At 70.8% G+C, this 54,379-nt stretch carries 57 protein-coding genes (1 of these 57 running past the window's edge); 19 read left to right on the top strand and 38 right to left on the bottom strand.

From position 1 onward, the window contains the following. Together ACFUTX_RS13705 and ACFUTX_RS13700 are read left to right on the top strand one after the other, a co-directional pair. Positions 1-753, top strand: the 3' portion of a protein-coding gene (locus ACFUTX_RS13705) for a lipase maturation factor family protein (RefSeq protein ID WP_378865660.1). The gene continues 729 nt to the left of window position 1, outside the view; 753 of the gene's 1,482 nt are visible here — the last part of the coding sequence; its start codon lies beyond the left edge, outside the window; it ends in the stop codon at positions 751-753. Positions 754-887: 134 nt separating this feature from the next. Then, entirely contained in the window at positions 888-1,445 is a 558-nt protein-coding gene (locus ACFUTX_RS13700; protein WP_378865657.1) for a nucleoside phosphorylase, read from the top strand. 17 nt (positions 1,446-1,462) lie between these two features. Here the strand turns inward: ACFUTX_RS13700 and ACFUTX_RS13695 are convergent, their stop codons facing one another. Then, positions 1,463-1,639 carry a hypothetical protein gene (locus tag ACFUTX_RS13695; protein WP_378865654.1) on the bottom strand — a complete coding sequence of 59 codons (177 nt, stop codon included), beginning with the start codon at positions 1,637-1,639 and terminating at the stop codon, positions 1,463-1,465. Positions 1,640-1,723: 84 nt separating this feature from the next. On the opposite strand from ACFUTX_RS13695, the gene ACFUTX_RS13690 reads away from it, so the two are divergent. Beyond that, positions 1,724-2,653, top strand: coding sequence for a hypothetical protein (locus ACFUTX_RS13690; RefSeq protein WP_378865652.1), 930 nt, complete (start codon positions 1,724-1,726; stop codon positions 2,651-2,653). A gap of 63 nt (positions 2,654-2,716) precedes the next feature. On the opposite strand, the gene ACFUTX_RS13685 is transcribed toward ACFUTX_RS13690, so the two are convergent. From ACFUTX_RS13685 to ACFUTX_RS13675, 3 genes are all read right to left on the bottom strand, one after another. Then, positions 2,717-3,574: an SGNH/GDSL hydrolase family protein gene (locus ACFUTX_RS13685; RefSeq protein ID WP_378865649.1), complete on the bottom strand. Its 858-nt coding sequence runs from the start codon at positions 3,572-3,574 to the stop codon at positions 2,717-2,719. 137 nt (positions 3,575-3,711) lie between these two features. Beyond that, the gene (locus ACFUTX_RS13680) at positions 3,712-6,726 is read right to left on the bottom strand and encodes an AAA family ATPase (protein WP_378865646.1); all 3,015 of its coding nucleotides are present in this window, start codon (positions 6,724-6,726) and stop codon (positions 3,712-3,714) included. Further along, positions 6,723-7,877: an exonuclease SbcCD subunit D gene (locus ACFUTX_RS13675; protein WP_378865644.1), complete on the bottom strand. Its 1,155-nt coding sequence runs from the start codon at positions 7,875-7,877 to the stop codon at positions 6,723-6,725. Before ACFUTX_RS13675 ends, ACFUTX_RS13680 begins: the two co-directional genes overlap by 4 nt. 92 nt (positions 7,878-7,969) lie before the next feature. Between ACFUTX_RS13675 and ACFUTX_RS13670 the strand changes: the two genes are divergently transcribed. The 3 genes from ACFUTX_RS13670 (at position 7,970) to ACFUTX_RS13660 (ending at position 9,831) form a co-directional block, all read left to right on the top strand. Further along, on the top strand, positions 7,970-8,443 hold the full coding sequence (locus ACFUTX_RS13670) for an 8-oxo-dGTP diphosphatase (protein WP_378865641.1): 474 nt from the start codon (positions 7,970-7,972) through the stop codon (positions 8,441-8,443). 62 nt (positions 8,444-8,505) lie between these two features. After that, entirely contained in the window at positions 8,506-9,063 is a 558-nt protein-coding gene (locus ACFUTX_RS13665; RefSeq protein WP_378865638.1) for a hypothetical protein, read from the top strand. A 21-nt stretch (positions 9,064-9,084) separates the two neighbouring features. After that, positions 9,085-9,831, top strand: a complete 747-nt coding sequence (locus tag ACFUTX_RS13660; RefSeq protein WP_378865636.1) for an alpha/beta fold hydrolase — start codon at positions 9,085-9,087, stop codon at positions 9,829-9,831. 27 nt (positions 9,832-9,858) lie between these two features. Here ACFUTX_RS13660 and ACFUTX_RS13655 read toward each other — a convergent pair whose 3' ends face one another. From ACFUTX_RS13655 to ACFUTX_RS13645, 3 genes are all read right to left on the bottom strand, one after another. Beyond that, entirely contained in the window at positions 9,859-10,308 is a 450-nt protein-coding gene (locus tag ACFUTX_RS13655) for a hypothetical protein (protein ID WP_378865633.1), read from the bottom strand. Then, positions 10,305-10,532 carry a hypothetical protein gene (locus ACFUTX_RS13650; RefSeq protein ID WP_378865630.1) on the bottom strand — a complete coding sequence of 76 codons (228 nt, stop codon included), beginning with the start codon at positions 10,530-10,532 and terminating at the stop codon, positions 10,305-10,307. Before ACFUTX_RS13650 ends, ACFUTX_RS13655 begins: the two co-directional genes overlap by 4 nt. A gap of 71 nt (positions 10,533-10,603) precedes the next feature. Further along, positions 10,604-11,032 carry a DUF1622 domain-containing protein gene (locus ACFUTX_RS13645; RefSeq protein WP_378865985.1) on the bottom strand — a complete coding sequence of 143 codons (429 nt, stop codon included), beginning with the start codon at positions 11,030-11,032 and terminating at the stop codon, positions 10,604-10,606. A gap of 284 nt (positions 11,033-11,316) precedes the next feature. Between ACFUTX_RS13645 and ACFUTX_RS13640 the strand changes: the two genes are divergently transcribed. After that, complete coding sequence (locus ACFUTX_RS13640) at positions 11,317-11,559, top strand: hypothetical protein (protein ID WP_378865626.1); 243 nt, start codon at positions 11,317-11,319, stop codon at positions 11,557-11,559. 266 nt (positions 11,560-11,825) lie between these two features. Here the strand turns inward: ACFUTX_RS13640 and ACFUTX_RS13635 are convergent, their stop codons facing one another. The 7 genes from ACFUTX_RS13635 to ACFUTX_RS13605 all read right to left on the bottom strand — a co-directional run bounded on the left by ACFUTX_RS13635 (position 11,826) and on the right by ACFUTX_RS13605 (position 20,337). Beyond that, entirely contained in the window at positions 11,826-12,122 is a 297-nt protein-coding gene (locus ACFUTX_RS13635) for a GNAT family N-acetyltransferase (RefSeq protein WP_378865623.1), read from the bottom strand. Positions 12,123-12,222: 100 nt separating this feature from the next. After that, positions 12,223-13,677 carry a GH1 family beta-glucosidase gene (locus ACFUTX_RS13630; protein ID WP_378865620.1) on the bottom strand — a complete coding sequence of 485 codons (1,455 nt, stop codon included), beginning with the start codon at positions 13,675-13,677 and terminating at the stop codon, positions 12,223-12,225. Then, positions 13,674-15,911, bottom strand: coding sequence for an alpha-xylosidase (gene yicI, locus ACFUTX_RS13625; protein ID WP_378865617.1), 2,238 nt, complete (start codon positions 15,909-15,911; stop codon positions 13,674-13,676). Before yicI ends, ACFUTX_RS13630 begins: the two co-directional genes overlap by 4 nt. Next, positions 15,911-16,822 (bottom strand): carbohydrate ABC transporter permease, encoded by a 912-nt coding sequence (locus ACFUTX_RS13620; RefSeq protein ID WP_378865614.1) that lies wholly within the window; start codon positions 16,820-16,822, stop codon positions 15,911-15,913. The genes yicI and ACFUTX_RS13620 overlap by 1 nt, the downstream gene beginning before the upstream one ends. Continuing rightward, positions 16,822-17,793 (bottom strand): carbohydrate ABC transporter permease, encoded by a 972-nt coding sequence (locus ACFUTX_RS13615; protein WP_378865611.1) that lies wholly within the window; start codon positions 17,791-17,793, stop codon positions 16,822-16,824. The genes ACFUTX_RS13620 and ACFUTX_RS13615 overlap by 1 nt, the downstream gene beginning before the upstream one ends. A gap of 68 nt (positions 17,794-17,861) precedes the next feature. Further along, positions 17,862-19,175, bottom strand: coding sequence for an ABC transporter substrate-binding protein (locus ACFUTX_RS13610; protein WP_378865609.1), 1,314 nt, complete (start codon positions 19,173-19,175; stop codon positions 17,862-17,864). 127 nt (positions 19,176-19,302) lie between these two features. After that, entirely contained in the window at positions 19,303-20,337 is a 1,035-nt protein-coding gene (locus ACFUTX_RS13605; protein ID WP_378865606.1) for a LacI family DNA-binding transcriptional regulator, read from the bottom strand. Positions 20,338-20,885: 548 nt separating this feature from the next. Between ACFUTX_RS13605 and ACFUTX_RS13600 the strand changes: the two genes are divergently transcribed. Then, positions 20,886-21,683, top strand: coding sequence for a winged helix-turn-helix domain-containing protein (locus ACFUTX_RS13600; protein ID WP_378865603.1), 798 nt, complete (start codon positions 20,886-20,888; stop codon positions 21,681-21,683). Between the two features lie 71 nt (positions 21,684-21,754). Further along, positions 21,755-22,738: a DNA-3-methyladenine glycosylase family protein gene (locus ACFUTX_RS13595; protein ID WP_378865600.1), complete on the top strand. Its 984-nt coding sequence runs from the start codon at positions 21,755-21,757 to the stop codon at positions 22,736-22,738. 167 nt (positions 22,739-22,905) lie between these two features. Here the strand turns inward: ACFUTX_RS13595 and ACFUTX_RS13590 are convergent, their stop codons facing one another. Continuing rightward, positions 22,906-24,075, bottom strand: a complete 1,170-nt coding sequence (locus tag ACFUTX_RS13590; protein ID WP_378865597.1) for an RtcB family protein — start codon at positions 24,073-24,075, stop codon at positions 22,906-22,908. A gap of 333 nt (positions 24,076-24,408) precedes the next feature. Between ACFUTX_RS13590 and ACFUTX_RS13585 the strand changes: the two genes are divergently transcribed. Further along, entirely contained in the window at positions 24,409-24,633 is a 225-nt protein-coding gene (locus ACFUTX_RS13585) for a hypothetical protein (protein ID WP_378865595.1), read from the top strand. 58 nt (positions 24,634-24,691) lie between these two features. Further along, positions 24,692-24,877: a DUF1918 domain-containing protein gene (locus ACFUTX_RS13580; protein WP_378865592.1), complete on the top strand. Its 186-nt coding sequence runs from the start codon at positions 24,692-24,694 to the stop codon at positions 24,875-24,877. 22 nt (positions 24,878-24,899) lie between these two features. Here ACFUTX_RS13580 and ACFUTX_RS13575 read toward each other — a convergent pair whose 3' ends face one another. Then, positions 24,900-27,056: a S9 family peptidase gene (locus ACFUTX_RS13575; RefSeq protein ID WP_378865589.1), complete on the bottom strand. Its 2,157-nt coding sequence runs from the start codon at positions 27,054-27,056 to the stop codon at positions 24,900-24,902. Between the two features lie 107 nt (positions 27,057-27,163). On the opposite strand from ACFUTX_RS13575, the gene ACFUTX_RS13570 reads away from it, so the two are divergent. Further along, complete coding sequence (locus ACFUTX_RS13570) at positions 27,164-27,904, top strand: SDR family oxidoreductase (protein ID WP_378865586.1); 741 nt, start codon at positions 27,164-27,166, stop codon at positions 27,902-27,904. A 478-nt stretch (positions 27,905-28,382) separates the two neighbouring features. On the opposite strand, the gene ACFUTX_RS13565 is transcribed toward ACFUTX_RS13570, so the two are convergent. The 4 genes from ACFUTX_RS13565 to ACFUTX_RS13550 all read right to left on the bottom strand — a co-directional run bounded on the left by ACFUTX_RS13565 (position 28,383) and on the right by ACFUTX_RS13550 (position 31,760). Then, positions 28,383-29,216: an aldo/keto reductase gene (locus ACFUTX_RS13565; protein WP_378865583.1), complete on the bottom strand. Its 834-nt coding sequence runs from the start codon at positions 29,214-29,216 to the stop codon at positions 28,383-28,385. 43 nt (positions 29,217-29,259) lie between these two features. Next, positions 29,260-29,457 carry a hypothetical protein gene (locus ACFUTX_RS13560; RefSeq protein WP_378865580.1) on the bottom strand — a complete coding sequence of 66 codons (198 nt, stop codon included), beginning with the start codon at positions 29,455-29,457 and terminating at the stop codon, positions 29,260-29,262. Positions 29,458-29,563: 106 nt separating this feature from the next. After that, positions 29,564-30,250, bottom strand: a complete 687-nt coding sequence (locus ACFUTX_RS13555) for a M23 family metallopeptidase (protein ID WP_378865578.1) — start codon at positions 30,248-30,250, stop codon at positions 29,564-29,566. A 64-nt stretch (positions 30,251-30,314) separates the two neighbouring features. Beyond that, positions 30,315-31,760, bottom strand: coding sequence for an MFS transporter (locus ACFUTX_RS13550; protein ID WP_378865575.1), 1,446 nt, complete (start codon positions 31,758-31,760; stop codon positions 30,315-30,317). Between the two features lie 110 nt (positions 31,761-31,870). Here ACFUTX_RS13550 and ACFUTX_RS13545 point away from each other — a divergent pair, with 110 nt between their 5' ends. Further along, a complete protein-coding gene (locus tag ACFUTX_RS13545) occupies positions 31,871-32,527 on the top strand; it encodes a TetR/AcrR family transcriptional regulator (RefSeq protein ID WP_378865572.1) in 657 nt (218 codons plus the stop codon). 394 nt (positions 32,528-32,921) lie between these two features. Next, positions 32,922-33,767: an esterase/lipase family protein gene (locus ACFUTX_RS13540; protein WP_378865569.1), complete on the top strand. Its 846-nt coding sequence runs from the start codon at positions 32,922-32,924 to the stop codon at positions 33,765-33,767. A 212-nt stretch (positions 33,768-33,979) separates the two neighbouring features. Here ACFUTX_RS13540 and ACFUTX_RS13535 read toward each other — a convergent pair whose 3' ends face one another. The 6 genes from ACFUTX_RS13535 to ACFUTX_RS13510 all read right to left on the bottom strand — a co-directional run bounded on the left by ACFUTX_RS13535 (position 33,980) and on the right by ACFUTX_RS13510 (position 38,011). Further along, entirely contained in the window at positions 33,980-34,447 is a 468-nt protein-coding gene (locus tag ACFUTX_RS13535) for a GNAT family N-acetyltransferase (RefSeq protein WP_378865566.1), read from the bottom strand. Between the two features lie 13 nt (positions 34,448-34,460). Next, complete coding sequence (locus ACFUTX_RS13530; RefSeq protein WP_378865563.1) at positions 34,461-34,802, bottom strand: HNH endonuclease; 342 nt, start codon at positions 34,800-34,802, stop codon at positions 34,461-34,463. Positions 34,803-35,159: 357 nt separating this feature from the next. Then, positions 35,160-35,888: a signal peptidase I gene (locus ACFUTX_RS13525; RefSeq protein ID WP_378865560.1), complete on the bottom strand. Its 729-nt coding sequence runs from the start codon at positions 35,886-35,888 to the stop codon at positions 35,160-35,162. After that, entirely contained in the window at positions 35,885-36,760 is an 876-nt protein-coding gene (locus ACFUTX_RS13520) for a hypothetical protein (RefSeq protein ID WP_378865557.1), read from the bottom strand. The genes ACFUTX_RS13525 and ACFUTX_RS13520 overlap by 4 nt, the downstream gene beginning before the upstream one ends. Positions 36,761-36,804: 44 nt before the next feature. Then, positions 36,805-37,356 (bottom strand): hypothetical protein, encoded by a 552-nt coding sequence (locus ACFUTX_RS13515; protein WP_378865554.1) that lies wholly within the window; start codon positions 37,354-37,356, stop codon positions 36,805-36,807. A 103-nt stretch (positions 37,357-37,459) separates the two neighbouring features. After that, positions 37,460-38,011: an alternate-type signal peptide domain-containing protein gene (locus tag ACFUTX_RS13510; protein ID WP_378865551.1), complete on the bottom strand. Its 552-nt coding sequence runs from the start codon at positions 38,009-38,011 to the stop codon at positions 37,460-37,462. A gap of 479 nt (positions 38,012-38,490) precedes the next feature. On the opposite strand from ACFUTX_RS13510, the gene ACFUTX_RS13505 reads away from it, so the two are divergent. Further along, a complete protein-coding gene (locus ACFUTX_RS13505) occupies positions 38,491-38,931 on the top strand; it encodes a MarR family winged helix-turn-helix transcriptional regulator (RefSeq protein ID WP_378865548.1) in 441 nt (146 codons plus the stop codon). Positions 38,932-38,956: 25 nt separating this feature from the next. On the opposite strand, the gene ACFUTX_RS13500 is transcribed toward ACFUTX_RS13505, so the two are convergent. The 5 genes from ACFUTX_RS13500 to ACFUTX_RS13480 all read right to left on the bottom strand — a co-directional run bounded on the left by ACFUTX_RS13500 (position 38,957) and on the right by ACFUTX_RS13480 (position 43,473). Further along, complete coding sequence (locus ACFUTX_RS13500; RefSeq protein ID WP_378865546.1) at positions 38,957-39,691, bottom strand: ABC transporter permease; 735 nt, start codon at positions 39,689-39,691, stop codon at positions 38,957-38,959. After that, on the bottom strand, positions 39,688-40,515 hold the full coding sequence (locus ACFUTX_RS13495) for an ABC transporter ATP-binding protein (protein ID WP_378865543.1): 828 nt from the start codon (positions 40,513-40,515) through the stop codon (positions 39,688-39,690). The genes ACFUTX_RS13500 and ACFUTX_RS13495 overlap by 4 nt, the downstream gene beginning before the upstream one ends. Positions 40,516-40,519: 4 nt before the next feature. After that, positions 40,520-41,128 carry a TetR family transcriptional regulator gene (locus ACFUTX_RS13490; RefSeq protein WP_378865540.1) on the bottom strand — a complete coding sequence of 203 codons (609 nt, stop codon included), beginning with the start codon at positions 41,126-41,128 and terminating at the stop codon, positions 40,520-40,522. 123 nt (positions 41,129-41,251) lie between these two features. Further along, positions 41,252-41,707: an Hsp20/alpha crystallin family protein gene (locus ACFUTX_RS13485; protein ID WP_378865537.1), complete on the bottom strand. Its 456-nt coding sequence runs from the start codon at positions 41,705-41,707 to the stop codon at positions 41,252-41,254. Positions 41,708-41,796: 89 nt separating this feature from the next. Beyond that, positions 41,797-43,473 carry an L-serine ammonia-lyase, iron-sulfur-dependent, subunit alpha gene (locus ACFUTX_RS13480; protein ID WP_378865535.1) on the bottom strand — a complete coding sequence of 559 codons (1,677 nt, stop codon included), beginning with the start codon at positions 43,471-43,473 and terminating at the stop codon, positions 41,797-41,799. 131 nt (positions 43,474-43,604) lie between these two features. On the opposite strand from ACFUTX_RS13480, the gene merB reads away from it, so the two are divergent. Beyond that, positions 43,605-44,402, top strand: coding sequence for an organomercurial lyase (gene merB, locus ACFUTX_RS13475; RefSeq protein WP_378865533.1), 798 nt, complete (start codon positions 43,605-43,607; stop codon positions 44,400-44,402). A 10-nt stretch (positions 44,403-44,412) separates the two neighbouring features. On the opposite strand, the gene ACFUTX_RS13470 is transcribed toward merB, so the two are convergent. Further along, the gene (locus ACFUTX_RS13470) at positions 44,413-45,213 is read right to left on the bottom strand and encodes an alpha/beta fold hydrolase (protein WP_378865530.1); all 801 of its coding nucleotides are present in this window, start codon (positions 45,211-45,213) and stop codon (positions 44,413-44,415) included. 34 nt (positions 45,214-45,247) lie between these two features. Next, complete coding sequence (locus ACFUTX_RS13465; RefSeq protein ID WP_378865527.1) at positions 45,248-45,613, bottom strand: VOC family protein; 366 nt, start codon at positions 45,611-45,613, stop codon at positions 45,248-45,250. A 158-nt stretch (positions 45,614-45,771) separates the two neighbouring features. Here ACFUTX_RS13465 and ACFUTX_RS13460 point away from each other — a divergent pair, with 158 nt between their 5' ends. The 3 genes from ACFUTX_RS13460 (at position 45,772) to ACFUTX_RS13450 (ending at position 46,917) form a co-directional block, all read left to right on the top strand. Beyond that, on the top strand, positions 45,772-45,957 hold the full coding sequence (locus ACFUTX_RS13460; RefSeq protein WP_378865524.1) for a hypothetical protein: 186 nt from the start codon (positions 45,772-45,774) through the stop codon (positions 45,955-45,957). A 251-nt stretch (positions 45,958-46,208) separates the two neighbouring features. Beyond that, positions 46,209-46,625 (top strand): hypothetical protein, encoded by a 417-nt coding sequence (locus tag ACFUTX_RS13455; RefSeq protein WP_378865521.1) that lies wholly within the window; start codon positions 46,209-46,211, stop codon positions 46,623-46,625. A gap of 82 nt (positions 46,626-46,707) precedes the next feature. Beyond that, the gene (locus ACFUTX_RS13450) at positions 46,708-46,917 is read left to right on the top strand and encodes a hypothetical protein (RefSeq protein ID WP_378865518.1); all 210 of its coding nucleotides are present in this window, start codon (positions 46,708-46,710) and stop codon (positions 46,915-46,917) included. 1,122 nt (positions 46,918-48,039) lie between these two features. Here ACFUTX_RS13450 and ACFUTX_RS13445 read toward each other — a convergent pair. The 5 genes from ACFUTX_RS13445 to ACFUTX_RS13425 form a co-directional block, all read right to left on the bottom strand. Continuing rightward, on the bottom strand, positions 48,040-49,608 hold the full coding sequence (locus tag ACFUTX_RS13445; RefSeq protein WP_378865512.1) for a GMC oxidoreductase: 1,569 nt from the start codon (positions 49,606-49,608) through the stop codon (positions 48,040-48,042). Between the two features lie 20 nt (positions 49,609-49,628). Beyond that, positions 49,629-51,101 carry an MFS transporter gene (locus ACFUTX_RS13440; RefSeq protein WP_378865509.1) on the bottom strand — a complete coding sequence of 491 codons (1,473 nt, stop codon included), beginning with the start codon at positions 51,099-51,101 and terminating at the stop codon, positions 49,629-49,631. A gap of 140 nt (positions 51,102-51,241) precedes the next feature. Further along, complete coding sequence (locus ACFUTX_RS13435; RefSeq protein ID WP_378865506.1) at positions 51,242-52,222, bottom strand: fumarylacetoacetate hydrolase family protein; 981 nt, start codon at positions 52,220-52,222, stop codon at positions 51,242-51,244. Continuing rightward, a complete protein-coding gene (locus ACFUTX_RS13430) occupies positions 52,219-53,223 on the bottom strand; it encodes an amidohydrolase family protein (RefSeq protein ID WP_378865503.1) in 1,005 nt (334 codons plus the stop codon). The genes ACFUTX_RS13435 and ACFUTX_RS13430 overlap by 4 nt, the downstream gene beginning before the upstream one ends. Beyond that, on the bottom strand, positions 53,220-54,356 hold the full coding sequence (locus tag ACFUTX_RS13425; protein WP_378865500.1) for an FAD-dependent monooxygenase: 1,137 nt from the start codon (positions 54,354-54,356) through the stop codon (positions 53,220-53,222). Before ACFUTX_RS13425 ends, ACFUTX_RS13430 begins: the two co-directional genes overlap by 4 nt. Between the last annotated feature and the right edge of the window lie 23 nt (positions 54,357-54,379).

The raw sequence follows: 54,379 nt of genomic DNA, 5'->3' as shown, positions 1-54,379 counted from the left end.
GCGTGGCCCGAGATCGTCGGCACGGCGGCCGCGGCGATCATCATCGCGACCCAGCTGTGGCTGATCGTGACGGGCAACTTCGCGTGGCTCAACTGGGCGACCGTGGTGCTCGCCTTCTCGGCGGTCGCGCTGCCCGGGATCGGCGCGCCGCCGCGGGCAGCGGCCGGCGACCCGCCGTGGATCATCGACGGGATGCCGCTCCCCTGGCTCGTCGTCACGTGCCTGGTCGGCGCGCTGTACCTCGTGCTGAGCGTCCCCTCCGTGCGGAACCTGTTCGCCCGCCGCCAGTTGATGAACGCCAGCTTCAACCGGTGGCAGCTCGCCAACGCGTACGGCGCTTTCGGCACGGTCACGAAGCAGCGGATCGAGATCGTCATCGAGGGCACCGACGACGAGGACCCGGATGCCGCGACCTGGCGCGAGTACGACTTCAAAGGCAAGCCGGGCGACGTGCGGCGCATCCCCCGCCAGTTCGCGCCGTACCACCTGCGCCTGGACTGGCTGATGTGGTTCCTGCCCCTCGGCCGCTCGCTGGACGACTGGTTCACGGTGTTCCTGCTCAGGCTCCTGCAGGCGGATGCCCCGACCCTTCGGTTGCTGCGCCACGACCCGTTCGACGGCCGGCCGCCGCGGTGGGTGCGCGCGGTGGCCTACCGCTACCGGTTCACCACTCGGGAGGAGTTCCGCGAGACCCGGGCTCGGTGGCACCGCGTTCCGCGGGGCGTGGTGATCGGCCCGCTCTCGCTGCGGTGAGGAGCCGCGCGCCGTCGGGCTGGGGGCGGAGATGCTCCGAATTGCGGATGCCTCGGGGGCGAGGCATCCGTCGTTCCGCACTTCTCCGCACCGGCGCACACCGGGCACGACCGCGGGCAGGCGAGAATGGAGGGGTGAAGCTCCTCGTCGCGGCCCTCGAAGCCGAACTCGTCGCCTTTCCCGACGACCTGCCCGGTTTCGACCGGCTCGTCACCGGTCCGGGAAAGCTGCAGGCGACCTACGCGCTGACCCGCGCGCTCGACGCCCGCGAGTACGACGAGATCGTGGTCGTCGGCACGGCGGGCGCGATCGACGCGCGGCTCGACGCCGACGTGTACGAGATCGATGCGGCGATCCAGCACGACGTCACCGACATCGACGGCATCGTCGGGCAGCACGTCTCGCTGCCGGCGCGGGTGGAGCTCGGCCGGGAGGGCGTGACGATCGCGACCGGAGACCACTTCGTCGACGACGCCGAGGCGGTGCAGGTCATCCGTCCGCTCGGCGCGGGACTGGTCGACATGGAGACGTACGCGTACGTGTGGGTGGCGAACCGTTTCGGGGTGCCCATCCGGGTGCTCAAGGCCGTGTCGGATCGTGCGCAGGATGACGCGATCACCGACTGGCGCGCGGCCGTCACGGCCTGCAGCCACCAGTTGCGTGACCGGATCCGCGCGGACTACGGCGTCTAGCGGGCCGCGCCGGGCGGTCAGTCGCGGCGCGAGAAGATCCCGCGGAGGACGAAGAACACGATCGCCGCGACGATCAGCACGATGACGAGCTTGCCGATGAACCACAGCAGCGAGAAGAGCACGTCCACGAGGATCCACACGATGATGATCGCGACCACGACTCCGATGACGGTCCAGACGGTGCTCTTGTTCACGGAGCCAGCCTAGATAGTCTGAGGAGCCGCGGGGGTGCATCCTGTCTTCCGCGCGTCCATGCACACGCAGCAGCGAGGAACTCGATGAGCGACCCCAACGACACCACACCCCCGCCGTCCGACGGCGGCGCGCCCGCGACCGACACCGCCACTCCGGCTCCGACCTCTTCCCCCGACGCCCAGCCCACGGAGGCATATCCGCCGGCGCCGTCGGGGGACGCTCAGCCCACCGTCCCGTATCCGCCGGCATACGAGCAGCCCACGACCGCGTTCCCGGCCGCCGACGGGCAGCCGACCGCGGCATACCCGCCCTCCGACGCGCCCCCGGCGGCGCCGTACGGCCAGGCATACGGTCAGCCCGCCTACGACGCACCCGTGTCGACGGCGGACCGCCCGCGCACCCTGGGCTGGGCATCGCTCGGTCTCGCGATCGGCGGTCTCGTCCTGGTCGGCGCCGCGTTCATCCCGCTCGCGTGGGGATCGCTCGTCCTCGCCCTCGTCGGCGGCCTGCTGCTCCTGGTGGCCCTCGTGCTCGGCATCGTGACGCTCGTCAGCAAGAAGCAGGGCGGCAAGGGCCTCGGCATCGGCGCGATCGCGGTGTCGGTCTTCGGCGGGATCCTGTGGGTCGGCGCGCTGACAGCCGCATTCCTGTGGATCGGCCTGTCCATGGCGGGATCGGCGAGCGGCAGCGAGTCGGACTCCGACGTGACCGTGACCGAGGAGGCCCCCGCCGGCACGTATGACGAGGCGGCCTATCTCGACGCCGTACGCCCCGAGATCCTCGCGATCATGCAGGAGATCGAGCCGTCGGTGTCCGAGGAACTCGTGGCCGAGTTCTACACCGACGACATGCTGATCGCGACCGGCAAGGGTCTTGTGCTGGCCGGCGAAGCGGGGCGCGAGGCATTCATCTCGTCGACCGTCGAGTCGAGCCAGGGAACGTTCGACGAGAACCAGGCCACGCGGTTCTACGACGTCGTGCACGACGCTGCGGAGCAGTACCTGTCCGAGTGACGGTGCGTTGAGTGGTCGGGGCGGCGGTCTTCGGACCGCCGCCCTTCACCGTCTCCGGGGCGCTCAGGAGGCCCACTGGGTCTTCGCCCAGGTGATGCTCGCCAGCGTCGCCTGTCCCGAGACCGAGGGGTGGAAGTAGTCGCGGGTCGAGATGTCCGACCGGACGAACGCGTAGGTGGCAACGGCACCGCCGTCGTACCGGCAGGTGGCCGGGTAGGCGCCGCAGCTCTCCGCGAGCACCTGGTTGTACTCGTTCACGCGCTGCTGAACGGCGGCCCGGCGCTGCACGTCGACGGCGCTGGTACTGGTCGGGTTGGCGAGCATCGACTGGCAGATGCCGAGCACGCTCCAGGTGAAGCGGGCGCTGAAGCTGGACCTGTTGATGTCGTACAGGCGCTGGAGGCTCGGGATGCTGGCGACGAAGATCTGCGGCGCATCAGGGCTTGCGGCGAGTGTCGCCAGTGCCGCCTGCACGTTCGTCCGGAAGGTCGCGGTCGGCGTCATCGCCCCGACCGTGCGTGTGCAGGCGTCGTTCGCGCCGATCTCGATGGTCACGTACTGGGCGCGCTGCGTCACCGCCTTCTGGGCTTGGGCGTTGAGCGCCGACGAGAGCGAGCCGGCCACCGCGTCGTTGTAGCCGACGAGGTTGTCGGGTGCGGCCGTCGCCCTCAGTCGCAGCAGGTGCGAGTTGACGGTCGTGCTCGTGCCGGTCGCCCAGCTGTTCGCGGGGCAGTTCACGAGGCTGCCGCACGTCATCGACGCCTGCGTGATCGAGTCGCCGAGGGCGGCCATGACCCGCACGTTGTCGGGTGGCAGGGGTGCCGCATGGGCGGCGGATGTCGAGAACAGCGTTGCCGAGACGATGACGGCGCCGGCCGTCAGGGTGGCGAGGGCGCGGCGCGCCCGGACCGAGATGCGCATGAGTGACTCCGTACGACGTTGTGACAGGAGTGGGGGGCGGCGCGCTGCCGCGGCCGGATGAGCCGGCGGTGGACGGAATCAGTCGGGGGCCCGATCTGCGCGTGAACCTACACCCCTGGCCGCGGAGCGGCAATGGCTCAGGCGGCGGCGACGGGCGACCCGACGGCGGCCTGCCGGATCACGCTCGGGCCCTGCAACGAGGCCTCCACCGCCAGCTGGGCGGGGATCTGCTCTTTCATGGCGGCGACGTGGCTGATGAGGCCGACGGTGCGGCCGCCCTGGCGGAGCTCGTCGAGAGTGCGCATGGCGAGTTCGAGGGTGTCGTCGTCGAGCGACCCGAATCCTTCGTCGATGAACAGGGTGTCGAGCCGCACGCCTCCGGCGCGGGCGGTGACGACCTCGGCGAGTCCGAGCGCGAGCGCGAGGGAGGCGAGGAACGTCTCTCCGCCTGAGAGGGACTGCGCCGGCCGCGCCATTCCGGTGTGGGCGTCCATGATCTCGAGCCCGAGCCCCGACGCAGCGCCGCGGGCGGCGAGGGCGTCGCTGTGCTGCAGCCGGTACCGGCCCGTCGACATGTCGGAGAGGCGCAGGTTGGCCGCTTCGACGATCTCTTCCAGCTCGGCGGCCAGCACGAACGACTCGAGCGTCATGCGGTGGGTGTTGGGAGCTCGTCCGCTGACCGTGTTCGCCAGTCGGGCGACAACGCCATAGTCCTCGGCGAGCCCGGCGATCGCCGCATGCGCCGTCGAGGCGCGAGCCACGAGATCGGCCAGGCGCTCGGAGGTCTGGATCGCATGCGCCGCGCTGTCGACGGCCGAGCTCCAGCGCTCCCGCGCCGTGGCGAGGGCGCCGGCGGTGACCGTGACATCGACCGGCTCCTCCGGCTCTCCGGCGAGGTCGAGTTCGAGATCGCGCAGGCGGTCCCTCTCGGTTCGCAGTGCGACGTCGTGCTGCCGCACGCGCTCCTCGATCCGCGCGCGCTCGGAGTCGGCGCGCAGCGCCCCCCGGACCGACGCGACGTCGGCGAATCCGGACCCGGCGATTCGCGATTCGAGCTGCGCCCGGGCGGTCGTCGCCGTCGCCGTGGCTGACTCCGCACGGGAGAGTGCGTCCGCCAGCGCCGCCGCTCGCGAACGACGGCGCTTCGCGTCCGCGATGCGAGCGGCCACCGAGTCGAACTCGCCGCGGGCCTCATCGACGATGCGACGCGCGGCCTCCGCCTCTGCCGACAGCCCGGCGATTCGCTGGCGCAGATCGGACAGGTCGCTCGCGAGCTTCTCGCGCTCCGCTGCCGCGTCGCGCTCGGCTGCCGCGAGAGCCTCGCGTTCCTGCACGAGACGGTCGCGTCGGGAGGCGGCCTGCTCTGCCGCCCGCACGGCTTCCTGCGCCGTTCTGACGGCCAGGTCGAGAGTCTCGGCGTCGTCGCCGCCTGCCTGCGCCACCGCAGCGGCGAGCGCCTCGCGGGCCGAGCGCGCGGCATCCGCTGCGGTCTTCTCCCCCTCGCCAGCGGATTCGCGGGCGGTTTCGGCGGCCGTGATCTCGTCGTCGGTGACCGCGTCGTCGGAAGGTTCCGCGGGCGCAGGGTGGGTCGTCGAACCGCAGACGGAGCACGCCTCGCCGTCGACGAGTTCCGCCGCCAGCTCGGCGGCGCGCCCGGCGAGCCGGCGCCTCAGAAGGTCGGTGACGACGGCGCGGGCCCGGTCGAGCCGCGTGCCGGCCGCCAGATAGGCGGCCTCGGCATCGCGCGCCACCTCGGTCAGCCGCGCGGCCTCGCGCGCGGCGTCGAGGCGTCGCCGGAGCTCGTCACGTCGCGCGGTCAGCGATGCGAGCGCCCCCGCCTCGGCCTGGGCCGAGGTGAGCTGCAGATCGAGCGCCGCGAGCTGACCGGGGAAGGCCCCTCGTGCCGCGTCGAGCGCAGCGAGCAGCTGCTCGAACTCGCGTGCCGTCGCCTCGCCGTCGGTGAGCTCGGCGGCAGTACGGGCCAGCGTGCTCTCGGCCCCCTCGGCCGCCGCGTACACGGCGAGTTCGCCCGTGAGCCGGTCGGCGATCGCGGTGAGATCCGCGGCCGTGGCTGCCTGGGCGTCGTCATCGACCGCCAGGGCGTCCCACTCCTCCCGCCGCGTCTCGACTTCTGCGTCCGCGGCGAGGATCGCGGCGTCGGCCGTGGCGACCGCCTCGACGTACGCGCGCAGCCCCTCCGCTTCGACAGCGGCGGAGAGAACCGCCCGGTCGTGCGACACCTTCTCTTCGGCAGCCTCCAGTCCGGCGAGCGCCGCCCGCGAGCGGAGTCGCTGCTCCTGCTTGTCACGCAGCGCCTTGGCCGCCGCGTGGGCCTGCTCGGCGACGCGGTGCGCAGCATCCGCCTCATCGCGCTCGCGCACGAGCGTCTCGGCACGATACGCCGCCCGCTGCACCCCGGTGCCCGCGGCCTCGAGTCGCGCCACGACATCGGCCGGCGGCTCGCCCTCGCCCTGGAGCCCGTCCGCGACGAGGAGGCGCTCGGCCTCGCCCACGAGCATCGCAACCCCGTCGCCCGCCGCGGCGAGCTGGTGCTCGGCGTCGCGCCGCCGCTGCTCGAGGGCCGCCTGGTAGCCCTCGTAGGTGCGGGTGCCGAAGAGCCGGCGCAGCAGGCGCTGCCGCTCGTCGTTCTTCGCGAGGAGGAATTCGGCGAACCGGTTCTGCGCGAGCAGGATCACCTGCAGGAACTGCTGCTGGGTGAGGCCGAGGATCTCGTCGAGCTCGCGGGCCACGTCGACCGGACGCGCCGCCCTGCCCACCCACTCGCCCTCGACGAGCTCGTCGAGCTGGGCGCGATGCGGCTCGGTCGTCATCCCGGTGCCCCGCTGCTTGGGCCGCTCGTAATCGGGTGAGCGCGTGACCCGCCAACGGCGATCGCCGGCACTGAACTCCACGGACACCCTCGTGGGGTCTTCGGGCGCGCAGTGGTCGCTGCGCAGCCGGCGCTCGCTCCCCTCGTACCTCGGCACCCCGCCATAGAGCGCGAACGTCACGCCGTCGAGCACGCTCGACTTGCCGGCGCCGGTGCGCCCGGCGATGAGGAAGATGCCGTCGGCCGCGAACGCGTCGAAATCGACGACCTGCCGCTCACGGAACGGCCCGAACCCCGTCAGCTCGAGTCGGTGCAGTCTCACGCGGATGCCTCCGCCAGCGTGCGCTCGTCGATCACGTCGCGGATGACCTCGGTCTCGGCGGCCGAGGCGCCCTCGCCCTCGCGCACGTGGGTGAGGAAGGCGTCGACGAGCTCGACGTCGGACCGCGCCCGCCGCACCCGATGCGCGTACGTCAGTCCGTCGTCGGCCAGCGTGCCCTCGGGCGTGTGCATCACCGTGGCGCAGAACGGGAACCGCGCCTGAAGCCGCCGCATCGGGTCGGTCTGCGGTGTGGCGTCGGTGTACTGGGCGCACACCCACGCGTCGGCCGCGTCGGCGAAACGCTCGTCACCGAGCAGCTCGTCGAGCGATCCGCGCAGCGTCACGAGGCGTCGGGGCACCGGCAGATCGAGCCACTCGACGGTGGCCAGACCCGACGCGTCGAGGTCGACCAGCCACGAACCCCGCGGCTTGTCGGCCTCGCCGAAGCTGTAGTGCAGCGGCGCCCCGGCGTAGCGCACGCGCGGCGACAGCTGCTGCCGCCCGTGGATGTGCCCCAAAGCGACGTAGTCGGGCCCGTCGAACGCCGCGAGCGGGACGACGTCGAGGCTGCCCTGGCGGATCTCGCGCTCGACGCCGGGCGTGGCATCCACCCCCGCTGCGAAGCAGTGCGCGATCGCGATCGTGCGGCCCCCGCGCTCGGCCGCGTCGCTCCGGACAAGACCCATCGCGTGCTCGATCGTCTCCCGCTGCGACCGCAGCTCGGTGTCGGGCCACAGGTGCCGCACGAGCGCCGGCTCGAGGAACGGGATGCCGTAGAAGTGCACCGGTCCGTGCGCGTCGGCCACGGTGATCGGTGTGCCTACCGACCTCGGATCGGTCACGACGTGGATGCCGTCGCGCAGCAGCGCCGACTGGAATCCCAGCCGGGCGGCCGAGTCGTGGTTGCCGCTCGTCACGATCACCGCGGCCCCGGTGTCGGAGAGCGCGCGCAGGCTGTCGGAGAGCACGCCGTAGCACGCCGCCGCCGGCGCCGCGGAGTCGAACACGTCTCCCGCGACGATCACCACGTCGACCTCGCGCTCGCGCACCTGCTCGACGAGCGCGTCGAGCACCCCGCGCAGCGCATCGAGCGTGGCGTGGCCGTGGAACGACCGCCCGATGTGCCAGTCCGAGGTGTGCAGGATGCGCATGCACACACCGTACGTTCGCGCTCCGACATCGCGTCCGAGGCAGGCCGCGTTCCCGCGACGGGATGCCGAACCGCCGGGCGTATCCTGCGGGCATGGCCCTGCCCGAGGTGTGCGTCGTGTACCTGCTGCGCACCGGGCCGCACGGGCTCGAGGTGCTCCTCGGCGACAAGCGCACGGGACTCGGTCAGGGCAAGGTCGTCGGCATCGGGGGCAAGCTCGACCCCGGCGAGACGCCGACCGACGCGGCGGTGCGGGAAGTGCGCGAAGAGATCGGCGTCGAGGTCACGGCATCCGATCTCATCGAAGCCGGCGTGATCGACTATCACTTCCCCACCCGCCCGGAGTGGTCGCAGCGGTCCACCGTCTTCGTGACGCGGCGCTGGCACGGCGAGCCGGCGCCGTCCGACGAGATCGCGCCGCACTGGTACGCCGTCGCCGACGTGCCGTACGCGCGCATGTGGGACGACGCCGTGCGCTGGCTGCCGGGTGTGCTGCGCGGCGGAAGCGTCGACGCGCGCTACACCTTCGGGGCCGACCTGGCGACGGTGGTGCTCGAGACGAGTTGAGCGGATGCCGCGTCCCGGCCGTGTCCCGTGCGCCTTCACCCCCGCCCGACGTATCGTGGAATATGGCGCAGTCATCGGAATCCGCACCCCGATCCACCGTCGTGGCCCTCGTCGGGGCCGACCCCGGCGAGCTCCTCGACGGACTCGCCCGCTTCCCCGCGATCGCCGCCCTCACGCTGCGGGAGTCCGATCCCGCCGAGGCGACTCGTGCCGTGGCCGCCGCGTCGCGCCCGTACGTGGTGCACGACGCCGATCCGCTCGAGCACGTCGCCGCGGCGTGGGTCGAGCTCTTCGAGGAGCGGGCGACCCTCGGCACGCTCGAGGTCGAGGTCGATCTGCTGCTCGGACTGTTCCAGTCGGGTCAGGCCGTCATGCCCGACTACTACCTCGTCGCCGGCCCCGAGACGATCGAGGGCACGTGGCGGCACTGGTGGCTCGGAGCCCTCGCCCACCGGGCTCCCTCGCGGGTGCTGCCGGTCGAGGCATCCGATTCCGCCCTTCGCGCCCGCCTGCGGTCGCTGCCCGCGTCACGGCCGTGGCCCGAGCCGGAGTGGCTGCGTCAGGTGCACTTCGACATCCCCGACCGCGTCGGCCTGCGCGACCAGCCCGGCGCGGCGTGAATCACCGCCTACGCTTCTGGGGTGGCCCCCGCTCGACCGTTCGCCTTCGCCGGTGCGACGCTCGTCGCCGAGCGACGTGGATCCGGTGAGCCGCGCTACCTGCTCATCCACGGGATCGGCATGGGCCGCAGCGTCTTCGCCGATCTCGTCTCGCACCTCGACGACGGCGGCGAGGTCATCGCCGTCGACCTGCCCGGGTACGGCGAAGCACCGGAACCGGAGCGGGTGCTGACGATCGAGCGGACCGCCGACCTGCTCGGCGCCTTCCTCACGGCGCGCGTCGGCGAGCCCGTCGTCGCGATCGGACACTCCATGGGCGCCCAGATCGCGCTCGAGCTCGGGGCGCGGCACCCCGGAACGGTCGCGGGGCTGGTGCTCGTCGGACCCACGGTCGATCCGCGCGCCCGCACGGCGCCGCGGCAGCTCTGGCGCCTGCTGCGCGACATCGCGGTCGAGAGTCCGCGCGTCATCGCGCGCGGCGCCCGCGAGTACCTTCGGGCGGGACCGCGGATCGGCAGGAAGTTCCAGGCGATGCTCGCGCACCGGCCCGAAGACGTCCTCGCGCGCGTCGGGACTCCGACGCTGGTCCTGCGAGGCGAGCACGACCTGGTGTCGCCGCCGGAGTGGTGCCACCGCATTCTCGCGACCATGCCGGACGCCCGTTACGCCGAGGTCCCCGGTCACGGTCACGAGACGATGATCCGGGATGCCGCGCCCGCCGCCGACCTCATCGAAGCGTTCGCCGCGGGCCTGCGCCGGAACGCCTGACCCGTGGGTACGGCGGACCCGGCCAGATCAGGACTGGTCGGGCTGGGTCGTGTCGCCGGTCGCGATCTGCTGGGCGAGCTCGCGCACCTCGGACTCGGGCAGCGAGACGCCGGACTGGTCGAACCGCTGCGCCAGCACCTGTGCGACCCGGTCGACCGATTCGCTCCCGAGGTCCTGGCGGGTCTGCGCGACGATGCCCGCCACCTTGTCGACCGCCGACGCGTCGTTCTGGGCCATGGCCGGCAGCCGCTGCTCCTGCTCGGAGCCGAGGCCGTTCTTGGTGCGCTGCGCCTCGCTCACCGTGAGGGTGTCGCGGCCTTCGTCCTGACCGTGGTGGTCACGGCCGCCGGCGGAGTCCATCACGCCGATGCCCACCGCTTCGTGGCTGGTCTCGTCGGCCTGCGGCACGGCGGTCGCTTCACGGGCGTCTCCGGGCCGGTCGTCGTCGTGCTGTTCGAGTTCGTCGGGAGTGCTCATGACGGTTCCTCTCCGCTGTCGGCGTCGCTGGCAAGGTCGGGGTCGGCGGCCTGACGGGCCTCCTCTCCCTCGACGGGGTCGTCGGGCTGCAGCGGGGCGTCGCTCCTCAGCTGGCCGGAGTCGCGGGATTCGGCGTTGCGCGTCGCCGCTTCGTCGTCGCCGACTTCGTCCCATCCACCGGGCGGGTCGGCGTTGATGACGCCTTCAGGCAGGTCGCGGTCCATGGATCGCTCCTCTCGTCGGCCTCCAGAATGACCCGGGGGGCCGTTGCGCGAGAAGGGCTTGACAGGCGCCGTCAGCGGGTCTCGCCCCGAGTCGCGGCGGCGGCGCGGGTGGCGGTCCGATCGCGGGCGACCGCATCGCCCACCATCTGGCCTCCACTGCGCAGCAGCGCGCGGCGCCACGGAAGGGTCCCTTCGATCTCGATCTGGATCGACATCGACAGCAGCGTCCGTATGAGCACGATGAGGCCGAGGATCGCCGCGTCCTCGAGCGACGGCTTCGACGTGATGGTGCGGATGAGGTCCGCCGCCACGAGCACCTCGAGTCCCAGCAGAATGGCCGACCCGAGGGTGGTGCGAAGCACCGTGAACGCCGTGGCCCCGCCTTCGTGCCGAAGGAGGGAGCGGATGCCGAGCACGATCGCGATGACGAACCCGACGATCATCGCGGCGGCCCCGACCGCCTCGAACGACACCGCGACGAGGGTGAACACCTCTTCCATCTGCACGCGGCCAGCATAGGCCGCGTGCACAACGTCGGTCATGCGTCGGCCGGCGGCGCGCCCGGGTGGTTGGCAGGGATGTACGGCCGCGGATCGCCGACGTTGTGCACGCGCATCCCCCGACACGACCGGGCGTCCTGCGCAGCGTCAGGACCGAGCAGGATCGAAGAAAGAGTTTGCATCTTTGTGCGCTGGCCACAGATAGCAACGGAGGCGAGCACCGGCCGGTGAGCATGTGCGCCCTCGCTGGAAGCCCCGGTGCCGTCGACCGCTACGCTCGGTTCATGCAACACGAACAGCCGGCCGAACCGAAAAGCATTTCCTTCGCGATACTTCTCTTCGGTATCGCCATGGGCATCCGGGCCGCTTCCATCCTGTCCGCCGCGACCCAGTGGTGGGAGTTTTGCTCGGCGGGGATCGCCGCGGCATTCGCGGGCACCCTCATCGTCGTGGGGGGCCGCACCGTGCTGAAGCTTGGTTGCGCCGATGCCCCGCCGGCATCCCGCCCCGATCAGAACCTCGGCTGACCTACGGCGACATCCGCGCAGAGCCATTCGATGCGCACAACGTCGGTCACGCGTCGGCTGGCGGCAGGATCGGGGGCGGGCAGCGGGGTATCGGCGCGAATCGCCGACGCTGTGCACGCGCACCCCGGGAGACGGGCGGGCGGGCGAGCCCGTGGAGATGTGCACGATGACGGATGCCTCGGGCCCGACGCATCCGTGATCCTGCACATCTCCGCCGTCCTGCACACGGGGCGCAGGTCGAGGAGCGGGAGAACCCGCGCGGCGGGCTACGCGGAGCGGCGGGCGAGGATGTCGCCGCGGCCGGGGTTCGCGGCGAACCAGTCGGCGACGTACCAGCAGACGGGGATGACCTTGCGCCCGCCGTCGCGCTCGAGCGCGGTCACGGCCCGGTCGACCAGCTCTCCGGCGTAGCCGTGGCCGCGGAAAGTGGGCACCGTGTACGCGCGGGTGAGCGCCACCGTGCGGCCGTCGTCGCGATAGTCGAGCACGCTGACCAGGTCGTCGCCACGGTGCAGCGTGTAGCGCGAGGCATCCGGTTCGTGTGTGAAGCGCAGCTCAGTCACCCCGAAAGAGTAGCCCCGTGCGCGGACCCCCGGACGCGCGAGGCCGGGATGTCGCGGCATCCGCTCAGCGACATCCCGGCGCGCACCCAGCAAAGCCTGGTCAGGCCGGAAGAACACCGGTCTTGGCCAGCTGCGAGTACCACTTCCCGCTGTCCTTGACGGTGCGTTCGAGGGTGTCGAAGTCGACCCGCACGATCCCGAACCGCTTCGCGTACCCGTAGCCCCACTCGAAGTTGTCCATCAGCGACCAGACGAAGTATCCGCGCAGGTCGACGCCACGCTCGATCGCCCGGTGGGCGGCCGTGAAGTGGCGGCGCAGGTAGTCGAGCCGCTCCGGGTCGGGCACCGTGCCGTCGTCGGCGACGACGTCGGCGAAGGCCGCGCCGTTCTCGGTGACCATGAGCGGCTGGTCGGGGAACTGCTCCTTCAGCGACACGAGGAGCTCCTCGAGCCCCTCGGGTGCGATGTTCCACCCCATCTCGGTGTACGGGCCGGGCTGTTCGACGAACTCGACCACCTGGTCGCTTCCGGGCCACGCCGTGCCGCCCGCGGCGCCCTTGTGGCCGTCGTTCGTCTGCTTCGGCGAGACGCCGTCCCACAGCCGCACCGTCGCCGTCGAGTAGTAGTTGACGCCGAGCACGTCGATCGGCTGGTTGATCGCGGCGAGGTCGCCGTCGTGCACGAACGACCAGTCGGTGACGGATGCCGTGTCGTCGAGCACGTCCGCCGGGTATTCGCCATTCAGCAGCGGTCCGGTGAAGACCCGGTTCGCCAGCCCGTCGATGCGTCGCATGGCCTCGGCCGCACCGTCGCCGACCCCCCGCAGCACGTGGAAATTCAGCGTGATCGAGTAGTCCGGATCACCGGTCGAGGTCGCGCGCAGCGCCTGCACCGCCCGCCCGTGAGCGAGGTTCAGGTGGTGCACGGCGGCGAGCGCGGCGGCCGGCTCGTGGCGACCCGGCGCGTGCCCGCCCTGACCGTAGCCGAGGTAGGCCGAGCACCAGGGCTCGTTGAGGGTGGTCCAGGTGTGCACGCGATCGCCGAGCGCCGCCCCGACCACCTCGGCGTATCGCTCGAACGCGTCGGCGGTCGCGCGCACCGGCCAGCCGCCGGCGTCTTCGAGGGGCTGCGGCAGGTCCCAGTGGTACAGGGTCGCCACGGGACGGATGCCGCGCTCGAGGAGTCCGTCGACGAGACGCGAGTAGAAGTCGATCCCCGCCTGGTTCACCTCGCCGGTCCCGGTGGGGATGATCCGCGGCCATGCGATCGAGAAGCGGTACGCCCCCAGCCCGAGGTCCTTCATGAGGTCGAGGTCGGCGTCGACCCGGTGGTAGTGGTCGCACGCCACATCGCCGGTGTCGCCGTTCCAGACCTTCCCGGGGGTCTTGCTGAAGGTGTCCCAGATGGAGGGGCCGCGGCCGTCCTCGTCGAAGGCTCCCTCGACCTGGTAGCTGGCGGTGGCGGAGCCGAACGTGAATCCGGGCGGGAAGACCAGTCCGGAGTCGCGGTAGTCGGGGCTGCCCTGGACGATTGCAGAAGTACTCACAGAGGTCATCGTGTCACCGCCGACAGGTCCGCCGTCAACTGCTGCGTCCGCCCGTCGGGGGTCGTGACGGTCACCTCGCGCGTGCCCGAGCCGCCCGGGAACACCCGCAGCTCGAGTCCGTCGAGGTAGTCGTAGTCCGGGCGGTCCGACCGGGCACCCCACGGGATGACCGCGCCGGGCCGCACGTACAGGGGCAGGCTGTCGAACCCGTGCGTCTCGCGCCGCCACCGCCCGCCGGCGACCGTCTCGCCCGTGAGCAGACTCGTCCACTCGCCGTCCGGCAGGTAGAACTCCACCTCGCCGTCGGCGGAGAAGACGGGGGCGACCAGGATGTCGGCGCCCAGCATGTATTGCCGGTCGAGGTGCAGCACGGCCGGGTCGTCGGGGAATTCCAGCACCATCGGCCGGAGGATCGGCACCCCGGTGGCCGCGGCATCCACCCCCGCCTGGAACAGGTACGGCATGAGGTGCATCTTCAGATGCGTGAAGCGCCGGGTGACCTCCACCGCCTCTTCGTCGAACTCCCACGGCACCCGGTACGAGCCGGAGCCGTGGAAGCGCGAGTGCGAGCCGAGCAGACCGAAAGCGGTCCACCGCTTGAAGACCGCGGCATCCGGGGTGCCCTCGAAACCGCCGATGTCGTGACTCCAGTGCGCGAAGCCGCTGAGCGCCAGCGACAGGCCGCCCCGCAGGGTCTCGGCCATCGACGAGAACGTCGAGGTCGAGTCGCCGCCCCAGTGCACCGGCATCGTCTGGCCCCCGGCCGTCGCCGAGCGGGCGAAGAGCACCGCCTCGCCCTCCCCGCGCGCCTCGACCAGCACCTCGTGGACGGCCGTGTTGTACAGCTGCGTGTAGAGGTTGTGCATCCGCTGCGGGTCGGCGCCGTCGGCCCACACGACATCGACCGGGATGCGCTCGCCAAAGTCGGTCTTGAAGCAGTCGACGCCCTGGCCGATCAGGCGGCGCAGGTGACCCTGGTACCAGGCCGTGGCTTCGGGGTTCGTGAAGTCGACGAGGCCCATTCCTGCCTGCCACAGGTCCCACTGCCACACCGAGCCGTCGGCCCGTGTGACGAGGAAGCCCTGATCGGCGGCCTCGCGGAACAGCGGCGAGCGCTGCCCGATGTACGGGTTGATCCACACGCAGACCCGCAGGTCCTTCTCGTGGAGACGGGCGAGCATGCCCTCGGGGTCGGGGAAGGTGCGCGGATCCCATTCGAAGTCGCACCAGTTGAACTCGCGCATCCAGAAGCAGTCGAAGTGGAACACCGACACCGGCAGTTCGCGGGCGGCCATCTCGTCGATGAACGAGGTCACGGTCGCCTCGTCGTAGTCGGTGGTGAACGACGTCGAGAGCCACAGGCCGTACGACCAGGCGGGAACGACCGGCGGGCGGCCGGTGAGGGCGGTGTAGCGCGTGAGCACGTCCTTCGGGGTGGGTCCGTCGATGACGAAGTACTCGAGCACCTCGCCCGGCACCGAGAACTGCACGCGCTCGACCGCTTCCGACCCGATCTCGAACGAGACATGCCCGGGGTCGTTGACGAGCACGCCGTAGCCGCGGCTCGTCAGGTAGAACGGGACGTTCTTGTAGGCCTGCTCGCTCGACGTGCCGCCGTCGGCGTTCCAGATCTCGACGGTCTGGCCGTTCTTCGCGACCGGGCCGAAGCGCTCCCCCAGGCCGTAGACGACCTCGCCGACCCCGAGGTCGAGCTGCTCGTGCACGAACACACGCTCGCGCGGCGCGGGTTCCCCGGTCCGGGCGTTGTCGACGATGCCGGGATCGACCTGCGCGTCGGCGCCGAGGCGCACGTACCCCTGGGCCTTGTGCCCGCTGGTGGTGACGGTGCGTCCGTCGCGCTCGAACGACAGCGACCACGGCGCGCCGCGCGAGATGCGGGCTGTGAGGCCGCCGGTCGTGAGGGTGCCGCCGGTGTCGTCGACGGATGCCTCGCCCGCGCCGCCCGCGACGGCTCCGGGCAGTCCGAACCCGCCGTGCCACCCGCCGCCCTCGTGGTGGGCGATGCGCACGCGCACCACGCCCTCCAGCGGGGACGACACGGTCACGGTGAGGACCGGACGGTTCAGGGTGTCGCCGCGCTTGGCGATGACCGAGGTGGGGGCGGTCACGACCAGACCGGGGCCGTCGGCCGAGGCATCCGTCGGCCACACGTCGTACGCCTCCTGGGCGTAGAGGGCGGTGACTCCGGGACGCAGCTGCCAGAACCCGTCGGTGAACTTCATTACTTGACTGCTCCTGCCGTGATGCCCCGGGTGAGGGTGCGCTGGAAGATGAGGAAGAAGATGAGCGTGGGGATGATGCCGAGCAGCGCGGAGGCGCTGGTCGTCGTCACGTCCATCAGGCGGTCGCCCTGGAGGACGCTGATCGCGACGGGCACCGTCTGGTTGGCGTTGGAGGCCAGGAACGTGAGCGGGATGAGGAACTCGTTCCAGGTCCAGATGAAGAAGAAGATCAGCAGCACCGAGAGCGTGGGACGGCTGATCGGGAAGACCACCCGCCACAGGATCGTCCACCGCCCGGCACCGTCGATCGACGCCGCCTCGAGCACCTCCTTGGGGAACGTGCCGTAGACCGAGGCGAGCAGGTACGTGCCGAACGCGGCCTGGATCACCGTGAAGACGATGATGACCGACCAGACGCTGTCGTACAGTCCGATCTCTTTGAACATGTAGTACAGCGGGTAGAGGAGCGCCTCCTGCGGGAGCAGGTTCGCCAGCAGGAACAGCAGCACGATCCACGCGCGCCCCCGCACGCGCCCGATGCCGATGGCGAAGGCGTTGAGCATCGAGATCAGCACCGCGAGCACGGCGACGGCACCCGAGATGAAGATCGAGTTCCACACCTTCTCCGGGAAGTTCACCCGCTCCCAGAACTTCTGGATGCCCGTGAAGTCGAACGCCTCCGGGAACGCGAGCGGACCCGACGTCGCGTAGTCGACGGGCGACTTGAACGAGTTCACGAGGATCAGGTAGAAGGGCGCGATGATCAGCAGCGCCCCGACGACGACGAGCGCGAGCAGCAGCCAGTCGACCGCCCGCTTCTTGGTCATCCCGCCGCGCGGGCGCGGCGAGCGCCGTCCGGCTCTCTTCGTCGTCTCGGCGCCGGTGGTGGTCAGCGTCATGGTCGCGGCCATCAGAGCCCCAGCCTTTCCTTGCGCTCGAGCGAGTTCTGCACGCGGATGAAGATGACCGACACGATGACGACGAGGATCGTCAGCACGGTGGCGATCGTCGCGCCGTAGCCGACGTTCCGCTTGGTGAAGAACTCCTGGTACGCGTAGTACGCCGGCACGAGCGTCGCTCCCGCCGGGCCGCCCCGCGTGATCACGTAGACCGGTCCGAACACCTTCAGGGCGGCGATCGTGCACGTCAGGGTGACGACGAAGATCTCGGGGCGGATGATGCTCATCGTGATCGCGGTGAAGCGCTGCAGCCAGTTCGCCCCGTCGAGTTCCGCCGCCTCGTAGAGCTCGGGGTCTACCCGCTGCAGGGCGGCCATGAACACGACGACCGGGTAGCCGATCTGCACCCACACGAGCACGACCATCAGTACGATGAGCGCCGACGGCATCTGCCCGAGCCAGTCGACCGGCGGGATGCCGAACACCCCGAGGATCTGGTTGAGCGCGCCGTCGGCCCCGGGCCGCACGATCCACCCGATGACGATGCCCGCGACGACGACCGGGAGGATCTGCGGCAGGTAGTAGGTCGCGCGCAGGAAGCTCCCCACCTTGCCGCCGAACTTGCGCCCGACGACGTCGAACAGCAGGGCGGCGACGAGCAGGCCGACCGTGGTCGGCACGACCACCATGGCGAGGACCATCCACACCGAGTTGGCGAACGAGGTCCAGAAGTCGGAGTCCGAGAGCAGCTCGGTCCAGTTCTCGAGGCCGATGAACTCGGGGTCGCCGACGCCGCGCCAGCTCGTGAAGGTCAGGTAGACGTTCCACACCAGCGGGACGACGACGATGATCAGCAGCAGCACGAAGCCGGGCAGCAGGTACATCCAGTAGCCGGCGGTGCTGCCGCCGCGCTGCGGGATCGACGGCTCCTCGGGAGGGAGCTTTGCGCGACGGGCGCGCGTTTCAGGTGTCGTGATGGCCATGGGGGCTCTTCCTGTGGCGAGAGGGACGGATGCCGAGGCATCCGCCCCTCCCGTGGACCCACGTCGGGTCAGCGGTATTCCTCCGTGCCCTCTTCGTACTGGGCGCCGAGGTTCTCGTTGGTGGTCGCGGCGTCCTGGGTGCCGGTGACGAGGCCCTGCAGCTCCTGGACGATCACGTCGTAGAAGCCCGGTGCCGGCCAGTCGGGGTAGAACGAGAGACCGTCGGCCTCGAGGATGCCGTTGAAGGTGTCGATGAGCAGCTTGCTCTTCTCGTCGGTGATGTCGGCCGAGTCCGCGGCGACGGGGACGCCGCCGTTGTTGCCGATGATGGCCTGGATCTCGGGGCGCATCGTGATGTCGATGAACTCGTACGCCAGCTCCTTGTTGGCGGCGTTCTCGGGCACGACCCACAGGTTGCCCGACGAGCCGAGCGAGAGGTCCGTGCCCGGGAAGGCGGTCATCGTCCAGTCGAAGCCGGTGGCCTCGGCGACGAAGCGGCCGAACCACCACGAACCCGAGACGAAGATCGGCGCCGTGCCGTTGATGAACGACACTCCGGCGTCCTCGGCCTTCACCGACGACACGTCCGAGGCGATGTAGCCCTTGTCGACGTACTCCTGCAGGGTCTCCGTGGCGTAGGTGATCTCGTCGCCCTGCCAGTCGACCGGGTTCTCGTACAGCTGGTAGTCGTTGACGAACTGACGGTCGCCCTCGGTGAGCGCCAGCTGGTACCAGAGCTGCCCGAGCGGGTACTCGGCGCCCGCCTCGGCCAGCGGGGTGACCCCCTGCGCGACGAACGCGTCGAGCACGTCGACGAACTCGTCGTAGGTCGTCGGGATCTCCAGGTCGGCCTCCTCGAACGCGTCGAGGTTGTAGTAGACGCCGACGAACTCGCCGTAGTTCGGGATGCCGTACCAGGTGTCGCCGCCCATCACGCCGTCTTCGGAGTACTTCGCGGTGGTCTGCAGCGAGGGGGCCAGCTTGTCCTCCCAGCCGTACTCCTCGACCGCGTCGCCGAGGTCCGAGATCAGGCCGGTGGAGGCCAGGAAGCCGGCGGTGGCGTTGCCCTTGTTGAACTCCATGAGGTCGGGCGCGGCATCCGTGTCGAGCACCTGGCTGGCGGTCTTCTGGATCTGCTCGAACGACTTCTCCTCGAACTCGACCGTCGCGCCGGTCTCCTCCTCGAAGATCTCGATGGCCTCGGCCCAGGCCTTGCCCATCGCGCTGTCGGCTCCTTCGTAATGCCACAGCTTGAGGGTGTCGCCGTCGCCGCCGTCCGACGAGCCGCCGCCGGCGCAGCCGGCCAGCGCCACCGCGCCGACGGTGAGGGCGCCGATCGCGGCGAGCCCGCGACGGGCGTTCTTGCGTGTGATTCGTGCCATCGGTGGCACTCCTTTCTTGGTGACCAGCGTTGGTCGGGTGTGTCAGGTGGTGTGGAGTTGTGGAGTCGTGCGGGCTGTCGAAGCGCTTCGACTTCGGGCGCGACGCAGGGGATCGGATGCCGCGGCCTCAGCCGTCCGCGACCCCGGCGGTGTCCGCTGGCGCGGCGATCGAGCCGTATCGCGAGTAGGTGGGCGGAATCAGGCGCACGCCGGGCTCGGGGCGGTCCGGCCCGAGCGTCTGGAGTGCGAGCTCGACCGCGAGGTCGCACGAGGCCTCGGGCACGAGGGGGATCGTGTCGACCGGCACGGCGAGCGCGGCCGTGTCGAACGAGGCGCCGACCGAGATGACCGAGACGTCCTCGGGCACGCGCAGGCCTCGCGCGTCGATCTCGGCGAGCACCGCCGCGTGCGCCTCATCGGCACAGTGGAGGACGAGGGCCGTGGCGCCGCCGTCGAGCAGGTCGCCGGCGGTTCGGCGGGCAGCCCGCCGCTCGGCGTGCTTCGACCCCGTCGTCCCGTGAGCGGCCGTAACCCCCCGTTCCTCGCTGCGCTCCAGGACGGCGGAACGGACGCGGGGCGGGAAGTTCGACTTGATGTAGGCCGTTTCGGTCTGCCCGACGAGCCCGACGGAGCGGTGACCCGCGTCGGCGAGCAGATCGACGGCCCAGGCCGCCGCCCGCTCGAAGTCGAGGTCGACGCAGATCAGTCCGTCGTTGTCGTTCGGGATGCCGATGAAGACGGTGGGCGTCGGGATCTGGCGCGCCAGGGCGACCCGCGCATCGTCGGGGGCGACATCGAGGACGAGGATGGCGTCGACCAGGCCGTTCGCGGCCACTCGGCTCATCCCCGCCTGCGCCTGCTCGTCGGTCAGCAGCAGGATGTCGTAGTCGTGCCGCCGCGCCGCCACGGCGGTGGCCAGCACGAACGCCATGTGGGTGGGCGCGTGGGTGTCTTTGCGCAGCGGCTCGGTGAGGGCGAAGATCTGGGTCCTCGAGCCGGCGAGCATGCGCGCTCCGGCGTTCGGACTGTAGCCGAGCTCGCGAACGGCGTCTTCGATGCGGCGCCGGGTGTCGGGGGCGACGGGTCGCTTTCCGCTCAGCGCGTACGACACGGTGCTGATGGACACCCCGGCGACCTCTGCCACCTCGTTGATGTTCGCCACGTCGACCTCGTCGTCTGTCGGAAGTTGTGCATCGAAGCGCTTCGCGTAAACGCTTCGACAGGGATGGTAGGCACACTCCAGCGGCGAGCGCAAGCGATTTGTGGCAATACCCAACAAATTGGGCGGCCTGCGTCCCCCGCGCGGGGAGCCCGAGACTGAGCAGAACGACACACTTCGTCACGATCCGGATGCCTCAGCCGTGCGATTTGACGCATCGGGACGCATTCGGTCATAATCGGCCACATGACTGACAACGCACGCTACCTGTCCGCCTGGGAGGCGAACGGAGCTGCCGGCATGATGATGGCCGGCCGCGTTGCCATGTGTTGTCGAATGTGCCACTAGCACGGTGACCCCCGCCGGACTCTCGCGCCGCTTCTGAAAACGGCCCGACCAGTCCCCCGAAGCACCGGATCCGTGCGTCGATCACGCGCACCCGGATGCCTCGCGCACCGCCCGACATCGGGCACCGCCCCATCGGGCACCAGCACATCCGAGCCGATTCCGCCGAGATCCGGCGAGGGCTCCCTTCCGCAAGGACCATCATCATGTCGAACACCGCCCTCCTCGACCGTCCCACCACCACCACCTCCGATTCCGCCGCGCCGCGCATCTCCGGCGCACCGGCGTCCGCACCCGTCCGCCACCTGCGCGCCGTGACCCGCCCGGTCCCCACCGTCGACGCACCCGCGCCGGCGGCCGAGGCGCCCGCAGCGCCGGCCCAGCGCAACCTCCCGCCCGGCACGGCCCCTCGCGGGTTCGCGCTCTACGTCGGCATCGACGAGGCCAAGGCCGCGGCATCCGGTGTCAGCCTCGGCGTGCTGGTCGATGCTCTCCGCCGCACGCTCGCCGACCTCGCGCCCGAGGCGGAGACCTACGCGACGGTGGCGCTCGCCCCCGTCGGCTCGGGCGGACGCGACGTCGACGTCGTGCGCCTCGCGCTGCACGAGCCGTCCGCGATCGCCCGCACAAAGCAGGAGGAGCCCGAGGACGAGGACCGCGCCGCCGGCGGCGTCGTCGTCGACATCTCGCGCAAGCGCGTGCTGATCGACGGCGAGTCGGCGGCCTTCACTTTCAAGGAGTTCGAGCTGCTGCATTACCTCGTGCTGCGCGAGGGTCGCACGATCGAGCGCACCGAGCTGGTCACGTCGCTGTGGCAGGGTGCGTCCGAGGAAGAGGCTCCGGGCGAGCGCACGATCGACGTGCACGTCCGTCGGCTGCGCGCCAAGCTCGGTCGCTACGAAGACATCGTGCGCACGGTGCGCGGCGTCGGCTACCGCTTCGACCGCCACGCCGACGTCGTCATCCGCTACGGTCACGGCACGCCCTCGCCCGACCGCTTCTGATTCACGAAGGCGAAGCGAGCGAGAGGACACATGCCGGCCGGATGTCGGAGGCCGGGGCGTATGGTCGAAGCATGACCTTCGTCGCGCCGACCCGCCGCCCCGCCGCGGCGGCGGCGCGCGACCCGCGGCCCGAGCATGGCCGACCGCTCGAGACCGAGTACCGGCCGAGGCATCCGCTCGATCTCGCCCGCACGCTGCTGTTCCTGCGGCGCGGGGCGAACGACCCCACGATGACGGTCTCCGGCTCGGTGATCTGGCGGGTGAGCCGCACGCCCGAGGGCGTCGCAACCCTGGCCATCCGCGAGACGCATCCCGGTGTGGTGCGCGTGGCCGCGTGGGGCCCCGGCCGCGAGTGGGCGATCGCGCAGCTGCCCGCGCTGTGCGGCGCCGGCGACGACCCGAGCGAGTTCGACGGGTCGCCGCATCCGCTCATCGCCGAGGCGCACCGCCGCAACCCCGGCCTGCGGCTCGCCCGCACCGAGCTCGTGTTCGACGCCCTCGCGTGCGCGGTCTTCGAGCAGAAGATCACCGGCATGCAGGCCTTCGCGGCGTGGCGCCGCATCGTGACGTGGTGCGGCGAGCGGGCGCCCGGGCCGACTCCCCGGCCGATGTTCGCGCCGCCGTCCATCGACGGGTGGCAGCACGTGCCGTCGTGGGCGTGGCACCGCGCCGGGCTCGAGCCGCCGCAGTCGAAGACCGTGGTGCGCGCCGCGCGCAAGGGCGACTCGATCGTGCGGGCGGTGCTCGCCGCCGAGGACGGCGAGGCCGTCGACCGCGTGCTCGTCAGCCAGCCGGGCATCGGGGCGTGGACCTCGGCCGAGACGCGCATCCGCGCGCTCGGCGACCCCGACGCGGTGAGCGTCGGCGACTTCCACCTCGCGCACGAGGTCGGCTACGCCCTCACCGGCGAACGCGTCGACGACGACGGGATGCTGCGGCTCCTCGCGCCCTGGGCCGGCCAGCGTCAGCGGGTGATCCGGCTGCTCTACGCGAGCGGTGTGCACGAGCCCCGCCGCGGCGCGCGCATGCACCCCGAAGACCACCGCAACCGCTGAGTCCCCTCGGTCCCCGGTTCGCAGAATCGCCCGAACTTCGCATTCCAGGAGGCTGGAATCTCCGATTCGCGCGCGATTCTCTGCACGACGCACTATGCCGGTCCGCGCGGCGCGGGCATGGCGACGGATGCCGCGACCCGGGAGTGACCCCGGGCCGCGGCATCCGCTCAGGCCCCCTTCACGTTGACGAGCTGCCGCAGCGTGTGCCGCACCGACACGAGGTCGGACGCGTCGGCCATGACCTGGTCGATCGGCTTGTAGGCCTGCGGGATCTCGTCGATGAAGGCGTCGGTGTCACGGAACTCGATGCCCGCCATCGCCTCGCGCAGCTGCGCGTGGGTGAACGTGCGCCGCGCGGCCGACCGGGAGTACTCCCGTCCGGCGCCGTGCGGCGACGAGTTGAGCGACAGCGGATTGCCGAGTCCCTCGACGACGTACGACGCCGTGCCCATCGACCCCGGGATGAGGCCGGGGCGCCCGGCGTCCGCCTGGATCGCACCCTTCCGCGACACCCACACCTGCTTGCCGAAGTGCTTCTCGGACTCGGTGAAGTTGTGGTGGCAGTTGATGCGCTCGTGCTCGACGACCGCCTCTCCCATCACCTCGGACAGCTGCCGCGACACCCGGTCCATCATCTCCTCGCGGTTGAGGAGCGCGAAGTGCTGGGCCCACCGCAGCTCCCGGATGTACCGGGTGAACTCGGGCGTGCCCTCGACGAGGTAGGCCAGGTGGGGGTCCGGAAGCTCGATCCACCACCGCTTCGCCAGCCGCTGCGCGACCGCGATGTGGTGCGTGGCGATCTTGTTGCCCACGCCCCGCGACCCCGAGTGGAGGAACATCCAGACCCGGTCGAGCTCGTCGACCGAGACCTCGATGAAGTGGTTCCCCGATCCGAGCGACCCCAGCTGCAGCCGCCAGTTGCCCGCGTACGACTCGGGGTCGAACTCGGCCTTCTCGGCGAGCGCCTCGAGCTCGGCGATCCGCGGTTCGGCCGAGGCGACCACCTTGCGGTTCTGGTGTCCGGCCGACAGCGGCACGGCTCGCTCGATCTGCACCCGGAGCGTCGACAGATCGCGGGACTCCAGCTGGTCCCGGGTGAACTGCGTGCGAACGGCGATCATGCCGCAGCCGATGTCGACACCGACGGCGGCGGGCATGATCGCCCCGAGGGTCGGGATGACCGAGCCGACGGTGGCGCCCTTTCCGAGGTGCGCATCGGGCATGAGCGCCAGGTGCGGGTAGATGAACGGCATGCCGGACGAGGTGCGTGCCTGCTCGACGGTCTTCTCGTCGATCAGGCTCGCCCACGAGAGCAGCCGTGCGGAGAGCCTCTCCATGATTCCTTTCCTTCGATTCGGCGCGTCCGGACGGACGCGTCGCGAGACGGGCCACGGTCGCCGGGAGGCTTCGAAAAAGGAAACGCCCCGGACCTGTGCGGTGCGGGGCGTGAAGAGCGGATGCTGCTACACGGCCTGCGCCGGAGGGAACGACTCGTCGCGGTCGCCCAGCTTCGTGCTGGGAACCACTGCGACGCGGAGGTTGCGCTGGGCGCTCATCCGTCTCGTCCTCTCGGCTCGTCGTGATCCGTGCGATGGCACGGACTCGCCACCATAGCGGCCCGGCCGCAGGCCGGTCAAGAATCGGCGCAGACGAGACCCTAGGCTGTCGCCATGACCACACCTCGCAGACGCTGGACGCGCGGCCACTCCGGCTGGGCCCTCGGCACGGCGCTCATCTTCGCGGCCGGCATCGTCTTCGGCCTGATCTGGGGGCAGCCGCTCGTCGGCCTGTTCCTCGCCTTCGCCGTCTCCATCGGCTGGCTCATCGCCTACGAGTCGTGGCGCGGCCGCAACGTCGGCCTCGAGAACCGCGACGACGACGGAGCGCAGCTCTAGGCATCCGCTACCGTCGCGGGCGCCCGAGTCGTATCGTGTGCCGCAGGAGGTGGTGGGGATGCGAGCCAGTGTCGGCGACCGCGTGATCATCCACGGCCGCGTCGTCGGAGCCGCCGAGCGCGCCGGCGAGGTGATCGAGGTGCGCGGAGACGGAGACAGCCCGCTGCTCGTCGTGCGATACGACGACGGGCACGAGGCGATCCTGTCGCCGGGGAGCGACTGCGAGATCCGCCACGAGGGCTGACGCCCCCGCGGCGGTGAATACCTCAGCCGAGCAATTCCGGTCGTGACGGCGCCTCGCCGCGCACGTGCTCGGCGAGGAACGCGAACACGGTCTCGTACCAGAGCACCGCGTGCTGCGGCTTCAGGATCCAGTGATTCTCGTCGGGGAAGTACAGGAACCGGTGCGGCATGCGACCGTCGTCGTCGGCATGGTGCTCGGCGAGCTCCGACCACAGCCGCAGCCCTTCGCCGATCGGCACCCGATAGTCCTTGTCGCCGTGGATCACCAAGAGCGGGGTCCGGATGTCGCGGACGAAGCGGTGCGGCGAGTTCTCGGTCATCGCCTCGGGCGTGAAGATCTCCTGCCAGTACACCGAGAGGTCGGTGGTTCCGGCGAACTGGTCGAGGGCCCACAGGCTCGCGTGGGTCACGATCGCCCGGAACCGGTCGGTGTGACCGGCGACCCAGTTCGCCATGTACCCACCGAACGAGCCGCCCATCGCGGCCGTGCGGGCGTGGTCGATGTCGTCGCGCGCCAGGGCCGCATCGGTGATCGAGAGCAGGTCGGTGTACGGCTTGCCGCCCCACGAGTTCCAGCCTCGGGCGATGAAGTCCAGGCCGTATCCCGTCGACAGCGCAGGGTCGGGAAGCAGCACGGCGTAGCCGCGCGCGACCGCGAGCAGCGGCGCCCAGCGCCAGCTCCAGGCATTCCAGCTGTTGAGCGGCCCACCGTGGATCCACAGCAGGAGCGGGGCCGGGGCATCCGTCGACGCGCCCTCGGGCAGGAGCAGCCAGCCCCGCACCCGCGCGCCGTCGTCGGCAGTGGCGTCGACCTCGGTGATCGTGCCGGGTCGCGCGGGCGTCGCCGCCGGCGTGGCGATCGGCGAGACGATGCCGTCGCGACTGATCCGCACCGGGTGCGGGGGCTCGACCCACGACGAGCGCAGCGCGACGAGGTCGCCGCTGCCGCGATCCACGTTGACGTGCGTGTAGGCGTAGTCGTCGGCCGTCAGCTGCTCGGGAGCGCCGCCGTCGATGGGCACCCGGAAGACCGGCCCGCGCCCGTCGTCGTCGGCGGTCGCGATGAGCGCGGAGTCGCCGGCATCCCACGCGATGCTCGTCGCCCAGCGGTCCCAGGTCTCGGCGAGGCGACGCGGCGCGGACCCGTCGACACCCGCGATCCAGACCTCGATGTCGGTCGGGCCGGCCGGGGTCGCCTTGGCGGTGCGGAGATAGGCGATCGAGCCGCCGTCGTGGCTGACTGCGGGTGAGCCGACGTCGACCCCCGGCTCGTCGAACAGGACGGTGCGTTCACCGGTCTCCGTGTCGATCGACACGAGGATCTGCCGGCCGCCACGCTGCTCGTGCGTCTCGACGGCGACGATCAGCGTCGATCCGTCGGGCGTGAGCGACGCCTCGGCGTGGTCGAGCGACCGGCCCGGGCGCGGAGTGAGGTCGCGGGGGCGCGGGAGGGTCGCCGGGTACGGCTTCCCCGCGGCGGCGGACGCGCCGGAGCCGGGGGTGCCCGAGCCGGAGGCGCTCGACCCTGCCACGGAGTCGCCGGCCGCGGCATCCGTCTGCTGCTGTGCTTCCGCGTCGGCCACGGCGGCCGCGATCGTGTCGTCGAGCGCGTCGACGTCGATGGCGAGCAGGTGCGGCTCGGCCGGACCGAGGTCGTGGTCCCAGAACCGCACCGGGTAGGTCTCGTGCAGGATCGCCGACACCTTCTTCTCCTTGCGCCGAGCGCGCAGGCTCGCATCCGCCTCGATCGAGTCGGTGCCGGGAAGGAGGGATGCCGCGACCACGACCCGCTCGCTCCCCTCGGCGGTGGCCGCGATGGCGTCCACGCCGCCGGCGAGACGCGTGACCGGGCGGGCTTCCCCGCCCGCGGCGGGAAGGAGCCAGAGCTGGCCCGACTCGTCGTCGGCCTCGCCCTCGGTGTCGGGGCGCGCCGACACGAACAGGAGGTCACCGCTCGGGGTGAAAGCCGCCCCCGACTCGCCCTTTGCCGACCGCGTCAGCCGTCGGGGCGACCCGCCGCCGTCGGCCGCCACGCTCCAGAGTGAGCGTTCGTACCCGGTGCCGTCCTTCTTGAGCGCCGCGACCGTCAGCACGGCGGTACCGCCATCGGGTGAGAGCGCGAGCGCCTCTACGCGCGGCAGTGCGATGAAGTCGTCGAGGGAGTCGAAGGGAGTCGCCATCCCCCCACGCTAACAACCCGGGTTTCGTCGGCTTCAGGGGTTGCGTCGACGGCGCGGCTCCGGCGGGGGAACGGCGCGACAGCTCTGCGACGAGGGAGGATGCCGGTATGAAGATCGCCATCGCTGGAGGAACCGGCACGGTCGGCACGCACGCCGCCGACGCCGCGCGGGCTGCCGGGCACGAGACCGTCGTCCTCAGCCGCGGCCGCGGCGTCGACCTCGTGTCGGGTGCCGGACTCGACGCCGCCCTGGCGGGCGTGGACGCGGTGATCGACGTGGCGAACGTCAGCACGCTGTTGGCGAGCGCGGCGACGAGCTTCTTCACCACCGCCACCGGGAACCTCATCGCGTCCGCGGCCCGGGCGGGCGTGGGGCACGTCGTGCTGCTGTCGATCGTCGGCATCGACCGGATGCCGTTCGACTACTACGCCGGAAAGGTCGCGCAGGAGCGCGTGGTCGGGGCATCCGCTGTCCCCTGGACCATCGTGCGGGCGACGCAGTTCCACGAGTTCGCCGCGCAGCTGTACCGGCAGGCGAAGATCGGCCCCCTGCACCTGGCGCCGCGCGCGCGGGTGCAGCCGATCGCCGCACGCGAGGTGGGTGAGCACTTAGCTGCCGTGGCATCGGGTGCGGCACAGGGCAGGGCGGCCGACCTCGCCGGTCCGCGCGAGGAGCGGCTGGACGAAATGGTGCGCGCCTACGGCCGGCGCGAGGGCAACCGCGGCTGGATCCCGTCGGTGAGCCTGCCGGGCGCCCAGATGAAGGGGATGCGGGCCGGCCACGCGCTCCCCGGGCCCGGTGCCGTGACGGGGCGCGAGACCTTCGACGAGTGGCTCGCCCGGCGGTGACGTGCGGCTCGGGGCGTCGACGCTGCCCGACACACCGCGGGCCGGGGCGTGGCGGGCCGGATCGGCGCCCTGAACCCTAGGCCCGGGCGTCGGGTGACGGATGCCGCGGAATGCGAGCCTGGACGTGGGGTGGGGTTGGGCGTGGGGTGGCGTCGGGGCGTCGAAGCGCCCCGACGCACCGGAGCACGCGGCGCGGCGAGGGAGATCCGCGCCCCGAACCCGCGCTCTCGAGGGACGCGCCGCGGTGCGGGCGTCGGGTGACGGATGCCGCGGGCTCTGAGCCTGGGCGCCGGGTGGCGTCGGGGCGTCGAAGCGCCCCGACGCACCGGAGCACGCGGCGTGGCGGGGCAGATCCGCCCCGAGCCGGGGAGTCGGGTGGGGTTGGGGCGTCGAAGTGCCCCGACGCGCCGAGGCGCCCGGCGTGGCGAGGCAGATCCGCGGCCCGGACCCGAAGCTGCGCGCCGACCTCGGGGCTGACCTACATCTCCTCGTGCGTATTCGGGTCGCCATCCCACAGGCGGCCGCGCTCGAGGCCCGAGATCAGCTCGACCTGGTCATCGGTGAGCGCGAATCCGAACACGTTGGCGTTCTCCCGCTGGCGGTCGGAGTCGGCCGATTTCGGAATCGGGGTGCTGCCGAGCTGGACGTGCCACCGCAGCACCAGCTGGGTCGGCGTCACATCATGCACGACGGCGAGTTCTCGCAGCAACTGCTCGTTGAGAAGCTCACTCCGGCGCGCGAGCGGGCTCCAGCTCTCGGTGCGTATGCCGTGTTCGGCATGGAAGGCGCGCAGCGCCGCCTGGGGGAAGTACGGATGCAGCTCGACCTGGTTCACGGCGGGGACGACGCCCGTTTCATCGATCAGCTCGGTGAGCATCGCCTCAGTGAAGTTCGAGACGCCGATGGAACGCACGAGGCCCTGCTCACGCGCTTCGATCATGCCCAGCCACGTGTCGACGTACTTGCCGACGCTGGGGTTCGGCCAGTGGATCAGCTGCAGGTCGATGCGGTCGAGGCCGAGTAGCCCGAGTGAGCCGCGGATGCTGTCGATCGCCTGCTGGCGACCGTGGTGCCGACCGGGGATCTTGGACGTCACGATCAGCTCGTCGCGGTCGACGCCGCTGCGACGCACGGCTTCGCCCACCTCGTGCTCGTTCTCGTAGTTGACGGCCGTATCGAGCAGGCGGTAGCCGGTGTGGATCGCCGAGACGATCGACGAGACGCCCTCGTCGCCTCGCAGGTTGTAGGTGCCGAGGCCCAGCTCGGGGAACGGGGCACCGTCGTTCAGGGTCACGCTCGGGATCGAGATCATGGTTCCATCCTGGCCCGAACCCGGCACGAGCGGGCGGTCCGCGTCAGGGTCGGTCGTCCGCCTCACCGTCGAGTTCGCCCTCTCGCGCAGCGACTTCGTCGGCGTCGGCGCTCGTCATCGCCTCATCGGCGATGTCGGGGTCGAGCGGCCGGTCGTCGTCGGTGAGCGCGCCCGGCGCGTCGACGCCGTCGTCGTCGCCGTCGGCGGGCGGGACGATCGGAAGAATGGGGTTGTTCGTCATGGTGTTGCTCCTCTCCGGTGACGCCACGGTACGAAGACGGCGGCGCGCCCGGAATGGGCTTGCGGCGCGCGGGCGGTGGGGCTAGACCCTCAACCCTGCGACCGCCTCACTCCGCAGCCCGCAGGCGCTCCCGAGCACCCGGGCTGCCGGACTCCACCCGCTGCCACCCGTACGGCCCGCGGACCTCATAGGTGCGGAAGGCGCAGGGCAGCCCCTTCGCCCGCATGAGATCGGCGGAGTCCATCAGCTGGAAGTGCAGGTGGGGCGACGTGGAATTGCCCGTGTGCCCGACCCTCCCGATCAGATCCCCGGTGCGCACCCGCTCGCCCGGTGACACCCTCACACTGCCGGGAGTGAGGTGCGCGAAGCCCGCGAACACCGGACCCCTCCGAAGGATCACGTGATTGCCGGGGATGCTCGGCAGCCGTCCGGGCCGAAACGTCACGCCGTTCCACATGCCTCGCGCGGCTTCGCGGAACGGATTCACCCACGCCCGCTCCTCGATTCCGTCCACAGCGACGACCACCTCACCGTCGAAGGGGGCATGGATGCCGGCACCCCACGCATAGCATTCCCGGGTCCGCGCGCCGAGTGTGGACGTGCGGAGCGTCGATGCCGGGTGCACGTGAACCCCCGGGCGGTGGTCCACACGCACGAAGTCGAAGGCGTACCGCTGGCCGAGGATATCCACCCCATGGCTCGGCACCCGGGCGGCCGGCGTCGTCACCGCGATCCAGTTCTCCCCCCGCAGTGGGAAGTCGACAACGACCGGATTCTCGAGCTCGTGCCGCACGGTCCGACAGTACGCCTGCCGTGCGGAGATCAGTCGTCGGTCATCCGAGTGCGCGCCGGCACCGTCAGCTTGCGCCGAGGCGCCCGGGCGTTGCGGCGGCGGCGGCGGGCGCGGCATCCGTCTCCCCGCCCTCGGTGTGCAGTGAGGGCGGCGCGGCCGCATATGCCGCCGACAGCTGACGGTACGGCTTCGAGATGAAGGCGAGGAGGACGACGATGAGGAGCAGCGCACTCGCGGCGAGGAAGGCCAGCGCGATTCCCCGCGCCTCGCCCGGGCCGAGCAGCCAGCCCAGGGAATCCTGGCCCGCGGGCGAGTCCATGTAGGGGATGAGCCAGAACTGGGCGAGAGGACCGATCAGGAAAGCCGAGATCGGAGCGGCCGCCGATTCGACGCTGGCCGCGAAGCCGAACACGCGCCCCTGCTTCTCGAACGGCACAACCCGCTGCACGATCGTCTGCTCGGCCGCCTCGGCGATCGGCATGAGGCACATGAAGATGAGGATCCCGAGCGCGTACAGCCACCACCACTCGCGGATGGCGAAGGCCATGCCCAGGACGGCGATGCCGATGTTCACCAGCAGCATCGTGCGAACCGGGTTCTTTCCGAGACCGAACTTCGCCACCAGCCCACCGCCGATGATGAACCCGATGCTCGTGATGCCGAGGATCACGCCCCACACCTCGACCGAGAAGAGGGTGAGTCCGTACGGGTCCATGAGCGCCATGAACACGCCGCCGACGAGATTGTTGAAGGTCGTGAAGAGGATCAGCGCGAGCAGCCCGGGCACGGCGAGCACGGCGGGGATGACCTCGCGGAAGCCCAGGCCGCGGCGCTCCTCGCCCTCGGCGTGCACGATGCCGCGCTCGGGGATCGGGACGAACAGCAGGTGGGTGAGGGCGAGAGCCGTCGCGACGATCGCGATGACGACCGTCCACCCCATGCCGAGAAGCCCGATCGACAGACCGGAGAACACGCTCGTCACCATGAACGCGATGCCCTGGACGGCCCCCACGAGCCCGTTCGCCCGGTCGCGGCGATCAGACGGCACGAGGAGCGTCACCGTCGTCGAGAGCGCGATGTTGCGCAGGTTCTCGACCACTCCCCCGATGAGGATGACGCCGGCGAACACCCAGAACCAGGGCCCACCCCAGTTCACGAGCGTGGTCTCGGGGAAGGAGAGGTAGAGCGCGCCCGCGATGAGGTAGGTCGACAGGGTCACGACGCTCGAGAGCACCATGACCGCCTTCTTTTTCATGTGATCGACGATCGCGCCGAACACGACGCCGAAGACAGCGACGAGCAGCATGTACGACCCGCCGATGATCGCGGTGGCGAGTACCGACTCGGTCTCGAGGTACGCCCAGAACGTCAGGGCGAACCACAGGAAGCTCGACGTGACGTTGGCCAGGGCCGTGTTCGCGAGCACTTGGTAGAAGGCCCGCACGGTGCGCGGGCCGGGCTGCTCCTGGAGCGACTCGTCGTGCGACGCGGACGCTGTCGGCTGGGTCATGGTGGTCCTTCTGCGTGTGCGGTGACGTGCGGCGAAGGGCGAGGGTACTGTCGATGTGGACAGCGTGTACATTGATGTTCACACCGTACACATCGAGGGGGGAGGATGCAATGGGTCCGCAGCTGCGCACCTATCATCACGGCGACCTCCGACATGCGCTGATCGAGCAGGGGCTGATACTCGCCCGCACGGGCGGTCCCGCCGCGGTTTCGCTGCGCGAGGTCACGCGCGCTGTGGGCGTCTCACCGAACGCCGCCTACCGTCACTTCGCCGACCGGGAGCATCTCGTGCGCGCGGTCGCCGCAGAAGCACAGCTCGCCCTCGCCCGAGCCATCCGAACCCGCGTGGAGCAGGCGCCGCCCGACCTGTCCCCGGACGAGGCATCCATCGAGCGACTCCGTCGCGTCGGCCTCGCGTACATCGACTTCGCGCGCGCCGAACGCGGCTGGTTCGAACTCGCGTTCGCGACGCAGGACCCCGACGGCGGCGAAGGCATCGTCACCCTCGACGACGAGGTGGTCGCGCCGTTCCAGCTGCTGCTCGACACACTGGATGCGATGGTAGATGCCGGAGCCCTCGCTCCCGAGCGCAGGCCCTTCGCCGAGTGGGCGTGCTGGTCCGCCGTCCACGGGTTCGCCGACATCGCCGTGCACGGGCCCGTGCAGTGGCAGCCCGCAGAGGTGATCGACGCCCTCGCCGCCGCCGTCGTCGAAGCCGCCATCACCGGAGTCCGGGGCACCACGGCCGCGCCGGCTCCGTCGGCCTGAGCGCCGCCGGCTCCCCCTCCTTTTGCGTGTCCCACCTTTCGCGGTGCGTGTCCCACTGTTCGGCGGTCGACGGTCGGCCTCGCGCGCGAGTTCGGGACACCCTCCCCCTCTCGGTCGTGTCCCACCTTTCGCGGTGCGTGTCCCACTGTTCGGCGCTCGACGGTCGGCCTCGACCGCAAATTCGGGACATGCCTCGCCGTCTCGGTCGTGTCCCACCTTTCGCGATGCGTGTCCCACTGTTCGGCGGTCGAAGGTCGGCCTCGACCGCAAATTCGGGACATGCCTCGGGCGCGACCCGCGGACGGCCACCAGTGCGAGTTCGGGACATACCTCGCGGACCCGCACCGCGCCAGGGCGAGGCATCCGTTCCTCTCCGCCTCGTAGACTGCCGCCCATGACGCCCACGCCCGGAGAAGCAGTGCCCGGCGGGCAGGCCGGCCGTCCGTGGAGCCTGCAGCGCGCGCTGTGGTGGACCGCCGACTACGTCTACGCCGCCCGGCGGCAGCTCGCCGTGCTCAGCATGCCGTGGGCCCTCGGGCGCCACCGGCCGACACCCCCCACCTGGCATGCGGGGTCGGCGGACCTCCCGGAGGTCGTGCTGCTGCCCGGGGTGTACGAGCACTGGACCTTCCTGCGACCCCTCGGCGACACCCTCGCCGCGGCCGGGCACCGCGTCCGGGTGATCCACGGCCTCGGTGTGAATCGCCGGGGCATTGCCGAGACCGCCGACCTGCTCGCCCGGACGCTCGCCGACCTGCCGCTGCCGCCCGCGGGCCGCGTACTCGTCGCGCACAGCAAGGGCGGGCTCATCGGCAAGCACCTGCTCGTGAAGACCGGAGCCGCCTCCGCGGCGGCGGTTGAGGCATCCGTCGGCGGCGACCCGGCGGCCGCAGCCGCCGGCGCGCCGCACAGCCCGGGGGAGCCGTCGCTCGGTGTGCTCGGGTTGGTCGCGGTCGCCACGCCCTTCGGCGGTGCACGCCGCGCGCGACTGTTCATCGACCCCAGCATCCGTGCCTTCCTGCCCGGCAACGAGACGATCGTGACGCTCGGACGCGAGACTTCGGTGAACGGACGGATCGTGTCGGTGTACGGCCCGTACGACCCGCACATCCCCGAGGGGAGCGCGCTCGACGGCGCGACGAACGTCGTCGTGCCCGCCCAGGGGCACTTCCGCGTGCTCGCCTCACCGAAGACCCACGCCGCGGTGCTCGACGGCATCCGCCTGCTCGCCGCAGGCTGACGGGTCGCGCGCGCCGCCCCTCCGCATCCTGCGGGGCACGACATGGCGGGCGGGTCCGGCATCCGGTTACGACACGGCTCGCGCCGCAGATTCCGGCATCCGCTGCGTCGCGAGACACCCGCGAATGCCGGGAACTGCCGCGCGAACGGCACGTCGAACAAACTCAGAGCGGATGCCTCGACCCCCGGCGCGATATTGCGACAGACCCGGGCTCAGCCGGCGTCGGACGCCGGGCGCCAGACCAGCGTGTGACCGGTCGCCCGGAACGACTCGTTCCCGGCCAGCTTGCCGGTGGTCGTGGACTGCCAGACGAAGCCGACGGCCTCGTAGAACGCCCGCGCCGAATTGCCCTCGAGCACCTCGAGTTCGACCGGGCCCGTCGCCCGCGCCAGCACGTGCTCGACGAGCGCGCGGCCGACGCCCCGACGGTACAGCGCCGGGTCGACGTACGCCCACGTGATCTCGTCGGCCGACCCGGCCAAGAACCCCGCGACCCGGCGGTCGAGCTCGGCGACCCACACGTCGTCGTCGAACAGGCCCTCGTTCTCGTACGTCTCGGCGAGCGACAGGTAGGCGTCGACCAGCCCGGCCCCGCGCAGCTCGTCCCACCGCGCCGCGTCGTGGATACGGCTGATGTCGTCCCAGTCGCTCGCCTCATAGGGCCGCACGACGATCGTCATCGCGCTCGTCCTCTCACGATCGCCAGGCGCCGAGGATCTCGACGTGCCGCAGCAGGAACGCCCGTTCGTCGAGGCGCTTGCGGCGCAGCCAGCCGGTCACCTCGTCGTTGCTCTTGCTCGCGTTGCAGGACCGGCACGCCGGCACCACGTTCTCGAACGTGTACCGCCCGCCGCGCGAGATCGGAAGCACGCAGTCCCTCTGGAACGGCCCGTCGGCGGCGCCGCAGTACGCGCACGCTCCCCATGCCTCGACGAGCGACTCCCACTCGTCGACGGTGAGGTCGTTGTCGGCGGCAGCGACCCGTCTCGCACGACGGCGCGCGGCTCGCGCGCGGCGCGTGTTGCTGACGGGCATGGCACGAGGGTAGCGGCGGCACGGGCAAAGCCCGTCGAGCCGTCCCGTGCGACGCTCAGCTCGTGCGACGCTCAGCTCGTCGGGCGCAGGAGCGGCCGGCGCCGCAGATAGGCGAGTGACCCGCCGCCTCCCAGGACCAACCCGATCCAGGTGCCGATGGCGATTGCGCCCGTCAATGACTTCATGACTGTTCCCCCACGTATCGGGCGGGCTGGGACCCGCTCGGTGCTCTCTCGGCGGTGTGCCACCGCCTGATGAGATCAGCCTGGACGAGCGACCTCGCGATTCTCATCGGGAAGCCGCAAGGGTTCCGCAAGAGACCGCAAGGATTGGTCGGCGCCGCGGGCCGGCTCGCGGCTACTGCTCCGGCGAGGGGATCGCGTCGTCGCCACGCGCTTCAGCGGGCTCGGCGGGCGCGCCGGCGGCGTCCCGCGCGGTCGCCGCCTTGGCGCGGCGCCGGTCGCGGAAGCCCATCGCGAGCAGGACGATGCCGTAGATGAACAGTCCCGCCACGACGATCGGGATCGCCCACGCGCGAGCCTGACCGGTGACCACGTTGTTGATCCAGCCGACGTACGGCACCGAGTACCAGAGCTCGCCGACGATCTGCACCGGCTGCACGGGCTCCGGGTCGTCGGCATCGTTCGCGTCACCGCGGGTGATGAACAGCGGCGTCCCATCGGCAGCGGCACCGACGGCCACCACACGGTGCGTGACGACCTGCGGTTTGCCCGACTCCAGCTGATAGGTGATGACGTCGCCGAGGTTGATCTCCGAGACGTCGACCGGCTTGACCACGACGAGGGTCCCCGGCGGGTACTGCGGCTCCATCGAGCCGGTGAGGATCGTGTACGGCTTCGCGCCGGTAGCCAGCGGCACCACGATGACGACGATCGCCAGCAGCGACACGAGCAGCAGGAGCACCCACGAGATCGCCTGGAAGACCATGCGCGGGAACGAGACGCTGTCGTCGTCTGCGCCGCCGTCCGGGGCGGCAGGGGTTTCGGCATCCGTCATCACGACATTCCTCTCTCGGGGGGCGAGGTCCCGGTGCTCGAGGTCGTTCTGGACGATCGTCGCGCTCATGCGCACTCCACACTCTTGGTGCCGCCCGCGGGCGACAGGAACCGCACGCTCGCGACGGCGAAGGTGGTTCCCTGCGAATCCTTGACGGAGACGTACGTGGCTCCCTGCGACGGGGTCGCCGACGTGTTCGTGATGATCAGCGTCTTGCCGTTCGGGGCCGTGTTCGCGGCGAAGCTGGCGCCGGTGTCACTGCGCACGACGGTGTAGCTGCCCTTCGTCACCTGCCACGGCAGCGTCAGCACGGCGGTCGTGCCGTCGGTGGTGCACGCCGCCCACCCGGTGCTGGTAACCGTATAGGAGCCCTGCTCCTGGTCGGTCCAGTTGCCCTGGGCGACGGTGGCGGTCGTCGTGAGCGTGAGGCTCGGCGACGGGGCGGCCCGGCCCGACGGGGTGTGCGTGTCGGTGTCGGAGATCGCGAGCTTGCCGCACGCGTAGATCGTCGCGCCGGGAGCGATCGCGGTGTTCGAGATCCAGGTCGAGGCGGCGAGCGCGCTCTGCGCCACGATGCCGTTGTAGGTGGCGTCGGTCTGGCACGCGTTGCCGTTCGCGGTGAAGGCGACTTGCACCGACGCGACCGCTGCCGGTCCGAGACCGGATGCCGGAGCCACCGAGACGGTCTGCCGGCCCCACGGCGTCGAGCCCGTGTTGGTGAGCGGCACGGCCACGTACTCGGTGTCGGCCCAGCCGGAGAAGCTCGTCGACGTGCCCGCGGCGGGCGTGCCCGCCCACGGCGCCATCGACAGCGTGCTGGCCTGCGCGGTCACGGAGAGCTGCGCACTCACGACCCAGTAGGCCACGGCGGCCAGGGGCGACACGACCACGAGCCCGATCGCAGCGACCAGCGCTGTGATGAGCTTGGCTCGCTTCGTCATGGTCGGCTCTCGTTCGCTGGGGTCGGTTCGGAGGAGGTCGTACGTCAGGGGGCGGTCTGCGTGCCGGTGACGGTGATCGTCACCGCGGCGGTCTGACCCTGCGTGCCGTTGGGGGCGTTCGCATCCAGACTCTGCCACACGCACAGGTTGCGAGTGGCACCGGGCGTGATCGTCGTCGCGACGGCGGTCGTCAGGCCGTTGGTCTTGCCCTGCCAGCGGCCGCTGTCGCCGGGCCACGAGGCGGGCGGCGTGGCGGCGCAGGCGCCGGTCTGCACGCTGATGGTGAGGATGACGCTCGAGGCCAGGCCGCCGCTGGCGCCGAAGCCGGACGCGAGGCTCAGCGCGACGTCACCGGTGTTGGAGACCGTTCGCGTCGCGATGAGCTGGGCGGGGCCGCCCGGGTACACACCCGAGTTCGAGCCGCCGCTGCCGGCGATGACCAGTCCGGCATCCCCGGTGGAGACCGACACGGGCTGCGTCTGGGTGCTCGAGACGAAGTTGCTGAGGGTGCCCGGAGCCATCACGACCGCGATGGCGACGATGCCGGCGATGAGTCCGGCGGCCCCGAGGGGAGCCTTGGCCTTCTTGCGCGACATCCGTCTGCCTCTTCCGAGCGACACGAGGGTGGGTTTTGGTGAAGGAGCCGGGCGGATCGGGTGCGCGCCCGGCCCCTTCGGTCCGTGGGTCAGCGTCAGGCGGTCAGTTCGCGCCGTTGGCGGTCTGCGTGACGGTGACGGTGGTGGCGCCGAGGTTCCAGTTCTGGTTCATCGTCGCGGCCGTGTCGTTGGTGGCGTTGGAGCCGAAGGGCCAGGTCAGCGTGAAGACCAGCTGCCCGTTGGCGGTACCGCTGGCGACCGTGAACGACGTCCCGGCGATGGCGCCGGCGTTGTAGGTGCCCGCGACGCTCGAGGTCAGGTGCGCCGGAACGGCCGAGAAGCCGCCCCAGTTGATCGCGCCCGAGGCGGTCAGGTTGGTGCCGTTGGCCTTGGTCTGGAAGGGGACCGTGTAGATGATCTGGTCGCCCGGGACCATCTTGTACGACGAGAGGGTGCTGGTGATGTCGGTCGTCGTGCTGCCGCGCTTGACCTCCCACTTGGCACCCGAGGTCAGGGCGACGCTCAGCTCGCCGGTCTGGATGGTGGCCGACGTCGTCGACGCGCTGCCCTGCCAGTAGGCGAGCGATCCCCCGCCGCCCAGCAGCAGTGCGATTCCGGCGGCGATGGCGATCGTGCCCTTCATGGACTTCTTCATGGCTGTTCTCCCACGGTTGGGCGGGCTGGGACCCGCCTGCTCTTCCGGCGATGCGAGGTGCTTTCGCCGTTGACATCAGCCTGGAGAAGCGATCTCGGGGTTCTCATCGGGCAGCCGCAACGTTTCCGCAAGGGATGCGCGAGGGATGCCTGAAGCTCAAGGGCGCGTTCAGCGACCCTCAGGGGGCGATCAGGTCGGCGGTCGCGGGCGGCGGAGGCGGGCGGCGTGCACAACGTCGGCGGAGCGTCTATGCATGCGAAAAGAAATCACAGAAAGATAACGAGAGCCCTTGCCGTCGTTACCTGCCCGTTATAGAGTGCAAGCACGGTAGTTGTTTTGCTGTGGCAGCTGCCGGCATGTGATTGCAGGACACTCTTGGTGCAAGGGACAAGGGCCGGTCGGGAGCCTCTCCGACCGGCCCCGTTCTTTGCCCGGGCGCGCCGCACCGGGAGCCCCGCGCGGGACGTAATCTGGTGCCTATGACGGATCGCCGACTCGCCATCGATGCATGGGAGAGCCTGTTCCGCGCTCAGCACGAGGTCTTCGAAGACATCAATGACGATTTCCACGAAGGCGTCCTCAGCCAGGCGGAGTACGACGTGCTCCTGACCGTGACGCGCGGCGAGAACATGACCGCGCGGCTGCGCGATGTCACGGCCAACATGCTCATCAGCCAGCCCAGCGTGTCACGCCTCGTCGAGCGGATGTCGGCGCGCGGCCTCATCTCGAAGTGCGCCGATCCCGACGACGGGCGCGGCTCGCTGGTGCGGGCGACGGATGCCGGGGCGTCGCTGTTCCGCCGGCTGGCGAGCTCGCACGGGCGGGCGATCGCCGAGCGGATGTCGATCCTCAGCGACGAGGAACTCGCGCAACTGCGCGACCTGACCGCCAAGCTGCGCCGGAGCCGGCCCCACGACTGACCCCCGGCCCCGCCCGCAGCCGGTCCTACGGTGTGCGCCGGCGCAGGGTGAGCGAGGCGAGGATCAGCGACCCGATGAGGAACGCGAGCACCACGAGCAGCGGACCGTAGACATCCCACCCCTCGTCGCCCGCCGTCACCGCGTTGATCGCGTCGATCGCATAGCTGAGCGGCAGCACGTTGCTGATCGCGTACAGCGCCTCGGGCATCTCGTCGCGCGGCATGAACAGGCCGCCGAGCAGGATCTGCGGGAACACGATCAGCGGCATGAACTGCACCGCCTGGAACTCGGTGCGGGCGAACGCGCTCGCCAACAGGCCCAGCGCCATCCCGAGCACGGCGTCGGTGACGGCGACGAGACCCAGCTGCCACACGGGCCCCTCGGTCTCGAGGCCGCAGACCCACACCGCGAACGTGACCGTGACGACCGCCTGCAGCACCGCCATCAGGCCGAAGGCGAGCGCGTACCCGACGATGAAGTCCGCCTTTCCGAGCGGGGTCGTCATGAGGCGTTCGAGGGTGCCCGACCGCCGCTCGCGAAGAGTCGTGATCGACGTGATGAGGAACATGATGATGAACGGGAACAGCGCCAGGATGGGCGGGCCGTACACGTCGAACACGCCGTCCTGCTCGCTGAACAGCCACGCGAACAGCCCCACGAGCAGGCTCGGCGCGACCAGCAGGAGCGCGATCGACCGCGGGTCGTGGGTCAGCTGACGCAGGATCCGTCCCGCCGTCGCGAAGGTGCGGGTCGGGTTCATTCCGCCGCCTCCTCTCGCGCCTCGCGCCTGGATCGAGGGTGACCGTCGCCGGCCGCGGTCGCCGAGCGGTCGCGTTCGATGAGGGCCAGGAACGCGGCATCCGGATCCGACGCGCCCGTGTCGGAGAGCAGCCGCGACGGTGTGGTGTCGGCGATGATGCGGCCCGACCGCAGCAGCACGATGCGATCGCAGCGCAGCGCCTCGTCCATGACATGACTGCTGACGACGATGGTGGCGCCGCCCTCGGCGATGGTGCGGAAGGTCTGCCACAGCTCGGACCGCAGGAGCGGATCGAGCCCGACCGTGGGCTCGTCGAGCACGATCAGCTCGGGGTCGCCGAGCATCGCGACCGCGAGTGACACGCGCTTCTCCTGCCCGCCGCTGAGCGAGTCGACCGTCTGCCCGGCCTGGTCGGTGAGGTTGACCCGGGCGATCACCTCGTCGACCTGCCGGACGGGCGCCCCGAGGATGCGCGCGAAATAGCGCAGGTTCTGGCGGATCGTGAGGTCGCCGTACACCGAGGCCGCCTGGGTGTCGTACGCGACGCGTCGTCGTTGCACCCTGGTGCCCGCGGGGTCGTCGAGCACCGATACGGTTCCGCTCTGCACCTTCTGCACGCCGACGATGGAGCGCATCAGCGACGTCTTGCCGCACCCCGACGGCCCCATGAGGCCGGTGATCTGACCGCGGGGGATGTCGAGATCGAGACCGGAGAACACCTGGGTGCGGCCGCGCTTGACGTGAAGGCCGCGGACTTCGACGGCGTTCACCGACGATTTATTCATCACGCGATGAATTATTCGCTCGATCGGCGCGGCGGTCAAGACCTCACTCGAACAGGTATCGCTGCACGGTGGGGCCGACTCGCGCGACGAGGTCGTCGACGGATGCCTCGGCCAGCGCCGGCAGTCGCAGCACGTAGCGCGCGATCAGCAGCCCGGCGATCTGCGACGCCGCGAGCGAGGCCCGCAGGTCGGCGTCGTCGACTTCGAGCGCCCGCGCGATGCGGGAGAGCAGCTCGCGCGACAGGAACCCGGCCACGAGCGGTGTCGTGAGCTTGTTGCCGACGGCGGTGCGGAGCAGCACGACTCCGCGCCGCTGCACCTCGGGCTGCTCCCACGTCTCGAGGATGTAGCGGACGATGCGCTCACCCACCCGGTCGCGCGGCCCGGCGAGGATCTCGGGCAGCGCCAGGTCGGGACGCATGGGCGCCTCGACGGTCTCGCTGAACAGGTCGGCCTTGGTGCCGAAGTGATGGTGCACGAGAGCCGAGTCGACGCCGGCGCGGGCGGCGATCGCGCGGATCGTCGCTCCGTCGTAGCCGGCCTCGCCGAACTCCTCCACGGCCGCGGCCACGATCCGTTCCCGCGCGTCGGACTCGCCCGCGCGCGGGCGTCCGCGACGCCGCTTCGGCGCGGGGACCACGTACTCCGCCACGCGCACAGCCTACGGCCGGCGCCGGCCCGCGGCATCCGGGCCCGGCCCCGGCCCGGGCCGCACGAGAACGCCGCCCCGGTCGCGGACGACACGGGGCGGCGGGGTGAACACGCAGCGGCAGACCTACTGCTCGATCGAGTGAGCCTGCTCGCTGCTCTCGTGAGCCTGCACGACCGACGAGCGGCCCTCGGCCATCACTTCGATCTTGCGCGGCTTCGCCTTCTCGCTGACGGGGATGGTGACGCTCAGCACACCGTTGTCGTAGGTGGCCGAGATGCGCTCGGTGTCGACCCCCTGCCCCAGGCTGAGCTGGCGCAGGAAGCTCGCACCCTCGCGCTCGCGGGTGATCCACTTGACGCCCTCACCGGTCGGGACGGAGCGCTCTGCACGGATGGTGAGCAGCTGGCCGTCGACGTCGATGTCGACCGAGCCCGGGTCGATGCCCGGCAGGTCGGCGGTGAGGACGTAGTGGTCGCCGTCGCGATACAGGTCCATCGGCATCAGGCGAGGACCGCGGCGCGGGTCGAGAAGACTCGACGCAAGGCGGTCGAATTCGCGGAACGGGTCGTACGTGGCCATGGTGATCTCCTCTCAGTCGTGGGGTTGAGCCGACTCGGCTCAACTACGCCAAGATTAGCACTCTCGATAGGAGAGTGCCAGATCCGAGATCAGCATTCGATGACGTTCACCGCGAGACCGCCCTCGCTCGTCTCCTTGTACTTGTGCGACATGTCGATGCCCGTCTGGCGCATCGTCTCGACCACCGCGTCGAGGCTCACGTAGTGGCTGCCGTCGCCGCGCAGCGCGAGCCGCGCGGCCGTGACCGCGGTCGACGCGGCGATGGCGTTGCGCTCGATGCACGGGATCTGCACCAGCCCGCCGACCGGGTCGCACGTGAGCCCGAGGTGGTGCTCCATCGCGATCTCGGCCGCGTTCTCGATCTGCCGGTTCGTGCCGCCCATGACCGCGGTGAGTCCGCCGGCCGCCATCGCGCAGGCCGAGCCCACCTCGGCCTGGCACCCGCCCTCGGCGCCCGAGATGGAGGCGTTCGCCTTGAAGAGCGACCCCAGCGCGGTCGCCGTGAGCAGGAAGCGACGGATGCCTCGGCGCCGGTTCGCGTCGGCGACAGCGGCCTCGTCCCAGGCGGCCGCCTCCTCGGGGGCGGCGGCGTGCCCGTCGTAGCCGAGGAGCGCGCTGCCGACCAGCTCGCCGTAGGGCGTCACGGCGTTGCCCGCTCCGAGCCCCGAGTCGGCGAGGAAGCGCCACCAGTACATCGCGACGGCCGGAACGATGCCCGCGGCCCCGTTCGTCGGGGCGGTCACGACGCGCCCGCCCGATGCGTTCTCCTCGTTGACGGCGAGCGCGAACGCCCCGAGCCACTCTCCGGGCAGCTCGCGCCGTCCGTCGGCTTCGGCTTCGTCGAGCTGGGCGCGGATCGCCCCGGCACGGCGCTTGACCTCCAGCATCCCGGGCAGCACGCCCTCGGCGTGAAGGCCCGCGTCGACGCAGCCCGCCATCGCGTTCCAGATCGCGTCGAGCCCGGCCGCGATCTCCTCGTCGCTGCGCAGCGCCTCCTCGTTGATGCGGGCGAGCTCGGCGATCGTCAGCCCCCGTTCGTCGCAGAGCGCGAGAAGCTCTTCGGCACTGCCGTAGTCGAGGGGATAGCCACGGCTATGCACGCGAGGCGGCTCGCCCTCGCGCCGGATGAACCCGCCGCCCACCGAGTAGTACGTCTCGCTCAGCACGAGGTCGGGGTGAGGGTCGGCGCCGAGACCGCCGGCCCGGTCCGCAACCGCGCCGACGGTGCGGTCGGCGTCCACGCTCCGGCTGCGGTCGGCGTCCGGCGAACCCGCCGACGTCGGGGAGCCGGCGCCGGTGGCGCGGACGGCCGCGCTCGCGGCATCCGCTCCTGGACGGCGCACGGGACCGGCATCCGCCCGAGACCATGCCTCGAGCGTCATCGCGTTCGGGTGCCCGGGCAGCCGCGTGCGCGGGGCGAAGGCGATGTCGTCGCGCGCGAAGGCCACCTCTCGCTCGCCGGCGAGGGGCAGGAGCGCCCCGTCGGTCCAGGCGCTCCACGCCGACCGCACGACGGCGGGATCGACGGTCTCGGGCTGGAGGCCGCGAAGCCCCGCGACGACCGCGTCGGGCGTGCCGTGGCCGATGCCGGTCGCCCCGAGGGATCCGTAGAGGGTGCACGTCACCCGCTCGACGTGCGGCAGCAGTCCGGACTCGCGCAGACGCACGACGAAGTCGAGGGCGGCCCGCATGGGGCCGACCGTATGGGAGCTCGAGGGTCCTACACCGATGGAGAACAGCTCGAACGCCGAGACGTAGGCGCTCACTCCCCCAGGCTACGCCGTCGCCCGCGCAGGTTGCATGCCGTGCCCGCAGGGGAATGAGCAGGATGCCTCGATCCCGCGCCGGCGCGCACGCAGTGTGCCGCGCAGAATGCCGGAGAAGTTCGAGTTCACGGATGCCTGGGGCCCGAGGCATCCGTCATCGTGCACGCCTCCGCGATTCGCGCACACCGCCGGCCATGGTGCTGTGGATCACCGCCCGGGCGTACGCTTCGGTCATGGACGAGGTGCGACCGGCGGTCGCCGACGACGATGTCGAGCGCGTGCGGCGCGAGGTGTATCGCGGTTTCGTCACCGACGGACGGCCCCCGAGCCGCGCCGCCCTCGCCGTGACGACCGGGCTGGCGCTCGAGCAGGTCGACGAGGCGATGGCGGTGCTCGCCACGACCCGACACGTCGTGCTCGACGACGCGGGCCGGGTGGTGATGGCCCATCCCTTCGCGGCGATCGACCTGCACTTCTCCGTCAAGGGCCGTCGCACCCTGTGGTGGGGCGGGTGCGCGTGGGACTCGTTCGCGATCCCGAACCTCGTGCCCGAGGAACGCCAGGTGCTCGTCGCGACCACCTGCCCCGCGTGCGGCCGGGCGCACGCGTGGGTCGTCACATCGGAGGGTCCTCCCGAGGGGGACCAGGTCGCGCACTTCCTCGTGCCGGCCGCGCACGTGTGGGACGACGTCGTGCACACCTGCGGCCACCAGCGCATCTTCTGCGAGGAGGCCTGCGTCGAGGAGTGGCTGACGCGCACCGGGAACCAGCGCGGGTCGGTGTTCGACCTCGCGACGCTGTGGCGGCTGGCCGCGCACTGGTACGACGGACGCCTCGACTCGCCGTACGTGCGGCGCGAGCCTGCCCAGGCGAAGGCGTACTTCGCCGAGGTGGGACTGCGCGGGGCGTTCTGGGGCCTGCCGGACTGACCCCAGTTCGTCAGAGCGCGCGGGCGAAGAACTCGACAGCGGCCTGGCGGAAGACCCGCGACCCCGGCGCGTTGAAGTGGTGCCGGTCGGGAAGCTCCACGAACTCGCCGTTCGGCGTCGCCCCGGCCAGGGCGCGGGAGCGCTCGAGGATCGCGTCCTCGGACCCGGTGGCGAACAGCACGTGCTGCTGCGGCGGGTGCGCGGGATCGGGGTCGGCGTCGCCGTACCGCATGCCCTCGGCGAGCGCGACGAGGGCGCGGAGGTCGTTGCCCTGCACCCGCTCGGCGAGCGTGACGTAGTTGCGGGTCACCTGGTCGTCGACCGGAGCGCGGGTCTCGGCGTACGCGCGGGCCTGATCGATCTGCAGGCGGGCGAGCGGCCGGCCGTCGGGGATGCCGCCGAGCACCGCCCGCTCGACATGCTCCGGAGCGGTGACCGAGAGCTGCCAGCCGACGCGCGCCCCGAGCGAGTAGCCGGCGTAGCGCACCGAGTCGACCAGATACGTGTCGAGCACCGCGACGAGGTCGGCGGTCAGCGCCGCCATGCCGTACGCCTCCGGCTCGTGCGGCTTGTCGCTCGCGCCGTGCCCGCGCTGGTCCACCCCGAGCACTCGGTAGCCGGCGCGCGTGAGGTCGCGCACCCAGCCGGTGTTCACCCAGTTGTCGCGGCAGCTGGACGCGAACCCGTGGACGCACAGCACCGTCGGCGCGTCGTCCTCGCCCCACAGGTAGGTCGCGATGCGGTACCCCTCGGGTGACATCACGAACTGCGGGTCGGGCATCTCGGTCAGGGCTGGCAGCGCGGCATCCACTCGCCCATTCTCCTCGCCCACTCCGCCGGCCGCCTCAGCGCCGCTGAAAAGCGATGAGCCCGACCGTGTTGCCCTCGGAGTCACGGATGAACGCCTGCCACTCCTCGTGCCCGCTCGGACCGAGCCGGTCGTCCTCGTGGGTGAAGATGACGTGCGGAGGGCTGACCACCTCGACGTCGTCGGGCAGGCGCTCGATCGCTTCGTGGACGTTGTGCACGTGCAGGTAGAGCAGCGACGACGGCGCTCCGCGCTCGAGGAGCAGGCGTACCCCGTCAAGGTCGAAGAAGAGCAGTCCGGGCGGGTCGAACCGCGCGGTCGGCTCGGTCTCGAGCAGGGCCGTGTAGAAGGCCGCGGCCCGCTGAAGGTCTTCGGCGCGCTGGGCGACCTGCACGAGTCTCATGCCGCACATTCTCACGCCACGACGAGACGGGCGCCAGCGTGCGTGACGCGGGATGTCGGCGGCACGCACCATGCCGGACCGGTTCGCGTCAACCCCGGAGCGGGGTCGCGAAGCGGCGGGTACCAAAGAGATCATCGACGATCCCCGGAGGTGGAACCGTGCTCTTCGCTCTCTACGCCATCCTGCTGCTCGGCGGCATGTACCTCGTCGGCGCCTCGTTCGCGTCGCCCATGCTGCAAGGGCTCATCTTCATCGCCGGCGTGCTGTGCATCTCGGCCGCGGTCGCGGTGCCGGTGGTCACGCAGCACCGTGACGCGGGCTGGCAGCGCAGTCACCGCGACTGAGCGGGCGGCGTTCTCGCCGTCGCCGCGCTTTGCGGCCTGATCGAGGTCGGTTGTGGTGAGATGGCGGCGTCGCTGGGGAGTGCCAGCCGCCGAAAACTCATCAGTTGGGAAACAACACCTACTTGTACACGGCTCCCATCCAGCTGTGGAAGAACGGCAAACTGGTGACCACATACATGCCGAGGGTGAGCGTGTCCAAGAGCTCATGGCGCATCATCACCGCCCACCCCGCCCGAAAGTAGGAGTCGACCATGGCGTCTCCGCTCGATCAGGTTTTCGAGTTGCTCCCCGAAGTCGTTGAGGGATACCTCGATCAGGACCGCACGAAGAAGCGCATTCGAGTCCGCGCCGCAGATCGCCGGATCGTGACGGTCTACTTCAGCCCGGCAGTAGTTTCGGCCGGGCTCAAGAAAGCGGAGGATCTCGCCTGGTTCGGTGATCGAGGGTGGTCCCCCGCGCGCCGTTGGGTCGCCTTGACATCGATCCACATCGATGAATCGATAAACGGGCTCACGAAAGCAGACGCCTATCGTCAGCGCGCGGGGGGCTTTGATCCGGTGGACCCAACGACCACATTCGACGAATTCGACGCAACTGATTTTGACGGCCCTGGCTCGTACTTCCGTCAAGGCGACAACCGCTACTTCGATGCAACGGGAGCCACGTAAAGCGTCGAAGTCGGCCGCGACTGAGCGGGCCGCGCGTGTCAATCCCCGCGCGCGTCGTGACCGCGGGTCCTAGCGTCGAGCCATGACCGAAGCGCGCGCGAACAACGAACCCATCGAGGAGCCGCCGGCCGGCACCGATCAGCTGGCGGCCGATCTCCCCGGCGGCGAGCATCTCACCAACGATGACGCACCGACCGGCGGTGATGAGACGACCGAGTCGCAGCTCGAGGCCGACAACCCGGCCGAAGAGGAGACGCTGAAGGCGCTCGACCCCGAGGCTCCGTCCGCCTGACTGCAGCGCGGTGTTCGGCAGGCGCGGCCGGGCCGGGCCGGGTCCACCGGGTCACTCCGGCATGCCGCGCACAACGTCGGTGATCCGCTCCCGCCCGCCGAGCTGATGCACGTTATGGCGGCGGAAGGCCCGCCGTTGCCGACATTGTGCACGCGAGCGGGCGGGAAGGACGGCGCGTCGTTCGTCGCCGCGGTTGGGCCCGAGACCGCGACGTACTGAGTGAGAACACTTCCCCCACGTAGATGAACAGATCTTGCTACTGAGCGGGGCGTCGCGACTACGCAAATCCAGCCAGATCAGTACTGCATTTGCTGTTGCGTGTTGGCTACGCGAACCCGCGTAGGCATCGTCGGTTTGGACTTCCGGCAACGGAAGATTCGAACTCGACGAAGGAGACAGTATGCAACGAATTGCTGTCGCGGATTCCGCGAGACGCCCCTCTTTCCACTGGCGCAGCGCGCTGGCGAGGGCGTTGATCGTTCTGTTGGTCGCCCTCGTAGGGACGACCGCGTCACCAGCTGCGTCGGCCCAAGCCGCCACGACAGTGAAGGTGTGTGCCCCCAAGAAGTGTGTGAGCGTTTCACCGTCGAAGTATTGTCCGGTAAGCCGTGGTGGATGCGGGAGCTACCGCTTCAAGCCAGCCACTGGGTACTGCTCCGCCTCCGTGGGGTGTGTGACGATCGGCGGGCGGAACTACGTCGTGACCGGTGGGCCCATGCCCACCGCAGCTCAGCGGAACGCGATCAACCAGTGTGTGACAAACCTCGGACTCACCGTGGCCTCGGCTGCCTCTGGAGCCGGAATAGGGTGGACGGTGTTGGGAGTCGGGATGACGGTCTGGGGGTGCTCTTCGATATGAAGCCCCGGATGAGCCCTGGGACCGCGTTTGTCCTGGGAGCCGCTTGGATCGGCCTCGGGATCTGGGCCGCGGTGAGCAACACGACCCTCGTCTTCGCCGTAGGAGGCCTCATCCTGGGCGCGGCCTTCGTGATCCTCGGCTTGGTGGAGTCGAGGCGGCGCCGCAACCGGCCGCCGGAGAGTCGGTAGTCCTTCAGACGCGGGTGACCCGGCCCCGCGGCTGCATGCCGGCGGCCCATTCCCCACCCTGGGAAACCGGCGCCCTCAGCCGAGGGAGTCGGCGAGCCGGCGGGCTCCGCGCACCGCGATGGCGACGCTCGTCAGCGTCGGGTTCATCGTGTTCGCGGTCGGGATCAGGGCATTGCCGCCCACCACGAGGTTCTCGAAGCCCCACACGACCGAGTACGGGTCGGCGACCGAGGTGCCGTCGTCGGCCGGTCCCATCCGCATCGTTCCCATGTAGTGCAGGCTCGAGCCGTTCGGCAGCAGGCGGGGCTGGGCGACGAACTCGCCGAGCGCCTGCCCCGCACGCTGGAGGTGCTCCGTCGCGCGCGCGATCTCGGCGTTCTCGGCATCCGTCAGCTCGTACTCGATCGTCATGTTCGGCAGTCCGCGGTAGTCGAGCTCGTCGTCGCTGAACGTCACGCCGTCTTCGACGCGCGGGTGCTTGCGCACGCCGTAGCCCATGTTCACGTAGCCCCACCGGTTGCCCGCGTGCGGGTGCGACGGGTCGAGCTGGAACGGAGGATTCTCGGCGTACATGACCTGCGCCGAGAACGGGTGGTCGGGCTCGGAGAACGGGATGCGGTTGACCGCCGCGACCGGGTCGGCCGCGTGCTTCGCGCGGCGCGCCAGCTCCGCCGCGAGGGCGTCGTCGCTGACGAGCTCCGACATACGCTCGCCGTCCAGCGCCACGGTCGAGATCACGACGTGGTGCTCGGTGAGGTACCGCCCGAGGGCGGGGGGACGGATGCCGGAGGCCCACAGCAGCTGCGGTGACCGGAATGCGTCGGCGGCCACGACCACCGCGTCGGCCTCGACGGTCGAGGTGGTGCGGGTGCGCAGGTCTTCGACGACCACCCCGGTCACCCGTCCTCCGTCGTACTCGACGCGGCGGACGAGGCTGAGGTCGCGCAGGTGGAAGCGCTGCGACAGCGGGTCGTCGGGGTCGATGAGCGGTCCGAGCACGACGTCCGCCCCGGCCCAGCGCATCGATCCGTCCGGCTGGGGATCCCCGGCGACGGGGAGGGTGCCGACGCCGTAGCCCTCGGGCAGTTCGGCGGCGAACTCCCGCTCGAGCAGGGTGCGGATCGCGCCGCCGATGGCCGAGTCGGCGAAGGCGGCGCTCTGCGCGTGGAGGAGCGACTCTGCGCGGGCGATGAGCTCGTCCCACTCGTCGTCGGGGATGAACAGCACCTTCTCGCTGAAGGCGGGGCGAGGGATCGCGCATGTCCAGTGCGCACCCTGCCCGCCCACGTTGGTCGCGGCCGCCGCCGCGGGGAACGTCGGCGCGTGCGCCGATCCCTCGCCCCCGAAGTCGAGCAGGTGGGTGCCCTGGCGGGCGGTGAACATGCCCTCGACGACGACTCCGGCCGGAATCCCCAGAGACTCGCGCAGTGCCCCCGACTGGGGACCCTGCGACATCTCACGCGCCCGCTCCTTCGCGTCGGGGTCGGCGATGTTCCGCACGCTCTCGCCCGGGATGTCGGTGAGCTGAGGGCCTGCCTCGAACATCGTGACCGTCGCGGTCGGGTGCGTCTCGAGGATCACCCGCGCGTAGGCCGATCCGATCGGCCCGCTGCCGACGATGACGACGTGTGGAGAAGTGGACATGGTGGCTCCCATCGAGAGGGTCAGGCGGGCAGAGGCTCGGCGTCGACCGCCGCGGGCTGGTGCTCGGGCAGGCGGCCGGCCGGGAGGAGCACGGCGGCGGCGAGGCCGACGAGGTACGCGGCGGCGAGGCCGATGAAGATCGGCGCGAAGACGGACGTGTAGATCTCGGCGACGGCGAGCTGCGCGGCGGGCGGGGCCGCGTGCACGAGCTGCGGGGTGAGCGTAGCGATGTCGAACTCGTCGGGCAGCAGCGGTGCGACGCCGGCGGCGATCACTCCCCCGATGACGGCCGTGGTGACGGTCGCTCCGATCTGGCGCACGAGATTGACGGATGCCGTCGCCGTGCCCAGTTCGCGGCGCGAGACGCTGCTCTGCACCACCGCGATGATCAGGCTCATGAACGATCCGGTGCCGACTCCGACGACGAACATCACGATCATGGGCACCCAGAGCGGAAGGCCGACGGGGAGGAACGCCATGACCAGCAGCCCTGTCGCGGCGAGGCCCGTGCCCGTGATCGCGAACACCCGGTAGCGGCCCGAGCGGCTGGCGAGCGCGCCGGTGGCGAGGTTGCTCACCAGCATCCCGAACACCGTCGCGATCGGCACCAGCCCCGACACCGTGACGGACGTGCCGTACGCCATCTGGAAGTAGGTCGGCAGATAGGCGGTGACCGAGAACAGGCCGACGCCGATGATGGCCGACAGGGTCAGCCCCGCCGCGATCGTGCGGTTGCGGAGCATGCCGAGCGGCACGATGGGCTCCTCGGCCTTCAGCTCCGCGAGCAGGAAGGCGGCGAACGCGAGCGCGGCGACGAGGAACGCGATCAGCGCGGTGGTCGCGGTCGCGGGCTCGCCGATCCACGAGACGGCGACGACGAGCGCCACGAGCGAGATCGTGAACGCGACGGCGCCGGCGACGTCGAACCGCCGCCGGGGCGCGGCGTCGATGTGGGGGACGGCGGCGACGGCCAGGGCGAGGGCGGCGACGCCGACGGGCACGTTGATCCAGAAGACCCAGCGCCACCCCCAGTAGTCGGTGATGAGCCCGCCGAGCACGGGCCCGACGAGGATGGCGATGGGGAACGCGGCGCCGATGATCGCCATGTACCGTGGCCGCTCGCGGGGCGAGGTGACGTGGGCGAGGATCGTCTGCGACATGAGCTGCAGGCCTGCGGATGCCGCGCCCTGGACGATCCGCGCCACGACGAGCCACCCCATGTCGGGAGCGAAGCCGCACAGCGCCGACGCGGCGAGGAACGCGACAAGGGCCGTGAGGAACACCAGGCGAGGGCCGATCGCGTCGCCGAGCTTGCCGATCACGGGGAGCAGGACGGTGCTCGACAGGGTGTAGCCGACGACCACCCAGCTCATCTGCTCGAGGGCGCCGAGGTCGCCGGCGATCGTGGCGAGCGACGTCGACACGACCGTGTGGTCGAGCGCGCCCAGGAACGAGACGGACAGAAGGGAAACGACGAGGAGGCGGAGCCTCACCGGAGACAGCTGCATGCGCGGGTCACCCGAACGATCGGGCCATCGACGCGACGGTGTGTGCCCCGGCTGCGACCTCGCAACCGGGAACGGACCCGAAGGCCCCGACGTCATGACCATCGTAGCACGCTTTAGTCGAAAATCTACGGAAGTGGGCGGATTCGATGCCGAGGCCGCTTCCTCGCACGCGGCACGGGCGGGAGCTCCACCATGGGCGCGACCGCTCCGACGAGGTCGCCGATGCCCTCGATCGACATCCGCACGATGTCTCCGGGTTGAAGCGGCGGCGGAGTGAGCTCGCCGTTGCGACCCCACAGCTCGCCGAGGCATCCGCCGTTGCCGACCGTTCCCGAACCCAGCACGTCGCCCGGCACCACGCGCGAATTGCGCGAGGCGTAGGCCACGAACTCGGGGAACGGCCAGCCCGCGTTCGACACGAGGTCGGCGCCGATGAGCTCGTCGTTGACGTACACCTCCGCGCGGATCGCGAGGAAGCCCTCGTCGTCGACGAATCGCTCGAGCTCGTCCGCGGTGACGATCCACGGACCCAGCGACGTGCCGAAGTCCTTGCCCTTCGCCGGCCCGAGCCGGACCTTCATCTCGCGGGCCTGCAGATCGCGGGCCGACCAGTCGTTCATGATCGTGTACCCGAAGATGTGCTCGCGCGCGGCATCCGCATCGAGGTCGCGTCCGTCCGATCCGTCGACGCCGCCGACGACCACGGCCAGCTCGAGCTCGAAGTCGAGCCGCGACGTGACCGGCGGCGAGACGACGTCGCCCGGGCCCAGCACCGTGTGCGGGTTGGTGAAGTAGAACGTCGGCGCCTCGTACCACTCGGGCGCCACGTGGCTCTTGCCCTCGACCCCCGCGCTCACGCCCTCGACGTGCTCCTCGAAGGCGACGAAATCGCGGATCGACGCCGGTTCGAGCGGAGGGAGGAGGCGCACCGACTCCAGCGGCGTGCCGGAATCCCCGGCCGCGCGCTCGAAGAGGCGGTGAGCGGCGGGCAGCCCCTGCGCGAGCACCTGCGACACGCGCAGGCCGCTCGGGAACGGAACCACGCGGTCGTCGATGACGAACCCCTCGCCCAGATCGGCGCCGTCGACCCAGCGGGCGATCTTCATGCGCGCACCAGGTCGCCCAGCAGCGCCTCGGCGTTGCCGCCGAGGATGCGCGCCGCGAGGTCGGCGGGCAGTCCCGCGGACCGGATCGCGGTCACCGGGTCGTCCAGCCCCATGTCGAAGGGGAAGTCGCTGCCGAGCAGCACGCGGCTCCCGCCCGCCGCCTCGACGAGGTGCCGCAGTGCGACGGGATCGTGCACGACCGTGTCGAACCACAGGCGGCGCAGGTAGGTCGACGGCGCGTGCGCGCACCGCTGCGCCTCGGGTCGCACCCGCCAGGCGTGGTCGGACCGGCCGATCGCGAAGGGAAGGTACCCGCCGCCGTGCGCCGCCACGATCTTGAGGTCGGGATGCCGGTCGAGCACCCCCGAGAAGATCAGGTGCGACAGCGCGACGGCGTTCTCGGTCGGCTGGCCGACCGTGTTCGACAGGTAGAAGCGGTCCAGCCGCTCGTCGAGGCTGCAGCCGAACGGGTGCAGGAAGACGACGCAGCCGAGTTCGGCGGCGCGGGCCCAGAACGGCTCGAGGCGCGGATCCGAGAGCTCGACGTCTCCGGCGAAGGACGAGATCTCGACACCGGCGAGGCCGCGTCCGAGGATGGCGTCGTCGAGATACTCCACGACGCGCTCCGGATGCTGCAGCGGAACCACGCCGAGCCCGACGAGGCGATCGGGGGCCCCGGCCACGTGCTCGGCGATGAGCCGGTTCGTCTCCATGGCGACCCACACGGCGAGACCCTCGGGAGCCCACGGGTAGAAGTGGTTCGGCGAGACACTGACCCACTGCTTGTCGACCCCCTGCTCGTCCATCGCGGCCAGCCGGGCGCGCAGGTCGGTGAGCTTCGGGATGCGGGCGCCGACCATGGCCCCCGAGACCTTAAGGCTCTCGATGCCGTTGCGGCGGCGTTCGAGGTCGGCGGCCTCGGCGACCAGCTCGGGAGCGCGGCGCTCGACCTCGGCGTGCAGCTGAGGCAGCAGGAGGTGGGCGTGGACGTCGGTGATCATGCCGGCTTCGCCATCTGCTGGGCGATGCCGAAGATGAGGCCGCCGGCGTCCGCGTCGCGGTTGCCGTCGATCTGCCACTGGGCGAGCTGGGCGGATGCCTCGACCACGGCCTTCGCGCGGGGAAGGCGGCGCGCGTGGAACTCGTCCCACAGCGCCTCGTCGACGGCGTCGCGCTCGACCAGGAGCTCGGTGAGCACGACCGCGTCCTCGAGGCCCTGTGCCGCGCCCTGGGCGATCGTCGGCGGGCAGGAGTGCGCCGCGTCGCCGATGATGACGACACGGCCGCGGTTCCACCGGCCGTCCACGATGTGCTTCGTGAACCAGGTGTAGTTCGCGTGCGCACCCTTCTCGAGGTCGGCGCGGATCGCGTTCCACGGCCCGCCGTAGGCGCGCGACTCCTCCAGCATGATGCGGGTGGCCTGCTCGTCCGATACCCCGAAGCGGTCCTCCGCCTTCTCCACGAGGAAGGCGTACATGGAGTTCTCCCCGGTCGGGGTGTACCCGGCGATGTAGACGGGTCCGCCGTAGTAGAGCTCGGAACGCTCCACCTCGGCCGGCCGCGAGACGAAGGTGCGCCAGATGCCCATCCCGTTCGGCTCCGGAGCCGTCTCGATCCCGATCAGCCCGCGAACGACGGAGTTCAGCCCGTCGGCGCCGATCAGCAGGTCGTACTCCCCCGCGCTCTCGCCGTCGATGAAGAGCTCGACGGCGTCGCTCGCCCGCGCGTCGAGCCCCGTCACCTTGCGGCCGAAGTGCACGGTCGCTCCGGCCCGCTCCGCGTGCTCGAGGAGGATGCGGGCGAGTTCGGGGCGAGGCATCCCCATCGCCGCCGGATAATCCGGCCCGCCCGTCTTGACGTCCGGAAGGTTCGCCACCACCGGAGCGTCGGGTCCCGGCGCACGGAGGGTCAAACCCTCGAACGGGTAGCCCGCGGCCCGGATGTCGTCCCACGCGCCGAGGGCGTCGAACGCGCGCAGCGCGTTGCCCTGCAGCGAGATGCCCGATCCGAGCGCGCTGAGTTCGGGCTTCGACTCGAAGACGTCGACCTCGACGCCGGCCTTGGCCAGCTGGATCGCGGCGGCCAGTCCGACGACGCCGGCACCGGCGATCGCGACCTTGGAGACTGCGGTCATGTCAGAACCTCCCTGTTCTGTCG

This window comes from Microbacterium sp. NPDC057407 (assembly GCF_042803895.1).
Classification (GTDB): domain Bacteria; phylum Actinomycetota; class Actinomycetes; order Actinomycetales; family Microbacteriaceae; genus Microbacterium.
The sequence above is the reverse complement of the archived record's forward strand: the minus strand, read 5'-3'. Positions and strand labels throughout refer to the sequence as shown.

Excerpts from the sequence above, each read along its gene's own strand:
- ACFUTX_RS13690 (WP_378865652.1), top strand. The coding sequence starts at position 1,724 with ATGAGCGACCCCAACGACACCACACCCCCGCCGTCCGACGGCGGCGCG.
- ACFUTX_RS13685 (WP_378865649.1), bottom strand. The coding sequence starts at position 3,574 with ATGCGCATCTCGGTCCGGGCGCGCCGCGCCCTCGCCACCCTGACGGCC.
- ACFUTX_RS13675 (WP_378865644.1), bottom strand. The coding sequence starts at position 7,877 with ATGCGCATCCTGCACACCTCGGACTGGCACATCGGGCGGTCGTTCCAC.
- ACFUTX_RS13670 (WP_378865641.1), top strand. The coding sequence starts at position 7,970 with ATGGCCCTGCCCGAGGTGTGCGTCGTGTACCTGCTGCGCACCGGGCCG.
- ACFUTX_RS13665 (WP_378865638.1), top strand. The coding sequence starts at position 8,506 with ATGGCGCAGTCATCGGAATCCGCACCCCGATCCACCGTCGTGGCCCTC.
- ACFUTX_RS13655 (WP_378865633.1), bottom strand. The coding sequence starts at position 10,308 with ATGAGCACTCCCGACGAACTCGAACAGCACGACGACGACCGGCCCGGA.
- ACFUTX_RS13650 (WP_378865630.1), bottom strand. The coding sequence starts at position 10,532 with ATGGACCGCGACCTGCCTGAAGGCGTCATCAACGCCGACCCGCCCGGT.
- ACFUTX_RS13645 (WP_378865985.1), bottom strand. The coding sequence starts at position 11,032 with ATGGAAGAGGTGTTCACCCTCGTCGCGGTGTCGTTCGAGGCGGTCGGG.
- ACFUTX_RS13640 (WP_378865626.1), top strand. The coding sequence starts at position 11,317 with ATGCAACACGAACAGCCGGCCGAACCGAAAAGCATTTCCTTCGCGATA.
- ACFUTX_RS13630 (WP_378865620.1), bottom strand. The coding sequence starts at position 13,677 with ATGACCTCTGTGAGTACTTCTGCAATCGTCCAGGGCAGCCCCGACTAC.
- yicI (WP_378865617.1), bottom strand. The coding sequence starts at position 15,911 with ATGAAGTTCACCGACGGGTTCTGGCAGCTGCGTCCCGGAGTCACCGCC.
- ACFUTX_RS13620 (WP_378865614.1), bottom strand. The coding sequence starts at position 16,822 with ATGGCCGCGACCATGACGCTGACCACCACCGGCGCCGAGACGACGAAG.
- ACFUTX_RS13615 (WP_378865611.1), bottom strand. The coding sequence starts at position 17,793 with ATGGCCATCACGACACCTGAAACGCGCGCCCGTCGCGCAAAGCTCCCT.
- ACFUTX_RS13610 (WP_378865609.1), bottom strand. The coding sequence starts at position 19,175 with ATGGCACGAATCACACGCAAGAACGCCCGTCGCGGGCTCGCCGCGATC.
- ACFUTX_RS13600 (WP_378865603.1), top strand. The coding sequence starts at position 20,886 with ATGTCGAACACCGCCCTCCTCGACCGTCCCACCACCACCACCTCCGAT.
- ACFUTX_RS13595 (WP_378865600.1), top strand. The coding sequence starts at position 21,755 with ATGACCTTCGTCGCGCCGACCCGCCGCCCCGCCGCGGCGGCGGCGCGC.
- ACFUTX_RS13590 (WP_378865597.1), bottom strand. The coding sequence starts at position 24,075 with ATGGAGAGGCTCTCCGCACGGCTGCTCTCGTGGGCGAGCCTGATCGAC.
- ACFUTX_RS13585 (WP_378865595.1), top strand. The coding sequence starts at position 24,409 with ATGACCACACCTCGCAGACGCTGGACGCGCGGCCACTCCGGCTGGGCC.
- ACFUTX_RS13580 (WP_378865592.1), top strand. The coding sequence starts at position 24,692 with ATGCGAGCCAGTGTCGGCGACCGCGTGATCATCCACGGCCGCGTCGTC.
- ACFUTX_RS13575 (WP_378865589.1), bottom strand. The coding sequence starts at position 27,056 with ATGGCGACTCCCTTCGACTCCCTCGACGACTTCATCGCACTGCCGCGC.
- ACFUTX_RS13570 (WP_378865586.1), top strand. The coding sequence starts at position 27,164 with ATGAAGATCGCCATCGCTGGAGGAACCGGCACGGTCGGCACGCACGCC.
- ACFUTX_RS13565 (WP_378865583.1), bottom strand. The coding sequence starts at position 29,216 with ATGATCTCGATCCCGAGCGTGACCCTGAACGACGGTGCCCCGTTCCCC.
- ACFUTX_RS13560 (WP_378865580.1), bottom strand. The coding sequence starts at position 29,457 with ATGACGAACAACCCCATTCTTCCGATCGTCCCGCCCGCCGACGGCGAC.
- ACFUTX_RS13550 (WP_378865575.1), bottom strand. The coding sequence starts at position 31,760 with ATGACCCAGCCGACAGCGTCCGCGTCGCACGACGAGTCGCTCCAGGAG.
- ACFUTX_RS13545 (WP_378865572.1), top strand. The coding sequence starts at position 31,871 with ATGGGTCCGCAGCTGCGCACCTATCATCACGGCGACCTCCGACATGCG.
- ACFUTX_RS13540 (WP_378865569.1), top strand. The coding sequence starts at position 32,922 with ATGACGCCCACGCCCGGAGAAGCAGTGCCCGGCGGGCAGGCCGGCCGT.
- ACFUTX_RS13535 (WP_378865566.1), bottom strand. The coding sequence starts at position 34,447 with ATGACGATCGTCGTGCGGCCCTATGAGGCGAGCGACTGGGACGACATC.
- ACFUTX_RS13530 (WP_378865563.1), bottom strand. The coding sequence starts at position 34,802 with ATGCCCGTCAGCAACACGCGCCGCGCGCGAGCCGCGCGCCGTCGTGCG.
- ACFUTX_RS13525 (WP_378865560.1), bottom strand. The coding sequence starts at position 35,888 with ATGAGCGCGACGATCGTCCAGAACGACCTCGAGCACCGGGACCTCGCC.
- ACFUTX_RS13520 (WP_378865557.1), bottom strand. The coding sequence starts at position 36,760 with ATGACGAAGCGAGCCAAGCTCATCACAGCGCTGGTCGCTGCGATCGGG.
- ACFUTX_RS13515 (WP_378865554.1), bottom strand. The coding sequence starts at position 37,356 with ATGTCGCGCAAGAAGGCCAAGGCTCCCCTCGGGGCCGCCGGACTCATC.
- ACFUTX_RS13510 (WP_378865551.1), bottom strand. The coding sequence starts at position 38,011 with ATGAAGAAGTCCATGAAGGGCACGATCGCCATCGCCGCCGGAATCGCA.
- ACFUTX_RS13505 (WP_378865548.1), top strand. The coding sequence starts at position 38,491 with ATGACGGATCGCCGACTCGCCATCGATGCATGGGAGAGCCTGTTCCGC.
- ACFUTX_RS13500 (WP_378865546.1), bottom strand. The coding sequence starts at position 39,691 with ATGAACCCGACCCGCACCTTCGCGACGGCGGGACGGATCCTGCGTCAG.
- ACFUTX_RS13485 (WP_378865537.1), bottom strand. The coding sequence starts at position 41,707 with ATGGCCACGTACGACCCGTTCCGCGAATTCGACCGCCTTGCGTCGAGT.
- merB (WP_378865533.1), top strand. The coding sequence starts at position 43,605 with ATGCCTGGGGCCCGAGGCATCCGTCATCGTGCACGCCTCCGCGATTCG.
- ACFUTX_RS13465 (WP_378865527.1), bottom strand. The coding sequence starts at position 45,613 with ATGAGACTCGTGCAGGTCGCCCAGCGCGCCGAAGACCTTCAGCGGGCC.
- ACFUTX_RS13455 (WP_378865521.1), top strand. The coding sequence starts at position 46,209 with ATGGCGTCTCCGCTCGATCAGGTTTTCGAGTTGCTCCCCGAAGTCGTT.
- ACFUTX_RS13450 (WP_378865518.1), top strand. The coding sequence starts at position 46,708 with ATGACCGAAGCGCGCGCGAACAACGAACCCATCGAGGAGCCGCCGGCC.
- ACFUTX_RS13445 (WP_378865512.1), bottom strand. The coding sequence starts at position 49,608 with ATGTCCACTTCTCCACACGTCGTCATCGTCGGCAGCGGGCCGATCGGA.
- ACFUTX_RS13435 (WP_378865506.1), bottom strand. The coding sequence starts at position 52,222 with ATGAAGATCGCCCGCTGGGTCGACGGCGCCGATCTGGGCGAGGGGTTC.
- ACFUTX_RS13430 (WP_378865503.1), bottom strand. The coding sequence starts at position 53,223 with ATGATCACCGACGTCCACGCCCACCTCCTGCTGCCTCAGCTGCACGCC.
- ACFUTX_RS13425 (WP_378865500.1), bottom strand. The coding sequence starts at position 54,356 with ATGACCGCAGTCTCCAAGGTCGCGATCGCCGGTGCCGGCGTCGTCGGA.